This is a genomic window from Streptomyces sp. KM273126 (assembly GCF_004337435.2).
Taxonomy (GTDB): domain Bacteria; phylum Actinomycetota; class Actinomycetes; order Streptomycetales; family Streptomycetaceae; genus Streptomyces; species Streptomyces acidicola.
Genome location: NZ_SJXB02000001.1, coordinates 2,184,131 through 2,240,791, shown reverse-complemented (window position 1 = coordinate 2,240,791; position 56,661 = coordinate 2,184,131). Strand labels below are relative to the sequence as shown.

The window sequence follows — 56,661 nt, the reverse complement described above, 5'->3', positions numbered from 1 at the left end:
TCACATGTCCTGTCAGATGTCCCTTGTCAAAGAGCGCGGTTCAGGAGGTCCAGCAGGGCCGTCCAGTGGCGTTCGGTGGCCTCGGCGTCATGCATGGCGGTGTCGGCCTGGGTGAAGCCGTGGTGGGCGCCGGCGTAGACCTCGGTGCGATGGCGGACACCCGCAGCGGTGAGGGCCTTGTCGAGCCGGTCGATCTGCTCGGCGGGGTTGGTCGCGTCCTGGTCGGCGTGGCCGAAGTAGAGCTCGGCAGTGACGCGGTCGGCGAGCAGGTGGGGGCTGTCCGGTGCGTCGGTCGCGAGGTACGCCCCGTGGAAGCCTGCCGCCGCGGCGACCCGGTCCGGGTGGGTACCGGCGGTTCGCAGGGCCAGTCCGGCGCCCATGCAGTAACCCGTGACGCCCGCCGGGCCGTCGGTCGTCAGCGGTGAGGCAGCCAGCCAGTCGAGGTAGGCGGCGGCGTCCCGCATGGCCGCCTCGGGGGTGAGCGTCACCATGAACGGGCGGATGTTCTGGATGATCTCCGGGCGCTCGGCCGGGTTGATGAACTCGGGCAACTCCACCAGGGGCGCCCGGCCGTGGCGGTACATGACGTTGGGCACCAGGACGGTGTAACCGGCGGCGGCGAGACGGTCCGCCATCTTCTTCAGGTGCGGGCGCAGACCGAAGGCGTCCATGTACATCAGGACGGCGGGGTGCTGGGCGTGGCCGTCGGGAACGGCCAGGTAGGCGTCGGCGGTTCCGTCCGGGGTCGGAACGTCGACGGTCGATCCGTGCACGGCTGCGCTCATGGGGGTGGGGTCCCTCTTTCTCGTAACACCGGGGTGGCAAGGGTGGGCGGTCGGGGGTCGGGGGTCGGTGGTCAGCGGGGCGCTCAGTCGCCGGAGAGGGCCGCGCGGGAGCCGCCCGCCGGGCCTCGGACGGCCGTCGCGGCCAGTTCCTCGACCCGCGCGGCGGGGACGGGGACGCCCGGGGTCTCGAAGAACCAGCGCCGCCCCTCCTCCTCGCTCATCCCCTCGGGCCGCCGCGCCATGTACGGCGTGACGTACACGGGTGTGCCGGGTTCGCTGCGCCAGCTGTCGGCGAGGGTGCCGATGTCCACCGCGTCGTAGCCGAGGAGGTCGAGGAGCCGGGCCGCGTCCACCTTGGCGGCCGGGTCGTCGCCCGCGACGGGCAGGGCGCTGCGGTCGGGGGCGCCGGCGGGCCGGGCGGAGGTGGACAGGCGGCGGAAGTCGATGTTGTTGAACGCCTTCACCACGCGGGCCCCGGCCAGGTGCCGCTGGACCAGGGCGCTGGAGGTCAGCTCGCCCGCGTCCAGTTCAGCGACGCGGCCGTCGCGCTCCGGGTAGTAGTTCATCGTGTCGATCACGGTCCGGCCCGCCAGTGCGGCGGCGGGCAACTGGTCGTAGGCGTGCAGGGGAACGGTGGCCACGACCAGGTCACCGTCCCGTGCGGCCTCGGCGGGCGTGGCCGCGCGGGCGTGCGCGCCGAGTTCGGCGACGAGGTCGGCGAGGGTCTCCGGGCCGCGGGAGTTGCTCAGTACGACGTCCAGGCCCGCGCCGACGGCGAGCCGGGCCAGCGCGCCACCGATCATGCCGCTGCCGATGAGTCCGAGGGTCCTGATCACTGGGGCGCATCTCCGTTCGGCCGACGTTCCGGACCAGCACCCGACGAAGGTGCGATCCAGGTCCAGATCCAGGTCCAGACCAGATCCAGATCCAGAAGTGAAACTGAGTGTCACACTAGTAACCGAGTATCAACTGTGCAATCCGGGATCGGCGAGAAGGCTACGATCGCAGAGTGACCGGAAGAGAACGCACGAACACGAGAGACATCGCCCGGGCCGCCGTGCGGGCCCAACTGGCGCAGGTGGCCTTCGAGTTGTTCTGTCGCGAGGGCTTCGACAAGGTCACGCTCGACGACCTGGCCGCGGCCGCCGGGGTCTCGCGCAGCACCTTCCTGCGCTACTTCGGCACCAAGGAGGAAGCCGTCCTGGGCGCCTTCGACGGTCACGACCGGCGGGTCGCCGACGCCCTGCGCGCACGTCCCGCCGCCGAGGACGAGTGGACGGCCCTGCGGCACGCCCTGGACACCGTCATCGAGCGCTACCACCAGGACCCGGCCGCCGCCCTCGCGACGACCCGGCTCGTCCGGGAGACACCCGCCCTGTGCGCCCGGCACCTGGAGAAACAGCACCGCTGGCGTCCCGCCCTGGCCGAGGCCCTCGCGGAACGCGCCGGCTCCACCGAGGCCCCGACACTCGGCCAGTCGGTCCGGGCCGCCGCGGCCCTGGACTGCCTGTACGTCGCCCTCGACCACTGGCTGGCCTCCGAGGGCCGCCTGAACCTGGTCGGCCTCCTCGACGATGCGTTCGCCGCACTCGCCCCCCGGTGAACGCTGCTCAGCCCAGCTGCTTCAGCCCCGTCGCCCGCCCCTCCTCGTCCCACCGGACCTCCAGGATCCGCTCAACGGCGTCGCGGTTGACGGGACCGAACACATGGGGGAACCGGACGCCCTCGGAGACCCCGGGCGGCGGGACGGGCACCGGCTCCTCCCACTCCACCGTGGCGGCCAGCCGGTCCTCGTCGAGGAGCAGCGCCAGCAGCGGCCTCGGCGCTGTCCGGTAGAAGGCGTTGACGACGGCCAGCGTGGTCGCCTCGTCGGGCGAGCAGTGGACGAACCCGTCCTCCACGAGGGAAGCGGGCGCGTACGGACGGCCGGGGTCGGCGTTCCAGTCTCCGAGCGGTATGACGTGATAGATCATGACGCGGTTATACGTCGCCCCGGCGAGCTGTTCCACTCGGGCGTGGACGTCCGCGAAGGGGGCGGCCAGGCGCCGGACCGCGCACCGACCGCCCCGCCGCGCCCCTTCCCTTCCGCGCCCGCGGCTGCGGCTGCGGCTGCGGCTGCGGCTACCGCTCAGCGTCGGGCGACCCAGTTCCCGGGAGAGAGGTCCACGCCGGGCAGCCCCTCAGGAAGCAGCCGACGGGCTTCGCCGTCCGCCGTCCGGGACTCCGGCCCGGACTCCGACGCGGGCTCGGTGGCCGGGCAGAGCGCACGGCCGATGTGCTCGTTGAGGGCGTCGTCGATCGGACTCGGCTCCAGCCCGGTGCCGTCCTCGTTGAAGCGCTGGTACTTCATGAGGTTCCAGCCCAGGGCGAGTTGGCGCTCGCCATCGGGGCTGGACAGCGCGATCGTGCCGGCGCCGAAGACCGCTCCGTCATGTCCCCAGAAGCGGCCGCAACCGGGCAGGTCGAGGGCATAGATCCCCAGGCCGTAGTCGATACCGCCCGCGGGGACCGTGGTCAGCATCTCGCCGAGGGCCGCCCGGCCGATCAGCCCGCCGCCCAGCAGGGTGCGGTAGAAACGGTTCAGGTCGTCGGTGGTCGACACGATCGCGCCAGCCGTGCTCGCCCAGGACTGGTCGTAGACGCTGTAGTCGCGGGGCGGGTCGATCAGGCCGTAGAACGACTCGTACATCCTGGCGTGCGGGCCCTTGATGTACGGGGTGCGCGGGTACGTGGTGTCGCGCAGCCCGGCGCGGTCGATGACGTTGCGGGTGATGTACGTCCCGGCGTCCTGGCCTGTGACCTTCTCCAGGATCAGCCCGGCGATCACGTAGTTGGTGTTGGAGTACGACCACCGCTCGCCGGGCCGTCCCGTGGAGGGCGCCTCCAGGCCGAGGCGCACGAGTTCGCCCGGCGCGATGGAGCGGAAGCGATTCTCGTCGAGGCTCGCCGTGGAGTTCTGGGCGAGGGAGGGGAAGGCGCCGAGAATGTAGTCGCCGATCCCGCTGGTGTGGTTGAGGAGCATCCGTACGGTGACGTCCTGGCCCAACTGCCCCGGGACCAGGTCCGGGACGTACTCGCCGATCGGCGCGTCGAGCCGGACCTTGCCGCGCTCCACCTGCTGGAGCAGGGCCACGGCGGTGAACGTCTTGCTGATGCTGCCCACACGGTGCCGCATGTCGGGGGTGACCGGACGCCCTGTGTCCACGTCGGCGAGTCCGGCCGCGCCGGTCCACCGGTCACGGTCCTCGCGGACGGACGAGTAGACGCCGTACATGCCCGCCTCGTGTACGGCGCGCAGCGTACTGCGCAGGGCGGCGCGGTCCAGCGACTCGTCCGTGGACGGGGCGGTTCTGGTTTCGGCGGAGGCGGAAGCGGAAGCGGAAGCAGCGGCCGCCGGTAACGCGCTGGTCAGCAGGAGCGTGGTCCCCAAGACGGTTCCGATGAGCCGGGTCATGCGAGTGATGCGCAAAGCCGATCCCTTCCCTGGTTGCGGACATACCAGGGGTAATTGTCATGGGCGACCCATACGCCTTACATCCTTCCCACGGATGATCAGGGCTTCGTTCGGCGTACCGACATCTCGTCAACTCCCCTCACCCGCCGCGCGGTTGACACGTTCGTCGGCCTCTCTTCCCCGGCGGCACGCATGTGACGGCTACTCAGGCAGGCTTCTGAGACGCCCCCTCGTCGAAGCTGGCGAAATACGCGGCGGCCATGTCCTCCTCCCCGTGCCCCTGCTCGGCGGCACGGGCCAGGCGCTCGGCGCTCGCGGCGGCCACGTCGAGGCGTACGCCGCTCTGCTCCCCCGCGGCGACGATCAGCCGGGCGTCCTTGGCGGCGGTGGTCACGGCGAAGGATGCGGGTGAAAGCTGACCTCCCAGGATCAGCGCGGCCTTGGCCCGCAGATACCCCATGTCCAGCGGGCCACCGGCGATGGCGTCGAAGAAGCCCTGCGGGTCCACGCCGAGGGCCTGGGCCAGGGCCAGGACCTCGCCGGTCGCGCTGGTGGCCGCGAGCACCCAGCTGTTGGCCACCAGTTTCAGCCGGGTGGCGCTGCCCGCCGCGCCGTCCTCGCCGGTCCACACCGTACGGGCGCCGACCGCGTCGAAGACCGGCGTCACCACGTCCCGGCCCTCCACGGGCCCGGCCGCGAGCACGGTCAGCCGTCCGGCCTCCGCGGGCTGCTTGGTCCCGAGGACCGGCGCGTCGTAGAAGACCAGCCGGTGCTCGCGGGCGAACCCGGCCAGCTCGCCGATCGCCTCGATGCCCGCAGTCGTGGACTGCACCCAGACGGCACCCGGCCGCAGGGCCCCGCCCGCCTGCTCCATCACATCCAGAGCGGCCGGACCGTCGTACAGCATGGTCAGGACGACATCGGCGCCCTGCACCGCCTCGGCCGGCGTGTCCGCGACGTACACGCCCTCGGCGGCCAGCGGCTCGGCCTTGTCGCGACTACGGTTCCACGCACGCACACCCAGTCCGGCGCGGGCGAGGTTGCGGGCCATCGGGGCACCCATGATGCCGGTGCCCAGGACTGTCACGGTGAGTTTGTCGCTCATGACGTACTTCCTGCTCCTTGCTTCCTGATCTGTGCTTCCTGAGCTTCCTGATCCGTGAAGTGAGATGGGTCCTGCCGCTCAGGGCATACGCCCGGTCCCGTACAACTCCCGCATCCCCACCACGAGCCCACGCCCGCCCTGCGCCGCCTCCCTCAACTCGGGCGCGGGCTCGTTTCGCACGTAGAGCGTGAGAACAGCCTCGTCCGCGTCCCACCCCTGCGCACACAGCAGATCCCTGATGTGCTCAAGGCACCTCAGGTCGGCTGCTGTTCGCGGCTTGTTGGTCGCCTTGGCCTCGCCGAGGAGGGTGATACGGGCGCTCTTGTCCCGCGCACGGGACGTGCGGCCAAGGGCGACGACATCGACCTCGTGCCCCCTGTGTTCGCGGCAGGCCACGGTCGTCGTGCCCACCTGTCCGATGTCGTCCAGGCCCTGCTCACGCCCGTACCGAAGGGTCCACTGGCGGGCGAGATCCTCGAAATGCGGGCCTAGGACCTTGGAGGAGAAGGTCTCCCTCGACCGCTCCCATGCGGCCCGCCCCTCCCTCATCTCGAAGTCGACGAGGTTCGGACGCACGATCAGGTCATGGAAGCGGACGATGGGGTCGGCCACGGTGATCAGGGGCTTGCGCTGGAGCAGCAGATCCTGTTCGTACCGGATGAAGGCCGCCGCCTTCATGATGTTGAGGTGGTACGTCAGCGACTTCGCGTCCATGCCGACAAGCCCACCGATCTGCGTGGGCGTCGCGGCGCCGGACGACACCGCCTCCCAGATGGCGTGGTACGTGGCGCGATCACTGATGCGCGGGTCCTCGGCCAGCAGGTACTCGGGTTCGGTGAACAGGATGTGGGACGGGTTGAACACGCTGCGCGCGAGCCACGCATAGAACCCCTCGGCTCCAGGCTCCGGCGGATCCCCCACCACATCCCGGTACCCCGCCGCTCCCCCGAGCACGGCGTCCACGAGGAAGGCCGTCTCCGGGTCGCTGACCCTCCAGTACTCCGCCGCGTCCCGGAACCCGAAGGGCCCGATCCGCATGTCGATCACGGCCCTCCCGCGCAGCGCCTGGTCACCGGCGAGCAGGGTCGACATGGTCGAGATCGCGGAACCGCAGAGGATGATCCGCAGGGCCGGCTTCCCTGAGGACGGGCCACGTTGGTCGTAGAGCGCCTGCAGGACGGAGGGCAGTTCCGGGGAGTGCGTGACCAGGTACGGGAACTCGTCGAGGACGAGGAGTGGGGGTGCGGTGCGGTCGCTGCGGCTGGTGAGCACGTCGGCGGCTGTGTCAAGGGCCTCGACCCATGAGGTGAACCGCCCGATTCGGAAGCCGATCGCTTGGGCCAGACTGTCGGAGAACCGGTCGAGGGCCATGGCCCGGCTCTGCTGGAGGGCGAGGGTGTAGACGCCGTCGACAGCCCGGCACAGGTGCTCCAGCAGAAAGGACTTGCCGTGCCGCCTCCGCCCCCGAACGACGCCGATGCGCAGGCCCGGCGCCCGGTCCGTACAGAAACGGGTCAGTTCGTCCCACTCATGGGTACGGCCGAAGACAGCGGCGGGTTTAGGGATGGACATGGACTGGGCCTCCTGACCGACCGACGCCACGCCTAGCCGGATTCCACTTAGCCTAAACCTGACACGTCTAACCGCGCGAGCGTAATCACGCCGCTACCCTATGCCACTCGGATGCGCCTCCCGCGAGTGGGCGTCGGCCGGGGACGGCGCGGGTGGCGGTGTGCCCACGGCCGGGGGGTCGTCGTGCGGGGTGGTCCGGGCAAGAGCCGTGGCCGCTGTTGTCAGACCTGCCTGGCATCCTCCGGGTATGGAGATGACGCTGCAGCTGGTGATCGACTGTGCTGACCCGCAGAGGCTGGCGAGCTTCTGGGCCGAGGCTCTGGGGTACGTTCCAGAGCCTCCGCCGGGCGGGCACTCCACGTGGCGGGAGTATTGGGCGGCCATGGGGGTGCCCGAGGAGGAGTTGCCCGCCGGTGCCGGGGAGGCGCCGGAGTCGGTCATCGATCCTGCGGGACAGGGGCCGCGGGTGTGGTTCCAGCAGGTCCCCGAGCCGAAGGTCACCAAGAACCGGGTGCACCTCGACTTGAAGGTGGGCGGAGGGCGTGAGGTCCCGTTGGCGGTCCGCGCTCAGCGGGTCACCGCCAAGGTGGAACGGCTCACCACGGCCGGTGCCACCGTGCTGCGGATCATGGATGAGCCGGACATGGAGCACTACGCCGTCGTTCTGCAGGACCCCGAGGGCAACGAATTCTGCGTCGTTTAGAACCCCGATAGAACCCCGAGGCTGCGCACGCGTGGTGGCGGCCCGGATAGTCGCCTGCTGTGGAGGGTGAGGAGGAGCGTGGACATCCGGCAGTTGGAATACTTTCTGGCGGTCGTCGACAAGGGCGGGTTCACCCGGGCCGCCTCGGCGCTGTACGTGTCGCAGCCGTCGCTGTCGCAGGCCGTGCGGGCGCTGGAGCGTGATCTGGGCACGGAGCTGTTCCACCGGATCGGGCGTCGGGCGGTGCTGACGGAGGCGGGCCGGGCGTTGATCGACCCGGCCCGTGAGGCCGTGCGAAGTCTGGAGACCGCCCGGGCGAGCGTGGCGGCGGTGCACGAACTGCGCGAGGGACGGCTGGATGTTGCGGCGATGCCGTCCCAGGCGGTTGAGCCCCTGACGACGCTGATCCGGTCCTTCGCCGAGCGGTATCCCGGCGTGGCGGTGTCGGTCAAGGCGGCCTTCACCGCACGCGACGTCATCGACGCGGTGCGGACCGGAGCCGTGGAGCTGGGCCTGCTGGCTTCCACCGGCGCCGTGCCGGACAAGGAGGTCCGCTCGCATGTGCTGGGCGAGCAACGATTCGTGCTGGTGGTTCCGCCCGGATCCTTCACCGGTCGGCAGGCCGTGCGGTGCGAGGAGCTGGCGGGTCAGCGGCTGATCGTGGGGCAGCCCGGGACCGGGATGCGGGCATACGTCGACTCCCTGCGCGAACAGGGCATCGACTTCACCGTGGCAGCCGAGACCGAGCACCGCGTTGCTCTGCTGCCTCTGGTGCTGGCCGGGGTCGGGCTTGCGGTGGTGACGGAGTCCTGGCGGGAGATCGCCCGGCAGACGGGGGCCGGCGTCCTGGACATCGAACCCACGACCGCGCTGCAGATCTCGCTCGTCAGCCGCCGTGGCGTCCTGTCCCCGGCCGCCGCGGCGTTCTGGGCAACGGCCGTGGGCGCCGGCCGCTGACAGACAGGCAGCGGTTATACAGATAGGCAGCGGTTATAAGGCAGATCCGGATTGCGTCTTGGACGCCTTACCAGGCGCCTTGCTGCAATCGACGGCATGACGACGAACCACCGCATCGCTCTCATCCCCGGTGACGGCATCGGCGCCGAGGTGCTGCCCCCCGCACAGCAGGTCCTCGATGTCCTGGGCCGCCGCCACGGCTTCACCCTGTCCTACACGTCCTACGACGACTGGTCGTGCGAGCGGTATCTGCGCGAGGGAGCGATGATGCCCGCCGACGGCATCGACCAGCTCCGCGACAAGGACGCGATCCTGCTGGGCGCGGTGGGCTACCCGGGAGTCCCCGACCATGTCTCGCTGTGGGGCCTGCTCATCCCGATCCGGCGCAGCTTCCGCCAGTACGTCAACCTCCGGCCCATCCGCGTCTTCGAAGGCATCGACAGCCCCGTGCACGGCGCGCGGCCGGGCGAGGTCGACTTCGTCGTCGTGCGGGAGAACGTGGAGGGCGAGTACAGCGAGGTCGGCGGCCGGCTCAACAGCGGCTTCCCGGACGAGATCGCTGTACAGGAGGCCGTGTTCACGAGGGCCGGTGTGACGCGCGTGCTGGACTACGCCTTCAAGCTCGCCTCGGAGCGTGACGGCCGGCTGACTTCCGCGACGAAGTCGAACGGCATCGTGCACACCATGCCCTTCTGGGACCAGCTCGTCGCCGAGCGCGGCACCTCGTTCCCGCAGGTCGAGTGGGACCAGGAGCACATCGACGCACTCGCGGCCAAGTTCGTCCTCGAACCGGCCCGCTTCGACGTGGTCGTCGCCTCCAACCTCTTCGGCGACATCCTCAGCGACCTCGCGGCCGCGGTCGCCGGGTCCATCGGCATCGCCCCGGCCGCCAACCTCAACCCCGAGCGCGAGTTCCCCTCCATGTTCGAGCCGGTCCACGGCTCCGCCCCCGACATCGCCGGGCAGGGCATCGCCAACCCGCTGGGCGCGATCTGGTCGGCGGCCATGATGCTCGACCACCTCGGCCACCCCGCCGCCGCCAAGGACATCACCGAAGCCATCGCCTCCGTTCTGGCCAAGACCGACATCCGCACCCGCGACCTGGGCGGCACCGCCACAACCGCCGAGTTCACCGACAAGCTGATCGAGCTCCTCTGAGCCTGAGCCCTCTCCCCTCAGTGGGCGACGTGGACGACGCCGCCCACAGCTCACCCCAGGCGCTCCCGCGCCTACCCCTCGTTCCTCTCCTTCCTCTCCTTCCTCTCTTTCCCGAGCCGCGCTCCCCCACCGGTCCTCCCCTCTGCGAGGACCGTTCCGCGTCCCGGTTGCGCCCCGTTCCTCAACGAGGAGAAACGCCATGGCAGCACCCGCGTCCCCGCCACCCGCGTCCCCAGCCGCCCCCGCCCAGGCCGAAACCGCCAGGCGGCCCTGGTACAAGCAGCTCTACTTCTGGGTCCTGACCGCCATCGTCACCGGCATTCTCACCGGCTGGCTGTGGCCCTCGGTCGGCACCGCGATGGAACCGGTCGGCACGACCTTCGTCGCCGCCATCAAAATGCTCATCACCCCGATCGTGTTCCTGACCATCGTGGGAGGCATCGGCAGCGTCGACAGCCTCGGCCGCGTCGGCCGCGTGGGGCTGAAATCCCTGCTCTACTTCCAGGCGGGCACGCTCGCCGCCCTGCTCGTGGGCCTGATCGCCGTCAACGTCTTCCAGCCCGGTGCCGGTGTGCACGCACAGCCCGGAGACCTCCACCTCGCGGGCGACGCCGGACAGTACGTGAAGGACGGGCAGAACCAGGACTGGTGGCACTTCCTGACCGACCTCGTGCCCACCAGCGCCGTCGGTGCCTTCGCGGAGGGCAACGTCCTCCAGGTCATCTTCTTCTCGGTGCTCTTCGGCATCGCGCTGAAGGCGGTTGGGCCACTCGGCGAACCTCTCGTCGACGGCGTCCACCGCCTCACCGCCGTCGTCTTCAAGATCCTGCACTACGTCATGCTGGCCGCCCCCGTCGGTGCGTTCGGCGCCATGGCCTTCACCATCGGCAAGTACGGCATCTCCACCCTCACCAGCCTCGGTCAGCTGATCGGGCTCTTCTACGGCACGTCGGCGTTCTTCGTGATCGTCATCCTCGGCGCCGTCACCGCGGCCCTCAAGGTCAACATCTTCCGGCTGCTGCGCTACCTGCGGGAGGAGTTCGTCCTCGTCCTGGGCACCTCCTCCTCCGAAAGCGCCCTGCCCCGGCTGATGATGAAGCTCGAAGGACTCGGCATCCGTCGCGACATCGTCGGACTGACCGTCCCCACCGGCTACTCCTTCAACCTTGACGGCAGCTCCATCTATCTCTCCCTGGCCGCCGTCTACATCGCCCAGGCCACCGACACACCCCTGAGCATCGGCCAGCAACTCGGCCTGCTCGCCGTCATGATCCTGACCTCGAAGGGTTCCGGCGGCGTCACCGGCGCCGGCTTCATCGCCCTCGCCGCCACACTCACCACCGTCGGCACCGTCCCGGCCGCCGGCATCATGCTCATCTTCGGCATCGACAAGTTCATGTCCGAGTGCCGCGCCCTGACCAACCTCGCCGGCAACAGCGTGGCCACCCTCGTCGTCGCCCGCTGGGAAAACGCCCTCGACACCGCTCACGTCAACACGGTCCTGCACACCCGCACACCACTGCCTCAATCCCAGCAGGGCCAGACAGCCGGCCTCCCGCCTCAGCTGCCGACGAAAGCCTGACCAGCCCCCTGCACGTCCCGGGCCCTTCATCGCGCCAGGCCCGGGCAAGGCGTACGCCAGACGCGTACGCCAACTCGGTGCCCGGCCTTCCGAGGCCGGGCACCGAGCCTTGGCAGGCAGTAGGCGACGCGTAGGAGGAATGAACAATTGGCAGCTTTGGGCCGGCCGACCACCCCACGAAGCCCAATTCCACGGGACACGCGAGCCCGACCCGTGGCCCAAAACGGCCAATCGCCGCCCGCCCGCCCCCTCGGCGGGGTGCCGTACCTCGACGTTCCCTCTCGGAGCCGGTTCCCTTTCCTCAGGGGCCTGTGACGAAAAAGCTCACTTAAAGCGCTTTAAGCACTGCTACCATCAACCCGGTTTCACGAGCGTGTCACGGTGCCGCGCAAGCAGAGCACGGCAGCAAGAGTCCAGCAGGAGGGAGCGGTAGGACCCGTGTCCGAGAAGGCAGTCCGCCCCCGCCTGGAAGACGTCGCCGCCCGCGTGGGCCTGTCCACCGCATCCGTCTCGCTGGTGCTGCGCGGCGTGCCCGGCCCCAGCGAGCGCACTCGGCAGCGCGTGCTGAAGGCGGCCGCGGAGCTCGGCTACCAGCCCGACCGCAACGCCAGCATGCTGGCCCGCCGGCGGAGCCGTCTGCTCGGCGTGATGGTCGACATCCACAGCCCGTTCCACGCCGAGCTGGTCGAGCACCTCCACACGGCCGCCGAGCAGGTCGGCTACGACCTCGTCCTGAGCACCCAGACCCGTACGCGCGACGAGGCCACCGCCGTGGAGACCCTCCTCGCCTTCCGCAGCGAGGCGCTGATCCTGCTCGGCCCGGTCGCCCCGGCCGCCACGCTCGTGGCCCTCCACCAGAAGGCGCCGGTCGTCTCGGTGGGCCGCCGCATCCCCGACGCCGAGCTGGACGTCGTACGCACGGCGGACGACGACGGGGTCGGCCAGATCGTCGACCACCTGACCGGGCTCGGCCACCGGTCGATCGCGTACATCGACGGCGGCAAGGGCGTCATCGCCACCGACCGGCGCCGCGGCTACCGCGAGGCCATGCGCCGCCACGGCCTGGACGACCACATCCGCGTCCTGCACGGCGACCACACGGAAGAGGCGGGCGAACGGGCCACCCGCCAGCTCCTGAGCGGCACCCGACTGCCCACCGCCGTCGTCGCGTTCAACGACCAGTGCGCCATCGGCGTCCTCACCGCCCTCGGCCGGGCGGGAGTCCCCGTCCCCGGCGCGGTGTCCGTCGCCGGATACGACGACGACGCGCTCTCCCGCCTCAGTTGCTTCAACCTGACAACGGTCAGCCAGAGCGCCGAGGAACAGGCCCACCACGCGGTCACGGCAGCACTGGAACGCCTCGACGAGGGCCGCACGGAACCCCGAGAGATCATCCTCCCGCCCCGGCTGGTGGTACGCGGCACGACGGCGCCGGTCGCCTGATCCGTAGGGCACAGCCGGATCACCGCGGCGAGAGATCGAGAGATCGAGAGATAGGGAGAGAGGGGGAGAGGGGAGAGGGGGAGAGGGGGAGAGATGAGGCCGGACAAGGCACCTCACCGCCGCGGCCTGTGTGACGGATGCCTCACCGCGCCCCTGGCGGAAAGGGTCGCTCCGCCCCCTGACCAGAGCCGATCGTGGGCGCCATGAGCGATCACCGCAGTGACATGGTTTTGGGTGAGGAAGCCGGTGACGTCCGCCGTTTCTGGGGCCGACTCGGTCTTCCCGGGCTGATCGACGTCCACACCCACTTCATGCCCGAGCGTGTCCTGCACAAGGTCTGGGACTACTTCGACGCCAACGGGCCGCTGATCGGTGGGCTGGAGTGGCCGATCACGTACCGGGAGGAGGAGGCGGAGAGAACTGCTCTGCTGCGGGAGTTCGGCGTCCGGGCCTTCACCGCGATGCTCTACCCCCACAAGCCCGGCATGGCCGAGTGGCTGAACGGATGGGCGGCCGACTTCGCCCGCCGTACCCCCGATTGCCTGCACACCGCCACCCTCTACCCCGAGCCGGGCGTCGAGACATACGTCCGCGGGGCCGTCGAAGCAGGCGCGCGTGTGTTCAAGGCTCATGTACAGGTGGGGGCGTACGATCCGGCCGACGAACGTCTCCAGCAGGCGTGGGGGGTGCTGGCAGAGGCCCGGATCCCCGTGGTGATGCACTGCGGCTCCGGGCCCGCGCCCGGCAAGTACACAGGCCCCGAGTCCATCGCGCGGGTGCTGGCGCGGCACCCGAAGCTGCGGCTGATCGTCGCGCACATGGGCATGCCCGAGTACGAGGAGTTCCTCGACCTCGCCGAGCGGTACGACCAGGTGCGGCTGGACACGACGATGGCGTTCACCGACTTCACCGAGGGATTCATGCCGTTCCCGCGTCAGGCCCTGCCCCGGCTCGCGGCACTCGGCGACCGCATCCTGCTCGGCTCCGACTTCCCCAACATCCCCTACCCCTACCTGCACCAGCTCCACGCCCTCGAACGGCTGGGTTTCGGACAGGAGTGGCTGCGGGCCGTGTGCCACGACAACGCGACATGCCTGTTCGGCCTGTAACACCATCAAGCCGATCCACCAAGCCGGCCCACCAACTGCTGGTGCCGCAGCCGTGCGGGCGGACTTGCCGTGCCATGAATCCACCAGGGCCGGATGCCGTGGGCAGTCGCGGTGGCCATCACACAGTGGGTACCGCCATACTTCTGGGCGGCACGGCGCTCCGGCTGCTCCACGGTTTCCACCCCGGACTTCCCCACCCCGAGCGACGGCCGTCCGAGGGGTTTCCCGACCACGGGCCTCTTCACCACGGCTTGCGCGCCGCGCACCGCCCACAGGGCACCCACCGCAGCGCGCCCATCAGGCTATCTTGCTTAAGTCAATCAACTGACTTAGATTTACCTTGTCGCGCACACCCAGAACACCCAGCACACCCCGAATCGCCCCTACGGAGGCCCGGCCATGTCCCATGCCCTTGCCCGACCCGCCCCCGACGTGGGGCCCGCCGCACCGCGGGCCAACCTCGTCGTGGTGGCGCTGGCCTTCGGCGGCATCGTGGTCTCGCTCATGCAGACCCTCGTCATCCCGATCGTCCCGGAACTGCCCCAGCTGCTGAACGCCCCGGCCTCCGACACCGCCTGGGCCGTCACCGCCACCCTGCTCGCGGCCGCCGTCGCCACCCCGGTCATGGGACGGCTGGGGGACATGTACGGCAAGCGCCGCATGCTCCTGGTCAGCCTGGTGATGCTGATCGCCGGTTCGGTCACGGCCGCGCTCAGCGACTCCCTGACCCCGATGATCGTCGGCCGGGTGCTGCAGGGTCTGGCGTCCGGCGTCATCCCGCTCGGCATCAGCATCATGCGCGACGAACTGCCCGCCGAACGGCTCGGTTCCGCCACCGCCCTGATGAGCGCCTCCCTCGGCGTCGGCGGCGCCCTCGGCCTGCCCGCCGCCGCCCTGATAGCCGACAACTACGACTGGCACGTCCTGTTCTGGACCTCGGCCGGCCTCGGCGCCCTCGCCCTCGTCCTCATCCCGGCCTTCGTGCCGGAGTCCAAGGTCCGCACCGGCGGCCGCTTCGACCTGCTCGGCGCCCTCGGCATGGCGGCCGGTCTGATCTGCCTGCTGCTGGGCATCTCCAAGGGCGCCGACTGGGGCTGGACCAGCGGCACCACCCTCGGTCTGTTCGGTGCCGCGGTCGTCATCATGCTGCTCTGGGGCCTGTTCGAACTGCGCACCTCGCAGCCGCTGGTGGACCTGCGCACCACCGCCCGCAGCCAGGTCCTCTTCACCAACCTCGCCTCGATCGCCGTCGGCTTCGCGATGTTCGCGATGTCCCTGGTGCTTCCTCAGCTCCTGCAGTTGCCTGAGGCGACCGGCTACGGCCTGGGCAGGTCGATGCTCGTGGCCGGCCTGGTCATGGCGCCCTCCGGTCTGGTGATGATGGCCCTCGCGCCGGTCTCCGCCGCCGTCACCAAGGCCAAGGGCCCGAAGGTGACCCTGCTGATCGGCTCCCTGATCGTGGCCGCCGGCTACTGCCTGAACATCGTCCTGATGTCGGAGGTCTGGCACTTCGTCCTGGTCTCCTGCGTCATCGGCGCCGGTATCGGCTTCACCTACGGCTCGATGCCCGCGCTCATCATGGGCGCCGTGCCCGCGTCCGAGACGGCCGCCGCCAACAGCCTCAACACCCTGATGCGGTCCATCGGTACGTCGACGGCCAGCGCCATCGCCGGTGTGATCCTCGCCCAGATGACCACCGACTTCGGCGGCCACGCCCTGCCCTCCGAGAACGGCTTCAAGGTGGTCCTCGCGGTCGGCGCCGGTGCCGCGCTCCTCGCCTTCGCCATCGCCCTGTTCATCCCGCGCCAGCACCCGGCCGCCGAGCCGGCGCAGACGGCCGCCGAGCCCGCGGCCCCGGACACCACCGTGCCGCCCGCGGCTGAGAAGTCGCCGGCCCACGTCGCGGCGCCCGCCCACGACGACGCGCCGGACGCATCCCTCGGCCTCGCGGGCGGCGGCATCCCGGTGAACGGGCACGTCCTCGGCGCCGAGAAGACACCCGTGGGCGCGGCCGCGGTGACGCTGATCTCGCTCGAAGGACGGCAGCTGAGCCGCTCGGTCACGCGGGACGACGGTTCGTACGGTGTGGCCGCGCCCGGCGCGGGGCCGTACGTCCTCATCGCCTCCGCGGACGGCTACCAGCCCCAGGCCTCGAACATCGTCGTGGGCGACGCGGCTCTCACGTACGACGTCCTGCTGAGCGGCACGAGCAGGCTGGCGGGCGTGGTCCGGTCCGCGGACAGCGGGGCCCCGGTCTCCGGTGCCGTGGTCATCGTGACGGACGTACGAGGTGACGTACTCGCCACCGGAGGGACCGACACCCTGGGCGAGTTCACCCTCACCGACCTCGTACCGGGAACCGTCACCCTCGCGGTCAACTCGCCCAAGCACCGCCCGCTGGCCCAGCCGGTGGAGATCGGCAGCGGCACGACGCGGATGGAGGTGGAGCTCCACCCGGGTGTGCACGTGCGCGGCACGGTCCGCGGCGGCACCGGAGCCCCGCTGGGCGACGCCCGGGTGACGCTCGTGGACGCGGCGGGCAACGTGGTCGCCTCGGCGACGACCGGCCTCGACGGCGCGTACGCCTTCTCCGACCTCGACAGCGGCGCGTACACGGTCATCGCGACGGGCTACCCGCCCCAGGCGGCCGGGGTCACGCTCTCCGGCACCGATGTGGAGGACCACGACATAGAGCTGGTCCACGGCGAGGGCTAGGGCCCGCGTCAAAAGCGGCGCCTGACGCCATCCAGAACCCCGGTCCGCGGGCGGCACCTTGAGCGGAGGGCACCGCCCGCGGGCCGGCCGGGGGAAGGGCTCCGGCCACGGCAGGAGCGGCAGGGGACGGCCGTGTCCCCGTCGCCGGAGACCCGACAAGCGGCGCCGGGGAAGTGCGGGCGCGTTCCCGCGTCGTTCGGTGCGTGCTCTCGGCGTGCCGGACGAAGGTCCTCGATGGAGGCGCCCCCGGTCGAACGGAGTTGAGACTGAGGGAGGAGCTACTTGGGCCTTTGGCCGGTGCGGCGAGTGGGGGCACCTCCCACGCCCTTAAGGCAGTGGGGGAGCGTGCCGGGCGGCGCGGGGACGTGGCTGAACTTCCCCGGGGTCGCCTAGGGTGCGATGCACCCCTGGCCTCCCCCTCCGGGGGTGCATCGCACCGCGTGACCGTACGGACCCCCCCCCGCAGCACCCGGACGTACGGCACGCACCGAACAGAAAAGAGAAGCGCCATGGCCCTCAGCGCACGCGTCCGCACCCGGGACGGCTGGGCCGTATCTCACGCAGTGGTCACCGTGACCGACATGTCCGGCATACAGGTCCTGCGCGCCGAGGCCGACGCCGAGGGCAGGGTGAAGGACACCACGCCTCTCGAACCGGGCCCCTACACCGCGATCGTCACCGCCCTCGGATACGCCCCCACCGCGTCGACGGCGCTGGTCACCGCGAGCGGCCGGGCGGAGCTCGGTCAGGTCGTCCTCGCCCGGCAGGGCGGCGTGGAACTGCCCCCGCCCGGCCCCTGGACCATCGACCCGGCGCACTCCTCGGTCGTGGCCGTCGCCCAGCACCTGGGACTGTCCAGCGTCCAGGGCCGTTTCACCGAGTTCAGCGGGCGCTTCGAGGTGGCGCGGGACACCGTGCGCTCCCGGGTGGAAGCGGTGATCCAGGCGGCGTCCATAGACACCGGCAACAGCATGCGCGACGACCACCTCCGCTCCCCCGACTTCCTCGACACCGAGCAGTACCCCACCATCACGTACCGCTCGACCGGCCTCACCCCCGCCGGCGGCGACCGCTGGACCGTCCACGGCCGGCTCGGCCTCCACGGCGTCGTCCGCCCCGTCGACCTCGACCTCAACTACCTCGGCACGGGCCCCGATCTCTGGGGCGGCATCCGCGCGGCGTTCCGCGCCAGCACGGAACTCCGCCGCGAGGACTTCGCCATGCGCTACAACCAGCTCCTCCAGGCGGGCATCGCGGCGATCGGAGCGACCCTGCGGGTGGAGCTGAACATCCAGGCGGTGCAGGGGGAGGAACTGCCGCAGGCGTAGGCCGTGGACCCATGGGAGGGTGACCGTGGCCAGACCGGGCGGCCGGGCGGCCGGGTCAGTCGCGCAGGTGGGCGAGCACGGACCGCATCGCGTGGGCCACGGCGCGGCGGGGCTGATCGGTGTGGTCGATCGACTCGAAGCCGTGGTGCGCGTCCGGCACGTCGATCACCTCGACGCCGGCCCCGCACTCCTTGGCCGCGGCCAGGAAGTCCTCGACCGTGGCGGCGATCTCCGCGTTCTCCAGGCCCACCCGGGTCAGCACGACCGGCAGCCGTCCCGCGCCGCTCACCGCTTCGGCCGGGCGGAAGCGGGGATCCACGGCTCCCCAGGAGGGCAGCGGCGCGAGGATGGGATACGTCGCCGCCGCGCACCGCAGCCATGACGGGGGCTCGGCGAGCCAGGGGGCGAGCAGCAGCCCGGCGCCGGAGAAGAACCACAGCGCGATGCGCTCCGGGTCGACGCGGGGGTCGGCCCTGACCAGTTCGACGGCTTCGGTGATGTCCTCGGCGGCACGCTCGTAGTCGTCGAGGCCGTGCAGCCGGTGGTCCAGGGTCACGCCGACCACGCCGAGGCTCGCGGCGTACCGGCCGTAGCCGACGAAGGAGGGCCAGTCGCGCGGTGTGGGCCGGAGGTCGGCCGGGACGGGGCCGCCGTGGACGAACACCACCGCCGGGCGGGGCCTCTCGGATGCCCCGGCCGGCTCGGAGTCCCGGGCCGGCTCGTCGAGTTCGTCGGGGACGTCGGGAACGTCGGGGATGTAGAGGTCGATCCGTCCCACCCGCTCGCGGGGCCGCTCCGGTACGTCCAGCACGAACGGCCGGAGGTATGGAGGCACCGCCCCGCTCGGGGTGATCCGGTGTCCCTCCCCCTCCGCGGCCCCGAGCAGCACCTCGGCCAGTTCCTCGGGGCGGGAGAGCATCGGCCAGTGTCCGGTGGCGAGTTCGAAGAAGCTCGTCTCGGGCCTCGCGAGGTGCTGGAACTGCGGCAGCCCGCCCGCGACCAGGTCCTCGATCAGGGCGATGTTCAGGCCGTTCCCGCTGCACAGGACGCCGGTGGCGGGCAGTGCGGTGACCGCGCCCGAGAGCCTGAGCGGCCGGGTGAGCGTGCCCGACGGCTGCGGTGCCGCAAGGCGGGTCAGCGTGGCCAGCGCCTCGTCCGTCAGCCCGGCGGTGCTGCCCCAGCGCTGCCACTGGTCGGACGAGGGCGCGGGGATCCGCCAGCCGCCGCCATCCGCAGGTTGCCCGGATTTCCGGGGTTGCGTGGACTCCCCGGGTTGCCTGGACTCCCCGGGTTGCCCGGGTCGGCCGTCGCGGAGCTGTCGGCGGACCTCTTCGTCCGGCACCAGCTGCGCCGCCGTGTCTCCGTCCCGGGGCATGCCCGTGTCCAGGTGCACGATCCGGGTGATCCGCTCCGGGCGGCGGTCGGCGGCGCCCAGCACCGGGTGGATGCCGTAGTCGTGGCCGACGATCACCACCTCCGGGGCGTCGACGCCGTCGATCACCCGCATCACGTCCTCGATGTGCGTCTCCAGGTCCGTGCCGGGGACCGCCTCGTCGCGGCGGTCCCCCATGCCGGTGAGGGTCACCGGGTGCACCTCGGCACCCGACTCCCGCAGCCGCTCGGCCACCGCCTGCCAGATCCAGCCGCCGGTGAAGCAGCCCGGCACCAGTACGAACGCCGTCATGATCTCCTCCTTCAGCTCCTCCTTGGAGTGCTCGCCGGTACGGTAGGAACTCCCCCTGAGGGAGGTTCAAGCCGTGTGGCCGGACGACATGTTGAGCATCGGGGAACTCGCCGAGCGGGCGGGGGTCACCGTGAAGACCGTTCGCTTCTACTCCGATCGCGGCCTGCTGCCCGAGGCCGCCCGCAGTGCCGGGGGCCACCGCCGGTACGGCCCCGAGGCGCTCGACCGGCTCCGCCTGATCCGCTCGCTGCGGACCCTCGACCTGCCGGTCGGCGACATCGACCGGGTCCTCGACCGGGAGGACATGTGGGAGGACGTCATCGCCGGGCACTTGAAGGAGCTCGGCTCCCAACTGGCCGCCCTGCGCTGGCGCCAGGCCGCGCTGCACCTGCTGGGCGAGGGCACCGCGGAGGAGCGCGCCGACCGGTTGCGGCTGATCGGTGCGCTCCTCGACGGTGCCCTCCCGCCGGACACGGCCGCGCCGGCCCGCTTCTGGCGGCGCGTGCTGCCCGTACGGCTTCCGGCCCGGCAGGTCTCGTGGATCCTCGACGCCGCCGTACCGCAGCCTCCGGCTGATCCGACCCCGGCCCAGGTACTGGCCTTCGCCCGGCTGCACGCTCTCGTCACGATGCCGTGCCCTCCGGGCCACGACTGGCGGCCCCCGCCTCCCGAGCGCGATCCGGAGTACCGTCCGGCCGTGCTCTACGACGGCCTCGGCGAAGCGTACGAACTGGTCGCGCCGGCCCTGCGTGCCGGGCGGGCACCCCACGAGGGCGAGGCACTCGACTGCTTCGTCTCCGCCTACGCCCACGCCCACGGCGCCCGGGACACCCCCGGCTTCCGCCGCGGCCTGAGGCTGAGACTCGACCGGTCCGCCCACCCCGTGATGGACCGCTACTGGCAACTCGCCGCCGAACTGGCCACCCCGCACACCCCCACCCTCGGCGCCGCCGACGACTGGCTCCGCGCTGCCCTGACCACCTCGGTGTAGGGGCTGCGGAGTGGCCCGCACGCCGCAGCCCCCACCACCAGCGGCCTCAACTCAGCAGCCTCAACTCAGCAGCCTCGGCTCAGCGGCCTCGGCTCAGAGACCGTAGCGAGGCTTCATGTGGCGCCAGAAGTCGCGGAACATCCACTTGTCGAAGTCGGTGATCTGGGCGGCGGAGCCCGCCTTCATGAGGAAGCAGCACTGACCGGTGGGGCTCCAGTCGTAGAAGTCGTCCAGACCGAACGTATGGCCCACCTCGTGCAGGTAGATGTGGATGTTCTCCTGGCCCAGGGCACCGGTGAAGTACTCCTGGCCCATGCGCTGGCCCCAGTCGCCGCCGGCGCCGCCCTGGAAGCCCTTGGTCAGCCAGAGGGACTGGTCGTAGTGGCGCGCGACGCCGCCGGGGCAGCGGGAGTAGTTGCCGTCCTGGTGGAAGAAGCGGCCGCAGTCCGGGAGGCACTGCGGGGAGCCGCCGCCGTCGAGGATGCCCGTGTAGATGTCGACGGAGTTGTCGGTCCACTGGAGCGTCGAGCGGTTCTTCACCGCCCAGCCGACGATGTTGACGGGGACGTTGGTGTACGGCCAGGCGTTGTGCCCGGTGCCGTTGTCCACCATCGCCGACATCCATTTCCCGAACTGCTTCTTCAGCGCGGCGTGGATGCTGTCGCGCAGGGCCGTGCTGACGGGGGCGTCGGATTCCCAGCGGACGCAGTAGTTGATGCTGCCCCGGTTGGCCATGACCTGGTCCCAGCCGTAGTTGCGGAAGCCGTTGAGGTCGGGGTACGTCGACTCGACGTGCCGCCACACCTCGTCCAGCGGCTGGACCAGGTTCGCGGGCGGGTTCCATACGTCCGCGGCCTGCGCGCGGGGCTCTGCGGCCTCCGCGCCGGGCGACATCGTGCCGCCCAGCATGACGAGTGCGGCGAAGACCGATAAGACCGTGAAGAGGCGTGCGAGGTGCTTGCGCATGGCGAACTCCTCGTGTGGGGGAAGGTTTCACCCTCAGGTCGCCGCCGCCACGGAAAAGGTTGCTCCCCTGGGCAGTCGGGTGCCCACCGTCATCTCCCCCATCTCCCCTCCCTCTCCCCTCCCTCTCCCCTCCCTCTCCCCTCACAGCCGCTCTGATGAAGCTTTGATGTGGCTCGGATGAACCTGTGACCCCCATCCTGTTGTCTGAACATAAAAGCCTGCGCCGGGTGGCGGCGCTGCCCCCTGGTCCAAGGACGACGCCCATGTCCGCACAGCCTCTTCTCCTCCAGCCGGAGCCGACCGGCTCGGCCCAGCCGGCCCCAGCGGATCGGCCGGCGCCCGTACGCCCTCTGTTACCGGGGTTCGTCACGCTGGCGGAGTTAGCCGAGTCCGCGGCTCCGACGCAGTCCTGGGCCGTACTGGGCGTGCAGGCGCTGGGCTTCACCGATTACGCGCTGACCAGGATGATCGGGAGGTTCTGCGGGACCGGCGTCCTGGTCCGGCTGAGCGGCGGACGCGGGCACGTCCTGGCGCCCGCCGGGGATCGGCAGCAGGCCCTGCGGCTGGCCCGCCGCATGCGCGCCGAGCTCGGCGACGCGGTGTGGATCTCGGTGACCTGGCGGCCGTTCCAGGAACTGGCGGGCGGCGTACGCGAGGCCGAGGACGTCCTACGGATCGTGTGCGCGCTCGGGCGGCGGCCCGGCGTACACCAACTCGACGACGTAGCAGTGGAGTTCGCGGTGGTGAGCAACCCGGAGGTGTCCCGGCGGCTGACCGCGCTCATCGAACCCGTTGTCAGCCGACCCGAGTTGCTGCGCACCCTGGAGGCGCTGATCGCCGCCGACGGCAACCGCGCCCGGGCCGCCGCCGACCTCGTCATCCACCGCAGCACCATCGACTACCGGCTGGGCCGCATCGAGGCGCTGACCGGCCACTCGCCGGTCCGGGTCCGCGGCCTCCAGACCCTGTGCACGGCCCTCGCCGCCCACACCCTCGCCCGCCCGCGGAGTGCGTCGGCATCCGACAGGTGACGCACACCCGTCGCCGAACGTTCCGCGCCCCCACCGCGTCACAGAAGGGACCGACACCGAAGGGGGCCCCATGCATGCCGTGCGTGCCGTACGAACTGTCACCACCGCCGCACCAACCCGCCACCGTTCCCTGCATGTTGCCGTTCTGGCGGTTCTGCTGACGGGAGCAGCGGCCGCATGCGGGACCGAGGCCGGCGAGCGGGCGGGGAGCACGGCCCGCTGGGCGGAGCCGTCCTCGTACAGCTACACGTTGGAGTCGAGTGAGGGGGAGCGGGCGCTGATCGGGAGGTTCCGGGTGACCGTGCGCGACGGCGAGGTCGCGGAGGCGGTGGGGCTGGACGAGAGCGGTGAGCGGGTGGTGCAGCGGTCGCTCGGCGACGTGCCCACGATCGGCGGGCTGCTGGAGGAGTGGAAGCGGGCCCGCGCGGAGGGTGCCGACACGGCGGAGGTGGAGTTCGCGGACGACGGGCACCCGGTACGGATCTCGCTGGACCGGGAGGAGAACGCGCTCGACGACGAGGCGCTGTACGTGATCAGCGACTACGAGCCGGCGGCACCCTGACCACACCCTTGAGGCATTCGCACTTCACTCACGTCTACTTGTTGCTCGGTGACTTGCCCGGGGACTCACTCGCCGCCGTCCCGAACCCGGCGCCCAGATCCTGGATCGTCCCGCCGAGCTTCTTCCGCAGCGGCTCCAGCACCTTCGGCTTGCCACTGACGGCCCAGCGCGGCCCGACGAGGTACTTGCCGCCGTAGATGGACGCGGTCTCCAGCCAGGTCAGCTTGTACTTCTCCTCGGGGAAGGTGGTGATGAGGTAGTCGGCCTCGGGCGTGTGGCACACGCCCTCACGCAACTCGTCCGCCTCAGTACGGATCTTCACCTTGCAGCCGGTGAGGTCCGCGATCACCTCGACCTTCGCCGGGGCCACCACGGCGGCCGCCTGGGCGTCCGGCAGCTTCGAGGGCTTCGACGCCTTGTCACCCGTCCCCGCGTCGTCCCCACCACTGCAGCCCGCGGCCAGCGGCAGGACCACCAGTCCCACCACGGCCGTGACCCCGCGCACCAGCCGTTGCTTCCTCAGCACGTCCCGTCTCCGTGTCGTTCGTGCATCACTTGTCCGTCAGATGTCAGAACTCCCTCCCGGAAGATACGTACGGGAGCGGGGAGTTGCTCACTCCCCGCTCGTCTCCTTACAGCTCGTCGGCTCTCTACAGCTTGTCGCCTCTCTAGAGGTTGTCGCCCCAGCCGCTCTGCAGCATCGTCTGGAACGCCCACGTCCCGCCCCGCCTGACGAGGATGTCGGCGTACCGGAGCTGCTGGGTGTGCCCGGCCATGGTCATGGTCGAGTCCGTGAAGACCACGGCCATGACGGGGGACAGGAACACGGGCGTGCGCGTGGACTCGAACGTGATGTCCTCGCCGCCCTCCCCCATGACCTGCGTCATCACGGCGACGAACCGCTCACGGTCCCACTGCGCCGAACGGCCGTCACCCGCCGCGTCGTCGCTCACCAGGTTGAGCGGGAACACGGCCATGTCGGCCATGCGTTCGACGTCGCGCTTCGCGCTCGCCGCGTCGTACTCCGCGAACCATGCGTCCAGGCTCGCGCGGTCCTCGTCGGTGGGGGCGTATCCGGTCTCGGGCAGCTGGATCACGTAGCCTTCCCTTCCATTCATCAAGTTTGACTAGTGAGACAACAGTACGCGATCCGGCTCACGGACGCATGAGGCCCTGGTGGTCCCGTACGTCGTCGTACAGGACCACCAGGGCCTCTGATGAGATGCGCCGGGCCTGACTCAGCAGGCCCGGCTCAGCAGCCGGACTCAGCCGCGGCTGCCCGCCGCCCGGCGCCGGGACACCACGAAGATGCCGCCGCCTGCCGCGAGGAGGGCGGCCGCACCGATGGCGATCGGGACGGTGTTGCCGCCGCCGGTCTCCGCGAGGTCACCGTCGGGGGTCGGGGTGGACGAGCCGTTCGGAGTGGGCTGGGCCGGAGTCGTCGACGCCTCCGCGGGCGGGGTCGAGGTCTCAGTCCGCGGCTCCTCCGGCTTCCCCGGTTCCTCCGACTCCGGCGGCGTCTCCTCACCCGGGCTGGAGGGGGTCGGGGTGGGGGCCGAGGAGGTCGGCGGAGGGTTCTCGGCGGGCGGTGGGTTCTCGCTGGTCGTGCAGTCCTTCGTACCGCCGTTCCAGGCCGCGATCAGCTTGTCCTTGATGACCGGACGGTCCGGGCCCTTGGGCAGCTCACCGTGCTCGAAGCCGTCGTTCGCGTCCGGCTTGCCGTCGAACTTCACCGCGCCGCGGTACAGGTCGATCTGCGCGTAGCAGCCCGCGTCGGGCACCGCGATGTCGAGCGAGTCGGTCCGGCCGGACTTGACCGTGACCGTGTCGAAGTCGATGAAGACCTGCTCGCCCGAGGTCGCGAACGTAGGACCGTGGGCCTGGTACGAGGCCAGCGAGGCCGTGCAGGTGGTGGCGTCACCGGCGGTGCGGACCTTGATGTGGACCTTGCCGTCGTCGGTGGGCCTGAGGTTCTGGTCGTCGACCTTGACCGAGTCGTAGAAGTTCGCACCGTCGAGGGAGAACTGGCAGCGATCGGCCTCGGTCACCGTGCCCGCGCCCTTGCCGGGCGTGTACGTCTTCGTGCCCCAGCCGTCGCCGCCGGGCGTTCCGGTCGCCCAGGCGGCGCCGGTCGTGACGGCGGTGAGGGCAAGCGCGGCAGCGCCTGTCCCCAGCAGGCGGCACACACACGTCACGGTGACACGTCTCGCTGTGACTCCTCCCCGTCCTGAAGGACGGGGCTTCTCGCTATGCCGGGTTGGCGTGGCGACGGACCAGCCCGGCCCGTAATACGTTGGTGGCTCCGACTGTGTCGGCGTGAGCGGTGTGGCCGCAGGCGACGCAGTGGAACTTTTCCTGGGTAGGCCGGTTCTCCCTGGCGGTGTGCCCGCATTCGGGGCAGGTGCGGGAGGTGTTGCGGGGGTCCACGGCGATCACTTCTCGTCCGGCGCTTTCAGCCTTGGCGTGCAGGATCGTCAGGAACACCCCCCAACCGGCATCGTTGATCGAAGTGTTGAGCCCGGCCTTCGCGGCGGCCCCGTTGGGCAGGAACGCGCCCGGCTGGTCGGGGTCGGGCTTCGGTGCGGGGGCCTTGCTCATATTGCGGATCTTGAGGTCCTCGTGCGCGATGACATCGTGCGCGCGGACCAGGCCGAGGGCGGTCTTGTGTGCGTGGTCGAGGCGCTGGCGCCGCACCTTGCCGTGCAGCTGGGCAACCTTGTCCACGGCCCGCTGGTGGTTGGCGGTGCGGTCCTTGGCCTTGCGGCGCGGGAACCGGGACAGGGCCTGCTGCGCGGCTTCGAGTTTCGCGGCGGCCTTACGCCCGTGGCGCGGGTTGGGGACGAAATCGCCGTTCGAGTCGGCGAGGAAGTTCGCGATGCCCAGGTCGATCCCGACCACGCTGCCGGTCTCGGGCAGCGGCTCCGGCTGTTCCTGTTCGGCGGTCAGTACGACGAACCACCGACGGCCCTCACGCTTCACCGAGACGGTCTTGACCTTGCCGAGCACCGGCCGGTGCTGGTTGACCTTCACATGACCGACGCCCTGGAGGCGGACGCGGGTGGTCGGGTCGCGCGGGGCGGAGTTCCACCGGCAGCCGTCCCCGTCCTTCGGGAAGTCCACCGTGTCGAACCAGTTCACCCCACGAAAACGCGGATAGCCGGGCGTGTCACCGGACTTGACCCGACGGAAGAACGCGGCGAACGCTTTGTCGAGACGGCGCAAGGTGGCCTGCTGCGAGCTGAAGGACCAGCGGCCCTGACGCTCCGGGTCGAACGCCCGGATGTCCTTGAGCTGCGCCGACTGGTCGCCGTACTTGACACTGGTCTTCGACGGGTGCCGGTAGGCGTCACGCCGCTCCTGCAAGGCCCCGTTATAGAGGGAGCAGTGATCCCGCAGCATCTCGGACAGTGCCTGCGCCTGACGAACGGTGGGCCGCAGGAGGAACTTGTATGCACGGATCACCCAGCCCACCCCCTCCGGTCGAGTTCGCCCGATACTACTACACTTGGTGCATGTCACCACGCTGGGAACCAGATCCCGATATCAGACGGGGAAACCACGTTATCCACAATCTCCACGCACATTTGGTGTTTGTCACGAAGTTCCGGCGGGAGATCTTCAACGACGACATGCTGACGCGCTGCGAGGAGATCATGCGGGACGTGTGCCAGTCCTTCGAGGCCGAGCTGCGGGAGTTCAATGGTGAAGGCGATCACGTCCACCTGCTCGTGCATTACCCGCCGAAAACCGCCCTGTCCAAGCTCGTCAACAGCCTTAAGGGCGTCAGCTCCCGCTACCTGCGAGCGGAGTACACCGGCCGGATCAACCGGATCGGCACGGAATCCGCCTTCTGGTCCCCTTCGTATTTCGCGGGATCCTGCGGCGGCGCACCGCTGAGCATCGTCAAGGACTACATCGAGAGCCAGAAGCGGCCGGCCTGACCGTCACCTCGCAGACACAGAGAACTCCGGCGCTCCGCGCCTGCGGGCCGAGGATCGCATTCCCGCCCGGCCTGAAGGCCGGGATTCCCTGCGAAGAGCAAGGGATGGACATGCAGACCCCATCTTGAAAACTTGAAAAGAGGCGAACCCCAGGCCACGGCCACCGCTGATCAGCGGGAGGGCGCGGGCACGCGGCGGTGGATGGGGCCGAGGCGCGCGACCGGCCCAGCAGCCGGTGGAGATCGTGACGCCGTAGGGGTGACCCGGGGTCAATTGAGCCGGTGGCCGAGTTGACAAGGCTCCTGCGCCCACTCAGCCTATGCTTATGACATCCATTTTCAATAGCGCTCCAGGGGTCCAAGGCCCCAAGGGGGTGCCCAGCCATGCGCGTGGCCTTCGTCGGTAAGGGCGGTAGCGGCAAGACGACCCTGTCCGCCCTGTTCTCGCGGCATCTGGCCGACTCCGGTGTGCCGGTCGTCGCGATCGACGGTGACATCAACCAGCACCTGGCGTACGCGCTGGGGCTCGACGAGGACGAGGAGTTCGGTGCGCCGCCGCTGAGCGCGCGGACCGGGGAGATCAAGGACTTCCTGCGCGGGACCAATCCGAGGATCGGGTCCCGGGACGCCATGGTGAAGACCACGCCACCTGGGCGCGGATCGCGGTTGCTGCGGCTGCTCGGGGACGACGAGATCCACGGCCGTCACGTGCGGCGCGTGGCCGGCGTGCCGGTCATGGTGACCGGGGCCTTCGACGAGAGCGACCTCGGTGTGGCCTGCTATCACTCCAAGCTCGGTGCCGTCGAGCTGTACCTCAACCACCTCGTGGACGGGGCCGGGGAGTACGTCGTCGTCGACATGACCGCGGGCGCCGACGCCTTCGCCTCCGGGCTGTTCACCCGGTTCGACATGACCTTCCTGGTGGTCGAGCCGACCCGGAAGAGCGTCTCCGTCTACCGCCAGTACCGCGACCACGCCGCCGAGTTCGGGATCCCGATCGCCGTCGTGGCCAACAAGGTCACCGGCGAGGACGACCTGCTGTTCCTGAAGGAGCACGTCGGCGACGACCTGCTGGCACACTGCGTCCAGTCCGGCTTCGTCCGCGCCCGGGAACAAGGGCGCGAGGAGGGGGAGCTGGAAGCGCACAACACCGAGACGCTGCGTCGCCTCCGTACGGCCGTCGACTCCCGTACGAAGGACTGGGCCGCCTTCCAGCGACACGCCGTCGAGTTCCACCTCCGCAACGCCTCCGCCTGGGCCGACGAGGCCACCGGCCAGAACCTCGCCACCCAGGTCGACCCCGACTTCCGGCACGGTCCCGAGGCGCTCGCGGCCTCCGTCTGAACCGCCACCGACACAACCCGATTTCTCGCCGAAGCCGAGAACGGCGACGTCCGGGAGGAGGACTTCGCCTACGGCCTGATCGCGGGTCTCGTGACCGAACTGCGCGCCGGAAGCGCGGAGTTCGCCGACAACCAAACCCCGCCGCCGCCCGAGGGGGAGCGCGGTCAGCTGCTGCGGGCGCTGTCCAGCGACGCGATCAGGGGCAGTCTGGAACGCCACTTCGGTGTCGCCGGAGTTCCGCGACTGCTGAGCGGGCCGGATACGCCGTATCCGTATCCGTATCCGTATCCGTGTCTGTACCTGTATCTGTATCCGTGCGATCGCCCCCGCCCGCCCCGAACCCCCACCTGGAACGCACTGACCGGTCACAAGAGTGCTGTCCGGCGATCACACAAGGTGAATAATGGGACCGGAGGGCGTCTCAGAGCAGAGAGGGTCGCCGTGGGGACCGACAGGGACAGTGGTGTCACCCGACAGCGGTTCGACGTGGCCGATGCCGCGCCGCTGCTGCTCGATGTGCATGGGACGGTGACGTGCTGGACCCGGGACGCCCAACGCCTGCTCGGATATCCGGCCGCCGAGGTGGTGGGCCGGAGCGTCGCCGAGCTCCTGGTCCCCGAGGACGCGGCCCGGCTGGCCCCCCTGGCCGAGGCCCACAGCGGCACGGGCGGCTGGTCCGGCGTCCTCACCGCCCGTCACCGCAACGGCGCACGGGTCCGGCTCATGGTGCGGGCCGTGCCGATGCGGGGGAACGCCCCGGCGGGGGACAGCCCAGCAGAGAATGCCCCAGCAGGGAATGCCCCGGCGGGGAACGCCCGGACAGGTACCGCCCGGACAGGGACCACTCCGGCAGGGCTCGTACCGGACCGCGGCCGTGCCGCCCACTGGATTCTGCTGCTCTCCGACATGGCCGACGCGCCCGGGTGGGACATGAGCCGGTTCGTGCTGGAGCGCATGGTCGTGCAGTCGCCCGTCGGCATAGCGATGGTGGACACCGACCTGCGGTTCGTGTGGTCGAACACCGCGCTGGAGACGTTCGGCGGCGGCCCCGCGCACCAGCGGATCGGGCTCCGGCTCGCCGACGTACAGCCCGGCCTGGACGCCCAGCGCATAGAGGCCGTGATGCGGCAGGTGCTGAGGACCGGCGAGACCGTCGTCGACTACGAGCACGTGGGCCGGTTCCGCTCGGCCCCGCACCGCGAGACGGCGCACGTGCTGACGTTCACCCGGCTCGACGACGACCAGGGCAACCCGCTCGGCGTCTACTACACGGTCGTCGACGTCTCCGAACGCCACCGCGCCCGGCAGCGGCTCGCCCTCCTCGACCGCGCCGGAGAGCAGATCGGCCGCACCCTCGACGTGGCGCGCACCGCGCAGGAACTCGCCGACGTGGCCGTGCCCGAGCTCGCCGACTTCGTCGCCGTCGACCTGCTGGAGTCCGTCCTGAAGGGGGCCGACCCCGGGCCCGTGCGCGGTGCCGACGCGGTGCCGCTGCGGCGCGCCGGCCAGCAGTCGGTGAACGCGGGGGTACCGGAGACCGTCGTCGGGATCGGCGGCCTGGCCGCGTACCTGCCCGGCACGCCCCCGGTGCTCACCCTGACCGGCGGCACGTCCTGGTACCGGGCGCGGCTCGACCCGCTGGCCAAGGAGTGGTCGGACACCCTGCCCGGCGGCCGCGAGGCCACCTTCCTGGACCTCGGGCTGCACACCGTGATGATCGTGCCGATCCGGGCGCGGGGCATCACGCTCGGCATCACCACGTTCTTCCGCGGCGAGGGCCGCATGGACCCCTTCGACGAGGTCGACCTGGGCCTCGCCGAGGAGCTGGTCTCCCGCGCCGCCGTGTGTGTCGACAACGCCCGGCGCTACACGCGCGAACGCAGCGCCGCCCTGGTTCTGCAGCGCAGCCTCCTCCCCCGGCGTCTGCCCGAGCAGGACGCGGTGGAGGTGGCCGCGTGCTACCGCCCCGCCGACGAGCTCACCGGCCTGGGCGGCGACTGGTACGACGTCATTCCGCTCTCCGGCGCCCGCGTCGCCCTCGTCGTCGGCGAGGTCCCGGGGCACGGCATCGACGGCGCCGCCGCCATGGGCCGCCTGCGCACCGCCGTACGCACCCTCGCCGACCTCGACCTGCCGCCCGAAGAGGTGGTCGCCCACCTCGACGACCTCGTCGCCAAGTCCGCCCGGCAGGAGGGCGACGACCCGGGCGCGGGCAGCGGGCACACGGTCGGGGCGCGTTGTCTGTACGTGGTGCACGACCCCGTGTCGGGCGAGTGCGTGATGGCCTCGGCCGGCCTCCCGGCACCGGCGCTGATCACGCCGGACGGCACGGTGACGTTCGCGGACGACCTCCCGATCGGGCCGGCCCTGGGCGTCGACGGTCCCCCCTTCGAGTCCCTCACGCTGGCCCTGCCGCCGGGCACCCTGATCGCCCTCCACACGGACGGTCTGCTCGCCGAGGCCAGCCCCGACATGCTGTGCCGCGCGCTGGCGGGATCGGCGACGGCGGGGGGCCGCCCACCGACGGGCGCGGGACGTACGGAGGAGCGGCGTACGGATGGGCGACGCAGGGAGAGGGGACGGGCAGAGCTGGTGCGCGTCGTTGCGAACCCCCCGCCCGATGTCGCCCCGGCCTCCCTCGACCGGCGGGCGCAGACCGTGGTCGACGCGCTGGTGCCCGAGCGCCCGTACGACGACGTGGTGCTGCTGCTGGCCCGCACCCGGCAGCTGAACGCGGACCGGGTGGCGTCCTGGGACCTGCCGGCCGACCCCGCGCTGGTCGCCCAGGCCCGCAGAACCACGATCCGGCAGCTCGACGCGTGGGGCCTGGAGGAGCTGGCGTTCACCACCGAGCTGGTCGTCAGCGAACTGGTCACCAACGCCATACGTCACGCCACCGGCGCCATCCGACTGCGCCTCATCCTCGAACGCACCCTGATCTGCGAGGTCTTCGACGGCGGCGCCACCGCTCCCCACCTGCGCCACCCGCGCGCCACCGACGAGGGCGGGCGCGGGCTGTTCCTCATCTCCCAGTTCACCCAACGCTGGGGGACCCGGTTCCTGCCGGAGGGCAAGGTGATCTGGGCGGAACAGTCACTGACCGGCCCGCCGGGCTGAACGGTCCCGGAGCCCGTACAGCTCCGCCCACTCGTGGGCGCCGAGAGCACGGGGCAGGGCGGCGGGGGCGATCCGGTTCTGCCGCAGCCAGTGCCGGACCTCGCGGCGGGGGAGTTCCGGGGCGGCGGTGGCGAGGATCCGGTCGAGGCCGTGGCCGCGGCCCGTGAACACACGGTGCACGAAGTCCTGGTAGTGCCGCTGGTCCCGGACCGGTACGAGAGGCCGTGCCCGGCGAGCCATGGTCATCAGTCCGCCGTCGACACCGGGGCGCGGACGGAACGCCGAGGCGGGCACCCGGGACACGAGCCGGAACTCGAACCACGGCCACCACTGCGCCGTCATCATGGTCGCCCCGCCCACACCGGCGCGCCGCCGTGCCACCTCCCACTGCACGAGCAGCACGGCCTCCGTCCAGCCGGGGGCCCGCAGGATGCGGCGCAGCATCGCCGTGGTCTGGTGGAACGGCAGGTTGCCGACCAGGACGTGCGGCGTCGCCGGGACGTGGAAGTCCAGGAAGTCGCCGTGGACGATCTCGGTCGCCGGGCCGGTACGTCGGGCCAGCCGCGCGGCACGCCGGCCGTCGATCTCGACACCGGTCAGCGGCCGTCCGAGCCGCTGCAACGGCAGGGTCAGCGCGCCGTCACCCGCGCCGATCTCGATGAGGGGAGCGTCACTGCTGGACGCGAGGCCGGCGACCGTATCGATGATGAGCTCGATGACGGTCGGGTCGACGAGGAAGTTCTGGCCGAGCTCGTGTCGGCCGGGTCGGTGGGTGCGCACAGGATCTCCGCGGCTTCGAGGGGAAGCCGGGCAGCGCGGAACGGCCGCCCGGCGAGGTCTCTCGGGAGCGGCGGATCACTTCGCGTATCGGTTCGGCGAGGTGGAGCGGCGTCGCCAGGGGCGCGGCCGCTCAGGCCGAAAGTCGCGGAAGGCCCACCGCTAGAAGCGGCGGTTCCTGATCAACACTGCGATACCCCACATGCCGTCTGCACACATGGCGGCCACGCTACATCCCGTCAGATGACCGGGGGCAACTGGTTTTACGGGGCCCGCGTCCGGAGGGCACGACGCACGAAACGGTGACCGAGCGCTGAACGGATACGATGCGCGTTCTGCCGGTCGCGTCCGGCAGCCGCGTTCCGTCGTACGTACTCCCCGGGAGAGTGTCCTTTGACCGTAGCGATCCACCCGACGTCCGAGAGCGAAGAGCGCGACGAGAACGAGGGGTACTGGGTCGAACCGACCGCCGAGGCCGCGCTGGGCGCCGAGGCCGCACCGGACGCTGAGACCGCTCCGGGCGCCGAGGCCGCACCGGATGCCGAGACCGCTCCGGATGTCCGTGTGCACGAGCTCGTGGCGCGGGACGCCCGGGAGTTCGGGGTGTACGCGCGGACCGGTGGCTGGACGTTCGCGTTGAAGGTGGCGCGGAGTGTGCGGCCCGGTGGGCAGGTGGCGGGGGAGACACCGAAGGTGTCGGCGAAGGAGTTCGCCGAGCTGGCCGGGTGCTCGCCGGAGCGGGTCATGCGCTACTACAAGGCCTGGGACATGGCGGCCGACGACGGGCTCGTGCCGCAGTTCGAGGCGCTCAGCCCCGGCGACGACATCGAACTGCCGGAAGCGGACGTCTGGCTGTCGTACTACAGCTCCCGCAACAGCGCCACCTCCGTACGCGGTACCGCGATCACGGCGGCCGCCGAGGCCGAGGGCATCCGGCCCACCAAGGCGCTGGAGGTCGCGGAGAACCCCACCGCGCTGCGTGCCGCGATCCTCGCCGACCCCTCCACCGCCCAGGCGGCCCGCGCCGCGCTCCTCGACCGGCTGCGGGAGGACCCGTCGCTCCAGGCCGAGCTGGCACGTGACGTCGTCCGGACGGAGGAGCTGAAGAAGGCGGTCGCCACCGAGAACCGGGCCGCCGACCGCATCGGGTACGTCCGCCAGATCGTGGACAGCGGGCAGGTGAAGACCCCGGCGGGACAGACGATCGACGCCCCCGCCGGCCTCCGCGCCGAGGCCGAGCGCCACCTCTCCCTCCTCGACGAGCTGGACGAGGACGAGGACACCGGCGAGTGGGCGACCGAAGCGTACGACAACGTGAAGTCCCTCGTCGTCCAGACCGTCGAGGCGGACCCGGAGCTCCGCGTCCAGGAACGCCGTACGAAGTTCTACAGCAGCCTCCAGCGGGCCACGAAGGTCTTCGAGGAGCTGACGCTGGACGACGCCACCGACCTCGACGACATCTACGAGGCCGACATGCTCGACCAGCTGGAGTCCCTCCAGCAGGCCCTCACGGTCTGCATCGAGAACCTGCGCCGGGCGACGACGCCGGCGGGCTGAGCCCTCAGGTCCTGCTCCTACTGGCCCTACTGGCCGCCCTCGTCCACTTCGCCCGTCTCGCCGTCCTCGTACGCCGGGTTTGCCTCGTACGCCGGTTCCTCCTGGCGCTCCTGCTGCCCCTCCTCGGCGGGCCGCTCGGAGGGACGGGCGGAGGGACGGGCGGAACGCGGTGGCTTGCCCGCCAGGGTGTCCCGGAGGCGCTCGGCGGCGAGTTGGGCGGCGTGCCGGGTGATGTCGGCCTCGATGCCGTAGAGGCCGCCGTGCGTGAGGAGGGCGGCACCGTCGCCGACGCGCAGGGCGGCGACGTCCAGCGTCAGCTCGCCCCGCTCTCCGTCGACCTCGCCCCCGACGGTCATGCGGAGCGCCTCGCGGGCGTCGCCGACGCCGGGGAGCCGGACGGGGGCCACCCGGACGTCGTACTTCTCTCCCGAGGCCCCGGTCGAGGTGAACTCCCGGCACTGCCCGGCAAGTCGGCCCAGGTGCCCGAGCTTCGCGTCGACGTCCTGCTTCCGGTACGCGCCCACCTGGTAGCGCACCTGAGCGCCGTACTCGGTGTCGTCGAAGCCCTCGACCGCCGTCGCGCCGCTCGGCTCGCCCAGCAGGTCCTCGGCGTACACGGCGTCGAGCAGTTCCTGGCACTCGGGGCGGTCCGCCCTGCCCTTGAGCAGCCCGTCCCGCCAGGTGGCCGCGCCGGCCGTCGGGGCCCAGGCGCCACCGAGGTCGCCCTCGCCGATGAGGGCGCTCCTGAGCCGGGCGGCGGAGAGGGTGGAGGCGGCCGGCGCCGAGGGTGCGGCGGCGGCGGAGGTCTTCCCGCTCCCCGGTGCGGCGGCCGGATGGCCGACCCATCTCTCCTGCCACAGCCAGGCCGCCGCCACCACGAACACCCCGGCGACGAACACCAGGACGGGCAGTCGATACGGATGTCGCATGGCGCCGGCCTCCCGGGAACATGACGTTTCGTCCCAGGCCAACACCGTCGGGGAGCGCCCACCAGCGCAGGGGGTCGTCCGGGTGAGCGGGTCCCCACGGGTGGCGTACGCACGTCAGGGTCTCAGGGGCCCGGAGTGCTCAGGCACGGTCGAACCTCGTCGTGGTCCGTGGCGGCTCGGGGCGCCGGCTGCACCACCCGCACCACCCGCACCACTTGCACCACTTGCACCACTTGCACCACCCTGCTGCACCAACTGCACCACCTGCACCACCTGCCCGGAGGCGCCGTGTGCCTACCCGCGGCCCGCGTCTCGAAGCCCGGAGGGCTCCGTGTTCACCGTCGCCGAAGGCGTCGCTGTCTCGGCCGGGAACTGTGTCCGTGCCTCAGTCTCCGTCGGTGCCTCATCCGCTGTCGGCGTCGCAACCAGCGAAGGCGCTGTCGAAGGCCGGGCCGACGGCGAGGCCTGATCGGGTGTCGACGCGGCCCCCGTCACCTCCACCACCGATCCCTCCACCAGCCGCTCGTACACCCACCGCGCGTCGCCGCTCCGCAGGCTGATCCAGCCGGGCGCCCCGGGGTAGTCGCCCGGCGCCTTCTCGTCGTACGCCCTGGCGCCGATGAACACCGTGCTCCCGTCCGGCGCCCTGAGCGAAATCACCCAAGCGATCTTCACGGCGTCGGCGAGGCCGTCGGCGACGCCGATGTCCTCGCCGGGTGCCAGTGTGGCGGACTTCTTGCCGGTGACCGTCATACGGCCCGTGGGCGTGGGCGCGTCCTTCGAGCCCGCGGAGACGGGGAGTTCCCGGCCGTCGATGACGAGCACATGGCGGGACAGGTCCACCGTCGCGTCGGCGGGCGCCGGTGTCGCGGGCGTGCCGGCGGGGCTGGCGGCCGGGGCGGGACGGTCATCTGTGCCGCCGCCGGTGAGGTTCACCGTCAGCAGCGCGGCCAGGGCGGCCGCGACGGTTCCCCCGGCGGCGACCGCGGTGGTACGGCGGCGGCGTCGACGGCGTACGGCGATACGGCGGACCTCGGCGCCCGGGACGGTCGGCGGCGCCTCGGCGCTCTTGGCCAACTGCCGTAGCCCGCGGGCGAGATCATCGGACACGATGGTCCTCCCTCTCCCCCTCGCCGGTGGCCAGTTCCCGCGCCAGCGCCGCCCGGCCACGGGACAGACGGGCCTTGACCGTCCCCACGGGGGCACCGGTCTCGGAGGCTACCTGCTCGACACTGAGGTCGCACAGATGGTGCAGAACGAGCGCCATGCGCTGGGCATCGGGCAGTTTGCGCAACGCGGCGACCAGGACGGCCCGTTCGGGGTCGGGGCCGGGCGTGTGCTGGGGCGGTGGCGTACGGCGGACCAGTTCCAGCCAGCGTCTCGCCCGCCGCCAGCGGCTCACCGCGAGCCGCATCGCGACGGTCCGGATCCACGCCTCGGGCGCCTCGTCGACGAGGAAGTCCCGCCGCCGGTCCCAGGCGCGGACGAACGCCTCCTGAACCACGTCCTGCGCCTCGCCGTGGTCCCCCGTGAACGCGTAGAGCTGCCCGGTCAGCCGGGGGAACGCGCTGGCGTAGAACGCGTCGAACTCTTCCTCGGTCATGCCCCTCGCCGCGCGTGTGCCTGAGTTCTCTCCGAGTCCCCAGAAGTTCTTTCGAGTTCCCCGGATTCCCGTGCAACCCGGTGGCCCCCGTGGTGCGTACAGGTCCCGTACGTCGGTCTTCGTACGGCGCCTCCATCGAAACACACCACAGGGTGCTGGACGACCGAGAACAGTTCCTGACCATCGATCACTTGGAGTTGTCCGTTCATGGCCCGGAGAGACCGGAGAGAGAAGTACGTCACGGCCGCCGCGCTCCTCGCCGTGCTGACCGGGACGTACTCCGTGTCGTATGCCGTCGAGCAGGGGAGAGCGGCGTACGGCATCGAGGTGTACTCCGTCGAGGCGCCCCCGCTTGAACCGAAAGCCGACGAGGCCCCTGTAACCGGCGAGATCGGCGAAGCCACTCGTCGTCCGGCCCGGTGAGCCCGCACCCCTGGTTCCTGGTTCGTTTTCGGTCCGTCACAGAGGAGGCTGTGCGGGCGCCGGTCCCAGGGTCGTCGTCCCGGGGGCCGTACGGTGCCCGAGTCCCGTCCGGTACGCGTCCAGCGCCGCCTCCACCCTGCCGGTACGGCGCAGCAGGTCCCCGAGGAGCCGGCACAGGTCGGCCAGGTCGCCCGCCGCGCCCGCGCGCTCCAGCAGGCTCAGCGCCCGTACGTAGTGTTCCTCCGCCGTCTCGGAGTCCCGCGCGTCCTCCGCGATGATGCCGAGCAGACGGTGCGCGGCCGCGGAGTGGACGGCGCCGCGCTCCGGGGACAGGTGCCCGAGGACGTCGCGGAGCAGCGCGGCGGCCTCCTCCGACTTGCCGAGCCGGTGCAGGACGTCGGCCAGCTCCACCGTCACCTGACTGCTGTAGAGCGCGGCCTTACGACCGGTGTGCATGGTCAGCGCCTCGCGCAACTCGCCCTCCGCACGCTCCAGTTCACCGTTCTGGGCGTACAGGTAGCCGCGCATCCAGTGGCAGTTGGCGAGTTCGGTACGGATCTGGAGCTGGCGGTAGAGCTCGGCGGCCTTGGCCAGGGAGGCGTCGGCCTCGGCGACGCGCCCCTCGGCGATCAGGGTGCGCGCGACCTGGCGGTGCATACGGGCCACCAGCGCCGGGTCCGCGACCTGGGGGGCGAGCGCCAGGGCCAGCTCGGCCGCCTTGGCCGCGCGCGCGTGCGCGCCCATGTCCATGTAGGGGGCGATGGCGCTCGCGTAGAGCAGGAGCAGCGCGTCGGGGTCGTGCAGTCCGCCGCGGTTCAGCTCGTCGAGGGTGGACTCCAGCAGGTAGCAGGCGTAACGGAGTTCACCGGCGAGGTAGTGGGCGACCGCCCGGCCGCGCAGGGCGGTCGCCCGTGCGGTCAGCGGTGCGTCGTGCAGGACCTTCTCCGCCCGCTCGAAGTACTGCCGGGCCGCGGTCAGGTCGCCGGTGTCCAGGCCGCAGTCACCGAGCCCCAGCAGAGCGGTGGCCTGTTCGGCGGCGAGTCCGTGCGCCTCGGCCTCCGCGAGGAGCGCCGCGTACTGCTCCGCCGCCACCGTGGCCTCGCCGGTCGCGAGCGTGCGCTGCGCGTCGGTCAGCCGGAGCCGCAGGTCGACGGCGAGGTGGGCGGGGCGCCCGGTCGCCAGTTCCTCGTACGCGACGCCGAGCCGCTGCGCGATGTGTTTGAGCGCGTCGTCGGAGGCGCGCACCCGCCCGGCCTCCACGGTGGAGATGTAGGCGGGCGTGTAGGCCTGATCGGCCAGCTGTTTCTGCGTCAGTCCGCGTTCCGTACGCAGGTGCTGCACTCTGCGCCCGATGGTCTCGGGATCGTCGCGGTCGGCCGTGGCTGCCATGGCGTAAGCATGCCAGTAATCGCACTTGTGCTCGTGCTTATCGTCAACTACCCGACATGCTCTTGCTGTTGAGGCTTCAACCCCCTACGTTAAGCAGCGCCTTAAACCCGCTTAATGCGCTGCTGACCACACCGCTGCGAGGTTGCCGTGCTCCGACACCTGCTCACCCGCCATGCCCGACCACTCGCCGCCGCGCTGCTCGCGATGACGGCCCTGATCACCGCGGCGAACGCGACACGGCCTACGTGACTCCCGTAATGACGGCCGCACTGGACCGACAACCCACGCGGGGAATCCGGAGACGTTCACTCGAACAAGTGTGCTGTTACGTTTACGCACCCGACGGGGGAGCCGGGACCCCCACCTGCCCTCACGGCGTCGCCGCCGGTCCGTCCGGTCGGCCCTGCCGCTCCTGGACGTGAACCTCCCGGACGTCAGCGGCTTCGACGTCTGCCGGAACTTACGCCGGCGGGGCGTCACCGTCCCCGTGCTCTTCCTCACCGGAGTGGGCCGGGTCGACGACCGGGTGCGCGGCCTGGACCTGGGCGGCGACGACTTCCTCACCAAGCCGTTCGAGCTGAAGGAGGAACCCGGCCGGGTACTGAGCCGCACACAGATCCTGCGGCGCGTCTGGAACCACCGCAACGACGGCTCCGGGGCGGTCGACACGTACATCTACCACCTGCGCCGCAAGCTGGGCACCGGACAGTCGCTCATCCGTACGGTGCGGAGCGTGGGATACCGGCTGTGCGCGGATTGAACGACGTACACCCGGTGGTCCTCACATCGCGCGTGCAGTGGTCCTCACATCGGTCCGCTATCCCGGCACGTGCTGGGCCGGCCTCGGTTCCTGCGGGTTCTGTCGGAGTTCCTCCAGGTGCCGCTGGACGTGCTGGAGCGCGCCCTCGCGGCGGCCCGGCACCCGGTGGCGCAACTCGGCGAGCGCGGGCCCCAGTTCACGGGCCCGCGCCACGTCGTCGACCCGTCCCCACTGGTGGTGGGCCCGGTCCACGGCGGTCTCGACGGCGGGCGCGTCCGGGGCGTGACCCGCGGACAGCCGGGCGGTGGCGACCGCCATCCACGTACGGCAGCTGCGCGCGGCGTCCCCCGCGAACATCGCCAGGTCGGCCCGCACCTCCGTCCAGTGCAGCGCCTGCTCGGACGCGGGGCCGTGGGCGCGCAGGGCGTCCTGCTCGTGCCGTGCGGCGAGCGCGTCGGCCTCGTCGTGACGCTCGGCCTGGACGGCGGCGGTGATGGCCGCGTGGGGGTCGCGGGGGTCGGGGACCGCGCCCGGCCCGGCGGTCGCGCGCGTCTCGGTGGTGGTCCCGGTCTGTCCGGGCGGCGTACGGGGAGGCGGCGGTGCCGACCGGTACGTGGCGCCGGGGGCGGAGCCGCCGGGAACAGGGCCTCCGGGAACGGGGCCGCCCGGAACAGAGCCTCCGGGAACGGGGCCGCCCAGAATAGAGCCGCCCGGAACAGGGCCTCCGACTCCGGGCGCGGGTTCCCACGACAGCACGACATCGCCGTACGCGCCCTGTCCGTCACTCGCGATCCGGGACAGCGCCTGGTGGTGGAGCTGGGGCAGCGGGGGCCGCTGACCGCTGCGCAGGATCGTCGCGATCGCCCTCATGTACGACGGCTGCGCCACCGCACGCCGCGGTGGGGGCGGGGCGACGCGACCGTGGACGGTGACGCCGGGGCCCACGTCGAGGGAGAGGGTGCGCAGGTGCTGCCAGGTCTCCGCGTCGGCGTGGAGGTCGGCGATGAGGGCGGTCGAGCCCGGTGGGCGCAGGCGGAGCTCCTCGCGGAGCCAGTGCCAGGGGAACGCGGTGTAGCGGACGGTCGCCGGGGTGGTGCGGGCGAGCGCCAGATGGGGCAGGTGCTGGCGGCGGTCGAGTTGGAGCTGGCCGGTGAGGAAGACGGTGAGCGGGCCGGGTGCGCCGGCGGCGGCGCGGAGCCGGGTCAGTACGGCCTGGGGCTCCAGCGGGTCGGCCAGTTCGACGACGTTGGCCGTGTCCGTGCCGGCCAGTACGGGTGGGGCGACGGCGGCGAGTATCGGCAGCACGGAGGCCGCGTCCACCAGGCACGCCTTGCCTGCGGGCGAGGCGGCGAGCAGCAGGACGGTTCCGGGCATCGGTTCCTCCCCCATCGATCACGTACAGCAGCACCGTAACCGGTGCGGCTGCAAAGGGGCGACGCCGTGGGCTTTCCGGGGTTCCTCCGCCCCCGGGACAAACCCTCACGCCCGCCCGCGCCGCCGCACAGCGAAGATCGTCGTGTCGTCCTCCAGACGTCCCCCGCAGTACTCCAGCGTCCCGTCCCGGACGAGCCGGACCAGACGGCCCGGATCCTTCGCGAGGCCGGGCGCGACGAGGAGCACACGGGCGAGCCGCTCCTGCAGCGGGAAGAACTCCCCGTTCGCGCCCCGTGCCTCGGTCACTCCGTCCGTCACCAGCAACAGCGTCTCGTCGGGCGCGAGCAGCATCGTCCGCACCGGCGGCAGCGACGCGTCCACCAAATCGCCCAGCCCCAGCGGAAGTCCGTCCCCCGGCGGCAGGGCACGCACACCGCCGGGAGCGACCAGCAGCGGCGGTTCGTGGCCGAAGTTGACGACCTCCACCAGCCCGCGGTCCCGCTCGGCCGTGGGGAAGCCCACGAGCACAGCCGTGGCGAACCGGTCCCCGTCCTCCCGCCCGACCGCCGCGCAGTACCCCACGTGGCGCTTCATCCGCACCTCCAGCCGCTCGGCCACCGCACTCAGCCGGGCCTCGTGGTACGCCGCCTCACGGAACGTCCCCAGCAGCGCGGCCGCCGCCTCCACCGCCCCGAGTCCCTTGCCCTGGACGTCACCGAGCAGCACGCGGGTGCCGTGCAGGCCGGGCTGTATGTCGTAGAAGTCGCCGCCGACGCGGGCCTCGGAGTCGGCGGAGAGGTAGACGGCCGCGTGGTCCAGGCCGCCCCAGCCCGGCGGCAGCGGGCGCAGCAGGGTGCGGACGGTGGTCTCGACGACGTTCCGCATGTGCAGCATGCGCCGCTCGCCGCGGACGCGCACCGAGCAGGCCAGGACCGACAGCAGCCCGCCGACGACGACGAGGATGAAGTCGGCCAGCCCGGTCCGGATCTGGCCCGGCAGGACGTTGAAGAGGACGTAGGCGACGACCGCCAGCACCGCGAACACGGCCGTCGTCCACACCCGGCACACGGCCGCCGAGATGCCCGGCGCGAGCACGACCCACGAGATGACCCGGAAGTCGCCCGCGGTCAACAGATCCAGCACCGGAACGGCGACCAGCAGCGCCAGCGGCGGCACCCAGGCGATGCTGCGCCCGCGCAGGCGCAGCGGCCCCTGCTGTTCGGCAGGATCCGGTTCGGGTCCCAGCCGCGGCAGCCTGTCGAGGCGGTCGAGCAGTGACCGCCTCGCCCGGTGCCGGGGCCGCTGTCGGCCCCGCGCCGCCGCGTACCGCCTCATGGGGCCCAGCGAAACACGGTGTCACAGAACCCGCATCCCGACTTGCCAGGCGACCACCCGGGGTGTGCGCTGGAAGGCGGGCGGAGGAGAGACAGCGCAGGAGAGAGGAGCGCTCCCATGGCTCATCCGACACCGGTGCCGAAGACACCCGGAAGGTCCGAAGTGATCTGGGTCCCGCACGCGCCGGACCTCCCCGACGTCCTCAGCGAGCGCACCCACACAGTGATCCGCCGGACACTGACCGTGGCAGGGGGGCTGGTCTACGGCTACTGGACCGCGGCCATCAACCGCGCGGGCGGCCCGATCACGGGCTGGAACATCCTCCTGGGCTTCGTGAGCGCCGTCGCGTTCATGGCGGCCCTCACCGGTGTCCGCGCGCTGGCCCCCCGGCTGCGGCGCGAGCTGCACGCCACGACGTGGGCCGTCTTCGCCGGCATCGCCTTCGGCTTCATCTACAGCCAGAGCGGCGCGAGCATCCTGCGCTGCTGCCTCATGTCCCTGCCGGTCGCGGGGGCCGTGGGCGCGCTGACCTTCTACCGGTACTACACGCACGAGGACGCGGAGGGTCACCGGAACAGGTGACGACGGGCGGGAGCGGGCCGCGCCCGGGCGGCGGGGCCCGCTCCCGGTGCGCACCGTCCGGCAACCGGCCCGGCCCGCATCCCCCGTCCGCTCTCCCACTCCCCGTCCGCTTTCTCACTCCCCGTCCGCTCTCCCGGCCCGTCCTCCCCGTACGGCTTGTCGTATGCGCCCATATGCAGTCATCAGCGCTCCGCCCGCTCGCGCGCGGTGGCTGAGGGGCCTTGCCTGAGAGGGTGCCTCGACGTGTCCGGAGCGCCCTGTCGGCCCTGCTGATCGCGCTCGCCTCCCTGCTCGCGCCGCTCGGCGTGCTGGCGGCGTGGGCGACGTACGAGCTCGCGGACGCGGCACGGTACGAGGCGGCGACGGCACCGCTGGCCGCCGACCCGCACGTACGGAACGCGATCGCGGACGCCGTCACGGCCGGGATCATGCGGGAGGTCCACGTGGGGCCGCCGCTGAAGGCGCCGGTGCGGGCGTTCACGCGCGACGCCGTGCGGTCCTTCACGCAGACCGCCGCGTACCGCGCGGCGTGGACCGCGGCGAACCGGGCCGCGCACGACACGGTGCTGCGGGCGGTGCGCGAGGACGGTACGGCGCCCGTGACGCTCGACGTGGCGCCCGTCACCGAGCGGGTGAAGGAACGGCTCGCACACGACCGCGTGCCGTTCGCGCACCGCATCCCGGTCGAGCACACCGAGGTCGTCCTGCTGTCGTCCGAGGACCTGGACCGGCTCCGGAAGGGATACCGCGTGCTCGAACTCACCGCGTTCTGGCTGCCGTCGCTCACCCTGGCACTGGCCGTGGCCGGCGTCCTCGTGTCCGCCTGCCGCCGCGGCGCGGTGTTCGCGACGGGGCTCGGTACGGCGCTGGGCGGTGCCCTGCTGGGGATCGCCGTGGCCGTGGGCCGCCATATGACGCTCACCGACCTGCCGCCCGACGTGTCTCGCGAGGCGGCGGCCGCCGTCTACGACGCCCTGACGGCCACCCTGCGCACGGTGACGTGGCTGCTGGTGGTGCTGGGTGTGTCGGTGGCCCTGGCGGCCTGGGTCACGGGCTACCACAGCCACCACCGGCACCCCCGCCAGAACCCCGCCGACACCCGTCCCACAGGACCAGTCACAGCCACAGCCACAGACCTGACCCCACCGCCCCACCGCCCCACCGACAGCCGCCGGCAGTCCCGCGGTAATTCCATGGCGCCACGGCGCCCGCCGGACTACGGTCGCCCCTCATGCCCACCCAGCCCACGCCCACCCAGCCCACGACTGCCCGGCCCACGACCACCCTGTGGCGCCCGACCGGCCCGGAGGAGCTCGCGCTCGTGGAGGCCTCCGGCTGGACGGCCTGGCCTCCCCGGCTGCCCGAGCAACCGATCTTCTACCCGGTCCTCAACGAGGACTACGCCGTGCGCATCGCCCGCGACTGGAACGTGCCCGCCTCCGGCTCCGGTTACGTGACCCGCTTCGAGATCGACGCGGAGTTCGTCTCCCGGTACCCGGTCCGGCAGGCCGGCGGCCGGACCATCCTGGAGCTCTGGGTCCCGGCGGAGGAGCTGGCGGAGTTCAACGCGCACATCGTGGGCCGCATCGAGGTCGTACGGGAGTTCCACGCCGTGTCGCGGTCCTGACCTGCGCGGTCACCCATCGCGTTCGGCACCCTCGCAACCGTCCGCCCGGCGCCCCCGTCTATGAGGGAGGATTCGGGCACCCTTTCGGGCACCCGGCGAGCAGGTGGAGGCCAGGACTTGGACACGGTGGCGGCCGAGCGCACGGTGAGGGAGGACGAGCGGGCGTCCGGGCGCAGGCCGGGCGCCTGGTTCGCGGGGCTGCTGCTCGCCGGGGTCAGCGTGGTCCTCGGGTGCCGGGTGGCCGACAGTGACGGCGTCACCCCGGTGCCCCAGGTGCTCGCCTTCCTGTCGTGGCTGCTCGCCCCCACCGCGCTCGCCCTGTTCCTCGCCCTGCGCTCCCGCTGGCGGACCGGCCTGGTGTGGGGCGTCGTCGTGCTCGGCGGCCTCGCCTGGTTCATCGAGCCGTACGGGAAGACGGACGACCCGGGCGGGCCGCCGCTCGCCGAGGTCCGGGTCCTGACGTCGAACGTGCAGTTCGGGCGCGGGACCGACGCGCTCGTCGGTGCCGTCCGCCGCCACGACCCGGACCTCGTGTTCGTCCAGGAGTGCGAGCAGACCTGCTCGGCCGCCCTCAGGGACGCCTTCGAGGGGGACGGCTACCCGTACCGGCAGGCCGTCGAGGGCTACGGCTCGGACGGGTCCGTCATCCTCAGCCGCTTTCCGCTCACCGAGGCCGGCGCCGTCCCCGGCACCATGGGCATGCCCGGTGCCACCGCCGATGTGCGGGGCCACCGGGTACGGCTCCAGCTCGCGCACCCCATGCCGCCGCTGCCGGGCCGGCTGGACACCTGGCGGAGTGAGCTGGGCCGCCTGCGCGCGTACGCCGAGGCCGACAGGTCCACGCCCACGATCGTCGCCGGGGACTTCAACGCCTCCCAGGACCACGCCGCCTTCCGCCGCATCCTCGACGCGGGCCTGCGTGACGGCGCCCGGCTCGCCGGGGAGGACCGTACGCCCAGCTGGCCCGCCCGGACGGCGCCGACGTTCGGCGCGCAGATCGACCACGTCCTGGTGTCCCGGGACTTCGCCGCACAGCGCGCCCGCTTCCTCGGCGTCGACGGCACCGACCACCGTGCCCTGCTCGTGGACCTCACGCTGCACCGGCGGAGCTGACCCGCGGCAAGTCGTCGGCACCGGCTCGCCGTCTGCCTCGGCATCGACACGGCGTTCCTGGCCGACGGTCAACCCCTCACCCCTGGCGAATCGTTACGTCACGCCCGCAGGGGTGATGCGGCACGTACGCACGGCCGACGAGGGCAATGATCCAGCTTGTCAGCCTTCCTACCGAAAAAGGAATGTTCATGAAGCGTACGAAGCGTACGGCTGCCGTCCTGCTCGGAACCCTCGCCGCCCTGGGCGCCCTGGCCACGCCCGCCGGCGCGGTCCCGGACCCCGTGGCGACCATCAACTGCGTTCTCCAGACCCCCGGTGACGTGACCGCCATGGTCGACCCCGCCGCCCCGGCCGTGCCCACCGAGCTCCCGGGGGTGACCTGCCTGACGCCATGAGCCGGACGACCGGCGGATGAGTGCGGGCCGCCCTGTGCAGGAGGGCGGCCCGCACCCGTGGGGGGGGGTGGCGGCTGATCGGGCCCGGTCGGCGGGCCGAGCAGGTGGGCCCTGCTAGCGGGCCTTGCCGAGCGCCTTGTCCAGGGCCGCGGCGAAGCCGTTGGCCCACAGCTGGTTCACACGGGCCCGCTCGGCGGCGTTCGGGTTGGAGTTCGTGCAGGACGTGCCGGGACCGCCGCCCGACATCAGCTCGCTGCACGGGCCGGAGTAGTTGTCCGGCAGACCGAGCACGTGCCCGGTCTCGTGGGCGGTCACGCGCGTGGAGTCGTACTGCTGGTTCTGCGCGTAGTCGAGGAAGATGTAGCCGCTGCCGTGGCCGTTCGTGGAGGCGTAGGAGCCCCGCGGGTCGTTGCCCTCCCGGTAGCTGAAGTCGGCGCTCGACGCCGAGCCCGACTGGAGTTTCACGTTCGCCACCGCGCCGTTCCAGATCTGGGTGCTGCGGGATATCTGGCTCGCGAACGTCGGCGCGCGGGAGGCGTCGTAGACGACGGTGACGGCGGCGGCCCCCGGGGCGGCGGCACGCTTCTCGGCGACCGACCGGATCACCGCCTCGAAGAACGCCTCGTTGGCCTTGGCCTCTTCCGACGAACCCTCGTACGCCACATACGACTCGGGGGCCGGCGCGGCGGGTGCGGCGGACGCGGGTACCGCCGTGCTCAGGCCGGCGCCCGCGAGAGCGAGGGCGATCGCCGCCATACGGGCGGACTTGGGCGTGCGCGTGCGCATACGCATCGATGACTCCTTGGGTGGGGGGTGAAGTCGTCATCGAGTCTGGGCGCCTGTGCGATGGCTGTGATGACGCCAACCGGCGATAGCACGCGACTATCGGTCATTCGCCCGTCGACCGTCCAACTCGCCTGTTTTGCATGGGGTTTGTGCGTCTGGTGCAACCCATGTTCGCGCTCTACTCTCCACTGACATGGAGCCGGGACAAGCAGAGAGCTTGCACCATGGAGCTTGAGGTGAGACATCTACGCGCGTTGTGCGCCATCGCGGACACCGGCAGCCTGCACCGGGCCGCGCGCCAACTCGGTGTGGCCCAGCCCTCGTTGAGCACTCAGTTGCGCCGTATCGAGCAGGAGCTGGGCGGCGCCCTGTTCCTCCGCGAGCGCACCGGCTGCCGCCCCACCGCGCTGGGCCGTGTGGTCCTGGGCCGGGCCCGCCCCCTCGTGGCCGAGCTGCGCGCCCTGGTGGCCGACGCCCGGGCCGCCGCCGTGACGGGGCCTCAGCTCCGCATCGGCTCCACCGCGAGCCCCGCCCTCGCGGGCTGGCTGCGCCGCCTGCGGGACGACCCCCAGGAGGCCCTCCTCCAGATGGACGTCTCCGCGAACGCCCTGCTGCGCATGGTCGCCGACGGCCAGCTCGACGTCGCGTTCGTGCACGAGGTGGAGGGCTGCCCGCTGCGCATCCCGCCCGAACTCGGCATCCGTGTCCTCGTCGACCGCGAGCCGCAGTTCGTGTCGCTGCCCACGGACCATCCGGCCGCCGCCCGGCCCGTCGTACGCCTGGCCGACCTGGCCGAGGACCGCTGGATGGTCGACCCGACGGTGGACGGCGAGTGGGACGCGGTGCACCGCATGCTGCGCGCCGCGGGTCTCAACCCCCGCATCCTGCACGGCGACTACCACACCACCGCGTCCCTCGTCGCGACCGGCGAGGTCGTCACCGTCTGCCAGCCGACCTGCCAGTCCCGCCCCGGGATGGCCGTACGCCGTCTGCACGGCGACCCCCTCGGTGTACGCCTCATGCTCGCGGCCCGCACCGAGGAGGTGCTGGACTCGGTGTACCCGGTGCTGGTCGAGGCGTACTGGGACACGGTGCGCCAGGCGCCGGCGTACCGGGAGTGGCTCATGGCGAAGGGGGCGCCCCCGGGCCTGGGAGCGCCCCCTTCGGCGTACGAGCACACGTACAGCGAGAAGAAACCCGCGTAGACCTCGCCACGGCGGAAACCCGCGTAGACCTCGCTACGCCGGACCTCGCTACGTCGCCACGTCACTACGTCGCTACGTCGCTACGTCACGACGTCTTCGTCACGGACCGTCAGGCACCGATGTCGCTGCCGTCCTTGGCCCACACCGAGACGACGGCCGGGCGAACGATCTTTCCCTGCCCGTCGGGCCAGGCGCTCTTCGGGTTCTCCACGGAGGCACCGTCGATCTCGCCCGGGTGCTGGACGGCGACGAGGACGCGGCGGTCCTGGACGATCGGGCCGCAGGTCTCGGCGCCGTTCGGCACGGTCAGGAACTGCTTGAGCTCACCGCGCCGCTCGCCCTTGGTCGCCACGCCGAACAGGCCGTCGTGCGAGCCGAGCGCGTTGCCGTCGGTGGAGATCCACAGGTTGCCGTGCGGGTCGAAGGCGACGTTGTCCGGGCAGGAGATCGGGCTGACCTGGTCCTTCGGGAAGCCCGCGAAGTAGGTGGCCGGGTCGTTCGGGTCACCCGCGACCAGGAACAGCTGCCAGGCGAACGTCGTGCTCTCGGGCCGGTTCCAGCGCTCGGTGAGTTCGAGGATGTGACCGTGCTTGTTGGCGTTGCGCGGGTTGGCCTCGTCCGCCTTGGCGTTGGAGCCGACACCGCGGTTGCTGTTGTTCGTCAGGGCGACGTAGACCTTGCCGCTGGTGGGGTTGGGCTCGACGTCCTCGGGGCGGTCCATCTTCGTGGCACCCACCTTGTCACCGGCGAGCCGCGTGAAGACGAACACCTCCTCCGCCGTCATCCCGTCCACGTGCGAGACGGCGCCCTTGGCGGTGGCGGTGGCCAGCGGGATCCACTCGCCGCCGCCGTCGAACTCGCCGTCGCTCGGCAGCTTGCCCGTGCCGTCGATCTCGATGGCGGGGGAGTTGCCGGTGAACTTGGCGACGTAGAGGGTGCCCTCGTCGAGGAGGGAGAGGTTGTGCTCGCGCACGGCACGGGAGGTCCCGTGCTTCATCCGCTTGCTGCCGACGAACTTGTAGAGGTAGTCGAAGCGCTCGTCGTCACCGGAGTACGCGACGGGACGGCCGTCCTCCGTGAGCCGGATGGTCGCGCCCTCGTGCTTGAAGCGGCCGAGGGCGGTGTGCTTGCGGGGCGTCGAGGTCGGGTCGTACGGGTCGAACTCGACGACGTAGCCGAAGCGGTGCGCCTCGTTCGGCTCCTGGGCGAGGTCGAACCGCTTGTCGAACCGCTCCCACTTGCGCTCGGAGGCGCCGGTGCCGATGCCGTACCGCTTGTCGGTCGGCCGGCTGCTGTTGGCGAAGTACTGGTTGAAGTTCTCCTCGCCGTGGAGGGTGGTCCCCCAGGGCGTGGTGCCGCCGGCGCAGTTGTTGAGAGTGCCCAGGACCTTCGTGCCGGTCGGGTCGGCGGAGGTCTTCAGCAGGTCCGACCCGGCGGCGGGACCGGTGAGCCGGAACTCGGTGGTGACGGTGACACGGCGGTTGAGGTGGTGCCGCGGCACGGCGGTGAGCTTGCCGGTGCGCTTGTCCTCCTCGACGACGACCGCGCCCAGACCGTGGGCGGCCCAGGCGATCTCGACCTGCTCGCGGGTGGGGTTCGCGGCGTCGTAACCGCGGAACATCAGCACCTCGTCGGTGTACTCGTGGTTGGCCACGAGGATCTGCCGGCCGCGCTCACCGGGCACCGGGAGGAGAGCGAGGAAGTCGTTGTTGTAACCGAACTGCCCGGCCTGGGCCTTGGCCGTCTGGTTCTCGGGGTCGAAGGCGGGGGCGCCGCGCAGGATGGGGTCACCCCAGCGGATGACGACGTTCTGCTCGTACCCCTCGGGGATCACCACCGCGTCGGCGGTGTTCGGGGCAACGGGGGCGAAACGGAGACCGCGGGCGGCCTTGCCCTTCTTCGCGGCCGTGGCGGCGGTGGACTCGGTGGCGGCACCGGTTCCCGTGGCGGCGGTGGCCTCGGTGGCGGGCGCGACGACAGCGGCACCGGCACCGGTGGCCACGGTCACGACGGCGGCGGCGCGCATCATCGTCCGCCGGCTCAGCGCGGTGGCGATGACGTCACCGACGTATTCATTGGTGCTGGTGTTCGGCACCTCGTGGAAACAGGCGTCACCACACCGGAACCGGCAGGTCATGGCGGACCGCCCGCCGGGGTGCGACGCGCTCTCCCCGTTCACTCCAACCACTGGCAACAGTTTGCGCACTTTACTCTCCCCATGCGTGCCCTTGATGTGAATGTGACGGTAGGGGCGAACGCGTTCGATTACGCGGACGGCGAGTGAACAGGTGGTGAACCTGGAGAGGTTGAGGTGGTGTTGACACGAGCAGAGGGGTAGGGCTACCGACTCTTCTTGCCCCAGCCCAAGATCGCCACCGTCGGCCGCTAACCTTACGTGTCCGTCCTGGCCAGGGATCGACGGGCTTCAACTCACGCGAAGGGTTGCGCAACATGGGCATTCTTTCTCTCCTGCGGAACGCGTTCGGCCGCTCACGCAAGGGGCGCGACGCCGACGCGACAGCCTCTTCGCGGGAGCCCTCGCCCGAGACTACGCAGGCTCCTTCTGCATCGGATGCTTCGACGTCGACTGCTTCCACGTCGACTGCCTCGACGTCGACTGCCTCCACGTCGGCTGCCTCCACGTCGGGTGCTTCCACGTCGGGTGCTTCTTCGCAGGCTGTCTCCGCGGAGGCCGTTTCCACGGAGGCTGTCTCTACGGAGGTTGTCTCTACGGAGGTTGTCTCTACGGAGGTTGTCTCTCCTTCTACTGAGGGTGTTTCGCAGGACCCGGAGCGGAAGGTCCCGGCCCCGTCTCCCGAGCCCGAGCAGGCCCCGTCCGCTGCGGACGACCTGGTCTCGGCGGCCTTCGACAACGTGACGGTGCCGAAGCAGAGGCCGGAGGAGCAGAAGCCTGCGGCGCCGGTGGCCGAGCCCGAGCAGGAGGCCACCGTCAAACCCGAGCCGGCGGCCGAGAAGGCCCCCGAGCCGAAGCCCGAGCCCGCCGCCGAGCCGAAGCCCGAGCCCGCCGCCGAGCCGGAGGCGGAGGCCGCGGCTGAACCGAAGCCGGAGGCCACGACACCGGCGCCCGAACCCCAGCCGACGGCCGAGACCCACGAGCCGGAGCCCGAGCCCGCCGCCGAGCCGGAGGCGAAGGTGGAGACGAAGGTGGAGGTGGCCGCCGAGCCGAAGCCCGAGCCTGCTGCCGAGGCCGAGCCCGAGCAGGCGGCCGCGGCTGAACCGAAGCCAGAGGCCACGACACCGGCGCCCGAACCCGCCGCCGAGGCCGAGGCCGAGCCGGATGCGAAGGCAGAGGCTGAGGCGGCCACCGAGCCGAAGCCGGAGGCACCTGCCGCCGAGCCGGAGGCCGCAACCCCGGCGCCCGAGCCCGAGCAGGAGCCCGCCGTCAAGCCCGAGCCGGACGCCGAGAAAGCCCCCGAACCGGAGCCCGAGCCCGCCGCCGTGCCGGAGCCTCAGCCCGCCGTTGAGCCCGACCCCGTGGTCGCCGCAGCTCCGGAACCCGTCGTTGAGCCGGCGCCGGAGCCGGAGGCCGAGGCCAAGCCGGAACCCGAGCCCCAGCCCGAGCCCGCGGCCACCGAGACTCCGGAGCCCGCCGCAGTCGCCGTAGAGCCGGCAGAGCCGACCCAGCCGGCCGGGTCGACCGAATCGACCGAGCTGGCCCAGCCGACCGAGCAGCCGAACGAACCCGCATCCGCCGACGGCGACCAGGCCCCACAGGCGTCACCCGCAGCCGACGACGAGAGCGGCACGGGTGGTGCGGGTGGGAACGACACCCCGGCCGAAGGCGAAGCCGAGGCCGAGAACACCCCCGCCGTACCCGCAACCCACATCCGCACCCACGCCCCCGCCCTCACCACCGCCTACAAGGCCGCCGCGGCCACCCTCAAGAAGCAGAACCTCACCGGCACCCGCGCCAAGGTCTACCTCGTCCTCGACCGCTCCGCCTCCATGCGCCCGTACTACAAGGACGGCTCCGCCCAGGCCCTCGGCGAGCAGGCCCTCGCCCTCGCCGCGAACCTCGACCCCGAGGCCACGGTCCACGTCGTCTTCTTCTCCACGGAACTCGACGGCACCGGCGAGCTCACCCTCGACGAGCACGAGACCAAGATCGACGACCTCCACGCGGGCCTCGGCCGCATGGGCCGTACCAGCTACCACGCGGCCGTCGAGGAGATCGTCACCCACTACGGGAACTCCGGCACCGAGGACCCCGCACTCGTGATCTTCCAGACGGACGGCGCCCCGGACGCGAAGACGCCCGCCACCCAGTCGCTCACGGACGCGGCGAAGAACCACCCCGCCGTCTTCTTCTCCTTCGTCGCCTTCGGTGACCCGGAGAACAAGGCCTTCGACTACCTCCGCAAGCTCAAGGCGGAGAACACGGCCCACTTCCTGGCCGGCGAGACCCCGCGCGAGCTGACCGACAACGAGCTCTACGAGGGCGTACTGGCGAACTGGCGCCCGTAAACACCACCACATCGACAACACCAGCAGATCGATCAACGGCAGGCCGCCCCTTCCCACCCCTTAAAACGGGAAGCGGGCGGCCCACCCATGTCGGCTACGATTTCAAGGTTCCGTAGACGACCGACCCGACACAAACGATCGTCACCCCACGTATCGACATGGGAGCAGCCCGCGATGGCTCGACACCTCATCACCAGCGCCCTTCCGTATATCAACGGGATCAAGCACCTGGGCAACATGGTGGGGTCCATGCTCCCGGCGGACGTGTACTCCCGGTACCTCCGCCAGCGCGGCCACGACGTCCTCTACATCTGCGCCACGGACGAGCACGGCACCCCCGCCGAGCTGGCCGCCAAGGAGCAGGGCATCCCGGTGGACGAGTTCTGCGCACAGGCGCACGACGCGCAGAAGGCGGTCTACGACGGCTTCAACCTGGCCTTCGACTACTTCGGCCGCAGCTCGTCCCCGCAGAATCGCGACATCACGCAGGAGATCGCCCGCGAGCTGAAGGCGAACGGCTTCATCGAGGAGCGGGCGATCCGCCAGGTGTACTCGAACGCGGACGGCCGCTTCCTGCCCGACCGCTACATCATCGGCACCTGCCCGCACTGCGGCTACGACAAGGCCCGCGGCGACCAGTGCGAGAACTGCACGCGCGTCCTGGACCCGACCGACCTGATCGACCCGCGTTCGGCGATCAGCGGCAGCAGCGACCTGGAGGTCCGCGAGACCAAGCACCTCTTCCTGCTCCAGTCGGCGCTGGCAGGCGAGGTCGAGGCCTGGGTCGACGAGCGCGCCGACAACTGGCCGATCCTCGCCTCCTCCATCGCCCGCAAGTGGCTGACCGAGGGCCTGCACGACCGCGCGATCACCCGTGACCTGGACTGGGGCGTGCCGGTCCCGGCCGACACCTGGCCGGACCTGGCCGCCGAGGGCAAGGTCTTCTACGTCTGGTTCGACGCCCCGATCGAGTACATCGGCGCGACGAAGGAGTGGGCGGACCAGGACCCGGAGAACCGCGACTGGCGCTCGTGGTGGTGGGAGTCCGACGCCGACGTCCACTACACGCAGTTCATGGGCAAGGACAACGTCCCGTTCCACAGCGTGATGTTCCCGGCGACCCTGCTGGGCACCCGCGCCCCGTGGAAGAAGGTCGACGTCATCAAGGCCTTCAACTGGCTGAACTACTACGGCGGCAAGTTCTCCACCTCGCAGAAGCGAGGCGTCTTCACGCACGACGCCCTCGACATCCTCCCTGCCGACTACTGGCGTTATTTCATGATGGCGAACGCCCCCGAGTCGGACGACTCGTCCTTCACCTGGGAGCACTTCACGGCCACGGTGAACAAGGACCTGGCGGACACGCTCGGCAACTTCGTCAACCGCGTCCTGTCCTTCTCCCGCAAGCGCTTCGGCGACGAGGTCCCCGCGGGCGCCGAGCCGGGCGAGGCGGAGGCCAGGCTGGGCGAGGAGATCGCGCGCCTGCTCGCCGAGTACGAGGAGCACATGGAGGCCATCCAGTTCCGCAAGGCCGCGGCCGCGCTGCGCGCCCTGTGGTCGGCGGGCAACTCCTACCTGGAGGAGAAGGCCCCCTGGCTGGAGATCAAGACCAACCCGGAGGGCGCGGCCCTCACTCTCCGTACGGCGATGAACCTCATCCACCTCTACGCGGTGGTCTCCGAGCCGTTCATCCCGAGGTCCTCGGCGGCCATGCGCGCCGCGTTCGACCTGAAGGACGACACGGCGACCTGGGTGACGGCGGACGAGGCCCGCGCCCTCACCTCCGTCCCGGCCGGCACCCCCTTCACGGTCCCGCCGGTCCTCTTCGCCAAGATCACGGACGAGGACCTGGAGGCATACAAGGAGCGCTTCGGCGGCGAGGCCGCGGAGTAGCCCGTAGCAGTCCCCCATCAGTCCCCCATCAGTCCATGCGCAACCAGTCCATGCGCAACCCCGCACACCCCCGTGTGCGTCCCCCGATACATGGCACTGTTCGGAAACGCGCACACCGTCAATCCCGGCAAGGCCCAGCAGGACTACGAACGCCTGCTGGGTCACGGGGAGCAGATCCACGCCGCGTACCTGCTCATCCGCGACACCATCCTGTTCACCGACCGGCGCCTGATCCTGGTCGACAAGCAGGGGCTCACCGGCAAGAAGGTGGAGTACCACTCCATCCCCTACCGCAGCATCACGCACTTCTCGGTCGAGACGGCCGGCCACTTCGACCTCGACGCCGAGCTCAAGATCTGGCTCTCCGGCACCCACGAGCCGATCGAGAAGACCTTCACCAAGGGCGTGGACATCTACGAGGTCCAGGCGATCCTCACCCAGTTCGTGGCGAGGTAGGCAGGAAAAAGAGGTAGGCAGGAAAAGGCGCCGGCCAGGACAGCCGAGCACGAACGGGGCGGCGCACGCCGACGGGATGTCGGTGTACGCCGCCCTCGGGTGGAACGAGTTGCGGGAGCCGGCCCGCGTTGTCACGGCGGTTACTTCGGGTCGTCGTTGAACTTCGAGGTCGACCAGAAGTAGCCGAGCACCGCGAGGCCCAGGCACCAGACGACGGCGAGCCATCCGTTGTTGCCGATCTCGGTGCCGAGCAGCAGGCCGCGCAGGGTCTCGATGGCGGGCGTGAACGGCTGGTACTCGGCGATCGGCTGGAACCAGCCCGGCATCGCGTCGACGGGGACGAAGGCGCTGGACAGGAGCGGCAGCAGGATCAGTGGCATCGCATTGTTGCTGGCGGCCTCGACGTTCGGGCTGACCAGGCCCATACCGACCGCGATCCAGGTGAGCGCCGTGGCGAAGAGCACGAGCAGCCCGAACGCCGCGAGCCACTCCAGGACGGTGGCATCGGTGGAGCGGAAGCCGATGGCCACGGCGACGGCGCCGACGAGGACCACGCTGATGATCGACTGCAACACGCTGCCGATGACATGTCCGATGATCACGGAGCCGCGGTGGATCGCCATCGTGCGGAAGCGGGCGATGATGCCCTCGGTCATGTCGTTGGAGACGGAGACCGCGGTGCCGATCGTGGTGCTGCCGATGGTCATCAGCAGGAGCCCCGGCACGATGTAGGCGATGTACACGGAGCGGTCCGCACCTCCGCCGCCGCCGATGCCCGCGCTCATGGTGTCGCCGAAGATGTAGACGAAGAGCAGCAACAGCATGATCGGGGTGAGCAGCAGGTTCAGGGTGAGCGACGGGTAGCGCCGGGCGTGCAGGAGATTGCGGCGCAGCATCGTGGCGGAGTCGCGTACGGCGAGGGAGATCCGGGTCGGGCGGGAGCCAGGGGGGTGCTCATCGGACGGCCTCCTTGGGCTGGTTCGGCTGGTTCGGCTGGTTCGGCCGGCTGGGCTGGCTGGGCTGGCTGGGCTGGCTGGGTATGTCGGCGCCGCCGGTCAGGGCGAAGAAGACATCGTCGAGGTCGGGGGTGTGCACGGTCAGCTCGTCGGCCTCGATGCCGACCGAGTCCAGCCGGTCGAGGATGGAGCGCAGCTCGCGCTGGCTGCCATCGCTCGGGATCTGCAGGGCGAGGGATTCGTCGTCCCGGACCGCCTCACGCAGGGCGGAGGCGGCACTCTGGTACGCGGCCGGGTCGGTGAAGCGGAGCCGGACGTGTCCGCCGGGGACGATCCGCTTCAGCTCCTCGGCGGTGCCCTGGGCGGCGATCTTGCCGTCGTTGAGCACGGCGATGCGGTCGGCGAGCTCGTCGGCCTCCTCCAGGTACTGAGTGGTGAGGAAGACGGTGACGCCGCCCGTGACGAGCTCGCGGATGATCCGCCACATGGTGTGCCGGGAGCGTGGGTCGAGGCCGGTGGTCGGCTCGTCGAGGAAGATGATCCGCGGGTTGCCGACCAGGGTCATGGCGATGTCGAGGCGGCGCTTCATGCCGCCGGAGTAGGTGGATGCGGGCTTCTTCGCGGCCTCGGTGAGGTCGAAGCGCTCCAGCAGCTCGGCGGTGACCTGCCGTCCTTCGCGCTTGGAGAGGTGGTGCAGGTCCGCCATGAGGAGCATGTTCTCCTCGCCGGTGATCAGGCCGTCGACGGCGGAGAACTGTCCGGTGACGCCGATCCCGGCGCGTACGGCCTGCGGGTCGGTGGCGAGGTCGTGACCGCCGACACGGATCCGACCACTGGCGGGGTCGGGTGAGATGAGAGTGGAGAGGATCTTGACGGCGGTGGTCTTGCCGGCGCCGTTCGGGCCGAGCAGGGAGAAGATCGTTCCTTCCGGGACGGCCAGTCGATGCCGTCGAGGACGACCTTGTCGCCGTAGGACTTGCGCAGCCCGTTCGCCGCGATGGCCAGGTCGGTCATGAGAGGTGCCCCCTTATTAGTGGCTTTGGTGGCTTTATTGGCTGCGGATTTACAGGCTGCGGGCGGTGATGTCGCCGTGGGAGGTGGTGGCGCGGATGTCGAGCTCGGCGGTGCCGTCGTTCTTGAGGGCGTTGCTGATGCGGCCGTAGCCGGTGCCGGCGTCCAGGGCGGCCGAGACGCCTGCGGCGGCGACGACCGAGATGTCGCCGGACAGGGTGCGGAGTACGACCGTGCCGCGTACGGCCTCGGCGATCCGGATGTCACCTCTTGCGGTGCTGATCTCCGCGGGGCCGCCCAGTCGGCCGACCTCGACGTCGCCGTCGATCGCGGTGAGGCGGAGGCTCGCGGCCTCGTCGATCTTGATCTGGCGGTACGCGCCTTCGAAGGTGACGTCGCCGAGGCGTCCGACGCCCCGGAGTTCGGCGCTGGCGGTCCTCGCCTCGACGCGGGAGCCGA

50 protein-coding genes and 2 pseudogenes (1 of these 52 running past the window's edge) are annotated in these 56,661 nt (G+C 71.1%); 27 read left to right on the top strand and 25 right to left on the bottom strand.

The features are described from left to right. Window positions 1-26: 26 nt before the first annotated feature. Both E0500_RS09685 and E0500_RS09680 read right to left on the bottom strand, forming a co-directional pair. Window positions 27-785 carry a dienelactone hydrolase family protein gene (locus E0500_RS09685; protein ID WP_131569115.1) on the bottom strand — a complete coding sequence of 253 codons (759 nt, stop codon included), beginning with the start codon at window positions 783-785 and terminating at the stop codon, window positions 27-29. A gap of 83 nt (window positions 786-868) precedes the next feature. Beyond that, window positions 869-1,621 (bottom strand): NADPH-dependent F420 reductase, encoded by a 753-nt coding sequence (locus E0500_RS09680; protein WP_131569117.1) that lies wholly within the window; start codon window positions 1,619-1,621, stop codon window positions 869-871. Window positions 1,622-1,794: 173 nt separating this feature from the next. Between E0500_RS09680 and E0500_RS09675 the strand changes: the two genes are divergently transcribed. Beyond that, window positions 1,795-2,388, top strand: coding sequence for a TetR family transcriptional regulator (locus tag E0500_RS09675; RefSeq protein WP_131569119.1), 594 nt, complete (start codon window positions 1,795-1,797; stop codon window positions 2,386-2,388). A 7-nt stretch (window positions 2,389-2,395) separates the two neighbouring features. Here E0500_RS09675 and E0500_RS09670 read toward each other — a convergent pair whose 3' ends face one another. The 4 genes from E0500_RS09670 to E0500_RS09655 all read right to left on the bottom strand — a co-directional run bounded on the left by E0500_RS09670 (window position 2,396) and on the right by E0500_RS09655 (window position 6,916). Further along, the gene (locus E0500_RS09670; protein ID WP_131569121.1) at window positions 2,396-2,758 is read right to left on the bottom strand and encodes a DUF952 domain-containing protein; all 363 of its coding nucleotides are present in this window, start codon (window positions 2,756-2,758) and stop codon (window positions 2,396-2,398) included. A gap of 155 nt (window positions 2,759-2,913) precedes the next feature. Continuing rightward, window positions 2,914-4,239, bottom strand: coding sequence for a serine hydrolase (locus E0500_RS09665; protein WP_131569123.1), 1,326 nt, complete (start codon window positions 4,237-4,239; stop codon window positions 2,914-2,916). Between the two features lie 205 nt (window positions 4,240-4,444). Then, window positions 4,445-5,344 (bottom strand): NAD(P)-dependent oxidoreductase, encoded by a 900-nt coding sequence (locus E0500_RS09660; RefSeq protein ID WP_131569125.1) that lies wholly within the window; start codon window positions 5,342-5,344, stop codon window positions 4,445-4,447. A gap of 78 nt (window positions 5,345-5,422) precedes the next feature. After that, window positions 5,423-6,916, bottom strand: coding sequence for an ATPase (locus E0500_RS09655; RefSeq protein ID WP_131569127.1), 1,494 nt, complete (start codon window positions 6,914-6,916; stop codon window positions 5,423-5,425). A gap of 247 nt (window positions 6,917-7,163) precedes the next feature. Between E0500_RS09655 and E0500_RS09650 the strand changes: the two genes are divergently transcribed. The 8 genes from E0500_RS09650 (at window position 7,164) to E0500_RS09615 (ending at window position 17,911) form a co-directional block, all read left to right on the top strand. After that, complete coding sequence (locus E0500_RS09650) at window positions 7,164-7,619, top strand: VOC family protein (protein WP_131569129.1); 456 nt, start codon at window positions 7,164-7,166, stop codon at window positions 7,617-7,619. A gap of 78 nt (window positions 7,620-7,697) precedes the next feature. Then, complete coding sequence (locus E0500_RS09645) at window positions 7,698-8,576, top strand: LysR family transcriptional regulator (protein ID WP_131569130.1); 879 nt, start codon at window positions 7,698-7,700, stop codon at window positions 8,574-8,576. Between the two features lie 96 nt (window positions 8,577-8,672). Then, window positions 8,673-9,734: a tartrate dehydrogenase gene (locus E0500_RS09640; RefSeq protein WP_131569132.1), complete on the top strand. Its 1,062-nt coding sequence runs from the start codon at window positions 8,673-8,675 to the stop codon at window positions 9,732-9,734. A gap of 199 nt (window positions 9,735-9,933) precedes the next feature. Further along, window positions 9,934-11,316, top strand: a complete 1,383-nt coding sequence (gene dctA, locus E0500_RS09635) for a C4-dicarboxylate transporter DctA (RefSeq protein WP_258572700.1) — start codon at window positions 9,934-9,936, stop codon at window positions 11,314-11,316. 438 nt (window positions 11,317-11,754) lie between these two features. Further along, window positions 11,755-12,759: a LacI family DNA-binding transcriptional regulator gene (locus tag E0500_RS09630; RefSeq protein ID WP_131570444.1), complete on the top strand. Its 1,005-nt coding sequence runs from the start codon at window positions 11,755-11,757 to the stop codon at window positions 12,757-12,759. Between the two features lie 203 nt (window positions 12,760-12,962). Continuing rightward, window positions 12,963-13,868 carry an amidohydrolase family protein gene (locus E0500_RS09625; protein ID WP_131570442.1) on the top strand — a complete coding sequence of 302 codons (906 nt, stop codon included), beginning with the start codon at window positions 12,963-12,965 and terminating at the stop codon, window positions 13,866-13,868. 399 nt (window positions 13,869-14,267) lie between these two features. After that, window positions 14,268-16,583 (top strand): MFS transporter, encoded by a 2,316-nt coding sequence (locus E0500_RS09620; protein ID WP_131570440.1) that lies wholly within the window; start codon window positions 14,268-14,270, stop codon window positions 16,581-16,583. A gap of 509 nt (window positions 16,584-17,092) precedes the next feature. Then, window positions 17,093-17,911, top strand: a complete 819-nt coding sequence (locus tag E0500_RS09615; protein ID WP_131570438.1) for a YceI family protein — start codon at window positions 17,093-17,095, stop codon at window positions 17,909-17,911. Between the two features lie 55 nt (window positions 17,912-17,966). On the opposite strand, the gene E0500_RS09610 is transcribed toward E0500_RS09615, so the two are convergent. Continuing rightward, the gene (locus tag E0500_RS09610; protein WP_131570436.1) at window positions 17,967-19,595 is read right to left on the bottom strand and encodes an alpha/beta fold hydrolase; all 1,629 of its coding nucleotides are present in this window, start codon (window positions 19,593-19,595) and stop codon (window positions 17,967-17,969) included. Between the two features lie 88 nt (window positions 19,596-19,683). Between E0500_RS09610 and E0500_RS09605 the strand changes: the two genes are divergently transcribed. Continuing rightward, on the top strand, window positions 19,684-20,586 hold the full coding sequence (locus tag E0500_RS09605; protein ID WP_131570447.1) for a MerR family transcriptional regulator: 903 nt from the start codon (window positions 19,684-19,686) through the stop codon (window positions 20,584-20,586). Between the two features lie 93 nt (window positions 20,587-20,679). Here the strand turns inward: E0500_RS09605 and E0500_RS09600 are convergent, their stop codons facing one another. Continuing rightward, window positions 20,680-21,552 (bottom strand): hypothetical protein, encoded by an 873-nt coding sequence (locus tag E0500_RS09600; RefSeq protein WP_181586928.1) that lies wholly within the window; start codon window positions 21,550-21,552, stop codon window positions 20,680-20,682. A 263-nt stretch (window positions 21,553-21,815) separates the two neighbouring features. On the opposite strand from E0500_RS09600, the gene E0500_RS09595 reads away from it, so the two are divergent. Together E0500_RS09595 and E0500_RS09590 are read left to right on the top strand one after the other, a co-directional pair. Next, entirely contained in the window at window positions 21,816-22,583 is a 768-nt protein-coding gene (locus E0500_RS09595; RefSeq protein ID WP_131572260.1) for a CdaR family transcriptional regulator, read from the top strand. A gap of 70 nt (window positions 22,584-22,653) precedes the next feature. Beyond that, window positions 22,654-23,145 carry a DUF6174 domain-containing protein gene (locus tag E0500_RS09590; protein ID WP_131572259.1) on the top strand — a complete coding sequence of 164 codons (492 nt, stop codon included), beginning with the start codon at window positions 22,654-22,656 and terminating at the stop codon, window positions 23,143-23,145. A 34-nt stretch (window positions 23,146-23,179) separates the two neighbouring features. Here the strand turns inward: E0500_RS09590 and E0500_RS09585 are convergent, their stop codons facing one another. The 4 genes from E0500_RS09585 to E0500_RS09570 all read right to left on the bottom strand — a co-directional run bounded on the left by E0500_RS09585 (window position 23,180) and on the right by E0500_RS09570 (window position 26,607). Beyond that, a complete protein-coding gene (locus tag E0500_RS09585) occupies window positions 23,180-23,671 on the bottom strand; it encodes a hypothetical protein (protein ID WP_309505005.1) in 492 nt (163 codons plus the stop codon). Window positions 23,672-23,813: 142 nt separating this feature from the next. Continuing rightward, window positions 23,814-24,242, bottom strand: coding sequence for a nuclear transport factor 2 family protein (locus tag E0500_RS09580; RefSeq protein WP_131572258.1), 429 nt, complete (start codon window positions 24,240-24,242; stop codon window positions 23,814-23,816). Between the two features lie 168 nt (window positions 24,243-24,410). Continuing rightward, window positions 24,411-25,322, bottom strand: coding sequence for an LAETG motif-containing sortase-dependent surface protein (locus tag E0500_RS09575; RefSeq protein ID WP_181587223.1), 912 nt, complete (start codon window positions 25,320-25,322; stop codon window positions 24,411-24,413). A gap of 70 nt (window positions 25,323-25,392) precedes the next feature. Continuing rightward, a complete protein-coding gene (locus E0500_RS09570) occupies window positions 25,393-26,607 on the bottom strand; it encodes an RNA-guided endonuclease TnpB family protein (protein WP_131568431.1) in 1,215 nt (404 codons plus the stop codon). A 50-nt stretch (window positions 26,608-26,657) separates the two neighbouring features. Here E0500_RS09570 and tnpA point away from each other — a divergent pair, with 50 nt between their 5' ends. From tnpA to E0500_RS09555, 4 genes and pseudogenes are all read left to right on the top strand, one after another. Next, on the top strand, window positions 26,658-27,086 hold the full coding sequence (gene tnpA, locus E0500_RS09565) for an IS200/IS605 family transposase (RefSeq protein WP_131568429.1): 429 nt from the start codon (window positions 26,658-26,660) through the stop codon (window positions 27,084-27,086). Between the two features lie 383 nt (window positions 27,087-27,469). Further along, window positions 27,470-28,429, top strand: coding sequence for an adenylyl-sulfate kinase (locus tag E0500_RS09560; protein WP_131568427.1), 960 nt, complete (start codon window positions 27,470-27,472; stop codon window positions 28,427-28,429). A 45-nt stretch (window positions 28,430-28,474) separates the two neighbouring features. Beyond that, window positions 28,475-28,648 (top strand): annotated as a pseudogene (locus tag E0500_RS45370) (hypothetical protein); the annotation flags it as partial. Window positions 28,649-28,870: 222 nt separating this feature from the next. Then, complete coding sequence (locus E0500_RS09555) at window positions 28,871-31,546, top strand: SpoIIE family protein phosphatase (protein ID WP_131568425.1); 2,676 nt, start codon at window positions 28,871-28,873, stop codon at window positions 31,544-31,546. Here the strand turns inward: E0500_RS09555 and erm are convergent. After that, window positions 31,523-32,326 (bottom strand): 23S ribosomal RNA methyltransferase Erm, encoded by an 804-nt coding sequence (erm, locus tag E0500_RS09550; RefSeq protein WP_131568423.1) that lies wholly within the window; start codon window positions 32,324-32,326, stop codon window positions 31,523-31,525. The genes E0500_RS09555 and erm overlap by 24 nt on opposite strands. A gap of 390 nt (window positions 32,327-32,716) precedes the next feature. Between erm and E0500_RS09545 the strand changes: the two genes are divergently transcribed. Beyond that, a complete protein-coding gene (locus E0500_RS09545; RefSeq protein ID WP_131568421.1) occupies window positions 32,717-33,880 on the top strand; it encodes a hypothetical protein in 1,164 nt (387 codons plus the stop codon). Window positions 33,881-33,906: 26 nt separating this feature from the next. On the opposite strand, the gene E0500_RS09540 is transcribed toward E0500_RS09545, so the two are convergent. The 3 genes from E0500_RS09540 to E0500_RS09530 all read right to left on the bottom strand — a co-directional run bounded on the left by E0500_RS09540 (window position 33,907) and on the right by E0500_RS09530 (window position 36,412). Further along, on the bottom strand, window positions 33,907-34,809 hold the full coding sequence (locus tag E0500_RS09540) for a hypothetical protein (protein ID WP_131568419.1): 903 nt from the start codon (window positions 34,807-34,809) through the stop codon (window positions 33,907-33,909). Window positions 34,810-35,103: 294 nt separating this feature from the next. After that, window positions 35,104-35,919, bottom strand: coding sequence for a L,D-transpeptidase (locus tag E0500_RS09535; RefSeq protein ID WP_181586927.1), 816 nt, complete (start codon window positions 35,917-35,919; stop codon window positions 35,104-35,106). Then, on the bottom strand, window positions 35,909-36,412 hold the full coding sequence (locus E0500_RS09530; protein ID WP_131568418.1) for a SigE family RNA polymerase sigma factor: 504 nt from the start codon (window positions 36,410-36,412) through the stop codon (window positions 35,909-35,911). Before E0500_RS09530 ends, E0500_RS09535 begins: the two co-directional genes overlap by 11 nt. A 207-nt stretch (window positions 36,413-36,619) precedes the next feature. Between E0500_RS09530 and E0500_RS09525 the strand changes: the two genes are divergently transcribed. Continuing rightward, complete coding sequence (locus tag E0500_RS09525; RefSeq protein WP_131568416.1) at window positions 36,620-36,835, top strand: hypothetical protein; 216 nt, start codon at window positions 36,620-36,622, stop codon at window positions 36,833-36,835. 36 nt (window positions 36,836-36,871) lie between these two features. Here the strand turns inward: E0500_RS09525 and E0500_RS09520 are convergent, their stop codons facing one another. After that, entirely contained in the window at window positions 36,872-38,224 is a 1,353-nt protein-coding gene (locus E0500_RS09520) for a helix-turn-helix transcriptional regulator (RefSeq protein ID WP_131568414.1), read from the bottom strand. A gap of 418 nt (window positions 38,225-38,642) precedes the next feature. On the opposite strand from E0500_RS09520, the gene E0500_RS09515 reads away from it, so the two are divergent. After that, the gene (locus E0500_RS09515; RefSeq protein ID WP_309505004.1) at window positions 38,643-38,984 is read left to right on the top strand and encodes a response regulator transcription factor; all 342 of its coding nucleotides are present in this window, start codon (window positions 38,643-38,645) and stop codon (window positions 38,982-38,984) included. Between the two features lie 57 nt (window positions 38,985-39,041). On the opposite strand, the gene E0500_RS09510 is transcribed toward E0500_RS09515, so the two are convergent. Together E0500_RS09510 and E0500_RS09505 are read right to left on the bottom strand one after the other, a co-directional pair. Beyond that, window positions 39,042-40,358, bottom strand: a complete 1,317-nt coding sequence (locus E0500_RS09510; RefSeq protein WP_131568410.1) for a hypothetical protein — start codon at window positions 40,356-40,358, stop codon at window positions 39,042-39,044. A gap of 105 nt (window positions 40,359-40,463) precedes the next feature. Next, complete coding sequence (locus E0500_RS09505; protein WP_131568408.1) at window positions 40,464-41,693, bottom strand: PP2C family protein-serine/threonine phosphatase; 1,230 nt, start codon at window positions 41,691-41,693, stop codon at window positions 40,464-40,466. Between the two features lie 117 nt (window positions 41,694-41,810). Between E0500_RS09505 and E0500_RS09500 the strand changes: the two genes are divergently transcribed. Further along, window positions 41,811-42,275, top strand: a complete 465-nt coding sequence (locus E0500_RS09500) for a hypothetical protein (RefSeq protein ID WP_258572698.1) — start codon at window positions 41,811-41,813, stop codon at window positions 42,273-42,275. 182 nt (window positions 42,276-42,457) lie between these two features. On the opposite strand, the gene E0500_RS44905 is transcribed toward E0500_RS09500, so the two are convergent. After that, on the bottom strand, window positions 42,458-43,186 hold the full coding sequence (locus E0500_RS44905; RefSeq protein ID WP_181586926.1) for a hypothetical protein: 729 nt from the start codon (window positions 43,184-43,186) through the stop codon (window positions 42,458-42,460). 320 nt (window positions 43,187-43,506) lie between these two features. Between E0500_RS44905 and E0500_RS09490 the strand changes: the two genes are divergently transcribed. The 3 genes from E0500_RS09490 (at window position 43,507) to E0500_RS09480 (ending at window position 45,410) form a co-directional block, all read left to right on the top strand. Further along, a complete protein-coding gene (locus E0500_RS09490) occupies window positions 43,507-43,902 on the top strand; it encodes an ADP-ribosylation/crystallin J1 (RefSeq protein WP_181586925.1) in 396 nt (131 codons plus the stop codon). A 117-nt stretch (window positions 43,903-44,019) separates the two neighbouring features. Further along, window positions 44,020-45,015 carry an endonuclease/exonuclease/phosphatase family protein gene (locus E0500_RS09485; RefSeq protein WP_258572695.1) on the top strand — a complete coding sequence of 332 codons (996 nt, stop codon included), beginning with the start codon at window positions 44,020-44,022 and terminating at the stop codon, window positions 45,013-45,015. 188 nt (window positions 45,016-45,203) lie between these two features. Continuing rightward, window positions 45,204-45,410, top strand: a complete 207-nt coding sequence (locus E0500_RS09480) for a hypothetical protein (protein WP_131571606.1) — start codon at window positions 45,204-45,206, stop codon at window positions 45,408-45,410. A gap of 114 nt (window positions 45,411-45,524) precedes the next feature. Here the strand turns inward: E0500_RS09480 and snpA are convergent, their stop codons facing one another. Beyond that, the gene (gene snpA, locus E0500_RS09475; protein WP_131571612.1) at window positions 45,525-46,196 is read right to left on the bottom strand and encodes a snapalysin; all 672 of its coding nucleotides are present in this window, start codon (window positions 46,194-46,196) and stop codon (window positions 45,525-45,527) included. 224 nt (window positions 46,197-46,420) lie between these two features. Between snpA and E0500_RS09470 the strand changes: the two genes are divergently transcribed. After that, a complete protein-coding gene (locus E0500_RS09470; protein ID WP_131571604.1) occupies window positions 46,421-47,401 on the top strand; it encodes a LysR family transcriptional regulator in 981 nt (326 codons plus the stop codon). A gap of 109 nt (window positions 47,402-47,510) precedes the next feature. Here E0500_RS09470 and E0500_RS09465 read toward each other — a convergent pair whose 3' ends face one another. After that, window positions 47,511-49,607 carry a PhoX family phosphatase gene (locus E0500_RS09465; RefSeq protein ID WP_131571601.1) on the bottom strand — a complete coding sequence of 699 codons (2,097 nt, stop codon included), beginning with the start codon at window positions 49,605-49,607 and terminating at the stop codon, window positions 47,511-47,513. Between the two features lie 245 nt (window positions 49,608-49,852). Between E0500_RS09465 and E0500_RS09460 the strand changes: the two genes are divergently transcribed. From E0500_RS09460 to E0500_RS09450, 3 genes are all read left to right on the top strand, one after another. Continuing rightward, a complete protein-coding gene (locus E0500_RS09460; RefSeq protein WP_181586924.1) occupies window positions 49,853-51,886 on the top strand; it encodes a VWA domain-containing protein in 2,034 nt (677 codons plus the stop codon). 174 nt (window positions 51,887-52,060) lie between these two features. Next, window positions 52,061-53,779 (top strand): methionine--tRNA ligase, encoded by a 1,719-nt coding sequence (metG, locus tag E0500_RS09455; protein WP_131568875.1) that lies wholly within the window; start codon window positions 52,061-52,063, stop codon window positions 53,777-53,779. A 90-nt stretch (window positions 53,780-53,869) separates the two neighbouring features. Continuing rightward, window positions 53,870-54,235, top strand: coding sequence for a PH domain-containing protein (locus tag E0500_RS09450; RefSeq protein ID WP_131568873.1), 366 nt, complete (start codon window positions 53,870-53,872; stop codon window positions 54,233-54,235). Window positions 54,236-54,375: 140 nt separating this feature from the next. On the opposite strand, the gene E0500_RS09445 is transcribed toward E0500_RS09450, so the two are convergent. The 3 genes and pseudogenes from E0500_RS09445 to E0500_RS09435 all read right to left on the bottom strand — a co-directional run. Continuing rightward, complete coding sequence (locus tag E0500_RS09445) at window positions 54,376-55,131, bottom strand: ABC transporter permease (RefSeq protein WP_131568871.1); 756 nt, start codon at window positions 55,129-55,131, stop codon at window positions 54,376-54,378. A gap of 58 nt (window positions 55,132-55,189) precedes the next feature. Beyond that, a pseudogene (locus E0500_RS09440) lies at window positions 55,190-56,205 on the bottom strand (ATP-binding cassette domain-containing protein). Between the two features lie 49 nt (window positions 56,206-56,254). Next, window positions 56,255-56,661, bottom strand: partial view of a DUF4097 family beta strand repeat-containing protein gene (locus E0500_RS09435; protein WP_131568870.1) — the 3' portion only. 259 nt of this gene lie beyond the right edge of the window; only the last 407 of its 666 coding nucleotides appear in the window; its start codon lies beyond the right edge, outside the window — the gene reads right to left on this strand; its stop codon occupies window positions 56,255-56,257.

Excerpts from the sequence above, each read along its gene's own strand:
- E0500_RS09470 (WP_131571604.1), top strand. The coding sequence starts at position 46,421 with ATGGAGCTTGAGGTGAGACATCTACGCGCGTTGTGCGCCATCGCGGAC.
- E0500_RS09625 (WP_131570442.1), top strand. The coding sequence starts at position 12,963 with ATGAGCGATCACCGCAGTGACATGGTTTTGGGTGAGGAAGCCGGTGAC.
- tnpA (WP_131568429.1), top strand. The coding sequence starts at position 26,658 with ATGTCACCACGCTGGGAACCAGATCCCGATATCAGACGGGGAAACCAC.
- E0500_RS09665 (WP_131569123.1), bottom strand. The coding sequence starts at position 4,239 with ATGACCCGGCTCATCGGAACCGTCTTGGGGACCACGCTCCTGCTGACC.
- dctA (WP_258572700.1), top strand. The coding sequence starts at position 9,934 with ATGGCAGCACCCGCGTCCCCGCCACCCGCGTCCCCAGCCGCCCCCGCC.
- E0500_RS09530 (WP_131568418.1), bottom strand. The coding sequence starts at position 36,412 with ATGACCGAGGAAGAGTTCGACGCGTTCTACGCCAGCGCGTTCCCCCGG.
- E0500_RS09520 (WP_131568414.1), bottom strand. The coding sequence starts at position 38,224 with ATGGCAGCCACGGCCGACCGCGACGATCCCGAGACCATCGGGCGCAGA.
- E0500_RS44905 (WP_181586926.1), bottom strand. The coding sequence starts at position 43,186 with ATGGCGGCCCACGGCCACGGCGATCCCCAGCAGGGCACCGCCCAGCGC.
- E0500_RS09640 (WP_131569132.1), top strand. The coding sequence starts at position 8,673 with ATGACGACGAACCACCGCATCGCTCTCATCCCCGGTGACGGCATCGGC.
- snpA (WP_131571612.1), bottom strand. The coding sequence starts at position 46,196 with ATGCGCACGCGCACGCCCAAGTCCGCCCGTATGGCGGCGATCGCCCTC.
- E0500_RS09560 (WP_131568427.1), top strand. The coding sequence starts at position 27,470 with ATGCGCGTGGCCTTCGTCGGTAAGGGCGGTAGCGGCAAGACGACCCTG.
- E0500_RS09615 (WP_131570438.1), top strand. The coding sequence starts at position 17,093 with ATGGCCCTCAGCGCACGCGTCCGCACCCGGGACGGCTGGGCCGTATCT.
- E0500_RS09460 (WP_181586924.1), top strand. The coding sequence starts at position 49,853 with ATGGGCATTCTTTCTCTCCTGCGGAACGCGTTCGGCCGCTCACGCAAG.
- E0500_RS09500 (WP_258572698.1), top strand. The coding sequence starts at position 41,811 with ATGGCTCATCCGACACCGGTGCCGAAGACACCCGGAAGGTCCGAAGTG.
- E0500_RS09525 (WP_131568416.1), top strand. The coding sequence starts at position 36,620 with ATGGCCCGGAGAGACCGGAGAGAGAAGTACGTCACGGCCGCCGCGCTC.
- E0500_RS09480 (WP_131571606.1), top strand. The coding sequence starts at position 45,204 with ATGAAGCGTACGAAGCGTACGGCTGCCGTCCTGCTCGGAACCCTCGCC.
- E0500_RS09660 (WP_131569125.1), bottom strand. The coding sequence starts at position 5,344 with ATGAGCGACAAACTCACCGTGACAGTCCTGGGCACCGGCATCATGGGT.
- E0500_RS09605 (WP_131570447.1), top strand. The coding sequence starts at position 19,684 with ATGTTGAGCATCGGGGAACTCGCCGAGCGGGCGGGGGTCACCGTGAAG.
- E0500_RS09610 (WP_131570436.1), bottom strand. The coding sequence starts at position 19,595 with ATGACGGCGTTCGTACTGGTGCCGGGCTGCTTCACCGGCGGCTGGATC.
- E0500_RS09595 (WP_131572260.1), top strand. The coding sequence starts at position 21,816 with ATGTCCGCACAGCCTCTTCTCCTCCAGCCGGAGCCGACCGGCTCGGCC.
- E0500_RS09540 (WP_131568419.1), bottom strand. The coding sequence starts at position 34,809 with ATGCGACATCCGTATCGACTGCCCGTCCTGGTGTTCGTCGCCGGGGTG.
- E0500_RS09650 (WP_131569129.1), top strand. The coding sequence starts at position 7,164 with ATGGAGATGACGCTGCAGCTGGTGATCGACTGTGCTGACCCGCAGAGG.
- E0500_RS09445 (WP_131568871.1), bottom strand. The coding sequence starts at position 55,131 with ATGCTGCGCCGCAATCTCCTGCACGCCCGGCGCTACCCGTCGCTCACC.
- E0500_RS09490 (WP_181586925.1), top strand. The coding sequence starts at position 43,507 with ATGCCCACCCAGCCCACGCCCACCCAGCCCACGACTGCCCGGCCCACG.
- metG (WP_131568875.1), top strand. The coding sequence starts at position 52,061 with ATGGCTCGACACCTCATCACCAGCGCCCTTCCGTATATCAACGGGATC.
- E0500_RS09655 (WP_131569127.1), bottom strand. The coding sequence starts at position 6,916 with ATGTCCATCCCTAAACCCGCCGCTGTCTTCGGCCGTACCCATGAGTGG.
- E0500_RS09685 (WP_131569115.1), bottom strand. The coding sequence starts at position 785 with ATGAGCGCAGCCGTGCACGGATCGACCGTCGACGTTCCGACCCCGGAC.
- E0500_RS09600 (WP_181586928.1), bottom strand. The coding sequence starts at position 21,552 with ATGCGCAAGCACCTCGCACGCCTCTTCACGGTCTTATCGGTCTTCGCC.
- E0500_RS09670 (WP_131569121.1), bottom strand. The coding sequence starts at position 2,758 with ATGATCTATCACGTCATACCGCTCGGAGACTGGAACGCCGACCCCGGC.
- E0500_RS09505 (WP_131568408.1), bottom strand. The coding sequence starts at position 41,693 with ATGAGGCGGTACGCGGCGGCGCGGGGCCGACAGCGGCCCCGGCACCGG.
- E0500_RS09510 (WP_131568410.1), bottom strand. The coding sequence starts at position 40,358 with ATGCCCGGAACCGTCCTGCTGCTCGCCGCCTCGCCCGCAGGCAAGGCG.
- E0500_RS09450 (WP_131568873.1), top strand. The coding sequence starts at position 53,870 with ATGGCACTGTTCGGAAACGCGCACACCGTCAATCCCGGCAAGGCCCAG.
- E0500_RS09620 (WP_131570440.1), top strand. The coding sequence starts at position 14,268 with ATGTCCCATGCCCTTGCCCGACCCGCCCCCGACGTGGGGCCCGCCGCA.
- E0500_RS09590 (WP_131572259.1), top strand. The coding sequence starts at position 22,654 with ATGCATGCCGTGCGTGCCGTACGAACTGTCACCACCGCCGCACCAACC.